Genomic DNA, 55991 nt, shown 5'->3' with positions numbered 1-55991 from the left:
GAAACAGCGGGCGGCGGCTCGCCCGATTCGGCGGCGATCCGCGCCGCCCGCGCCAATATCCGCCAGCACATGAAATACACCAACTGGCTGGCCGGCACCCGTCATTGGCTGGCCGGCAACAAGGTCACCTATGCCGATCTCGCGGCGGCGGCGGCACTGTCGGTGCTCGACTATCTCGGCGAGATCGACTGGCGCGAACACAGCGCCGCGCGCGAATGGTATACAAGGGTGAAATCACGGCCTTCGTTCCGGCCGCTTCTGTCCGACCGGGTGCGTGGCCTGTCGCCGGTGTCACATTATGCGGACCTCGATTTCTGATACGGCAAAGCTGCGCGCGCTGATCGACCGCGAGGCGCGGAACGCCGGCTTTGACGCCGTCGCCGTCACAACGCCCGATGCGATTCCGCGGGCGCCGGAACGGCTGGCCGAATTCGTTGCCGACGGCTTTCACGGCTCGATGGGCTGGATTGCCGAAACGCTCGAGCGGCGAGGCAAACCAGCGGCGCTCTGGCCAGAGGTCCGCTCGATCATCGTGCTGGCGATGAATTACGGCCCCGACCGCGACCCGCGCGACATCCTGGCAAAACGCGATCGCGGCGCGATCTCCGCCTATGCGCAGAACCGCGATTATCATGACGTCATGAAAGGCCGGCTGAAGGCGATCGCCGGCAAGCTTGTTGCGCGCGCCGGCGGCGACGTCAAAGTGTTTGTCGACACCGCGCCGGTGATGGAAAAGCCGCTGGCCGAGGCGGCCGGCCTCGGTTGGCAAGGCAAGCACACCAACCTGGTCAGCCGCGCCCATGGTTCCTGGCTGTTCCTCGGCACCATCTTCACGACGGCCGAGCTGGTGCCGGACGCGCCTGAGGACGATCATTGCGGCTCCTGCCGCGCCTGTCTCGACGCCTGCCCGACGGACGCCTTTCCGGCGCCTTACCGGCTCGATGCGCGGCGCTGCATTTCATACCTCACCATCGAGAACAAAGGACCGATCCCACATGAGTTCCGGGAAAAGATCGGCAATCGCATCTACGGCTGCGACGACTGCCTGGCCGCCTGTCCGTGGAACAAATTCGCCCAAGCTGCCTCCGAGGCTAAGCTTGCCGCCCGCGCGGACTTGCGCGAACCGCCGCTCGCCGAGCTGCTTTGCCTGAACGACGCTGCCTTCCGCGCGCTTTTTTCGGGCTCGCCGGTCAAGCGCATCGGCCGCGACCGTTTTATCCGCAACGTGCTGATCGCGGCCGGCAATTCCCAGGACTTGTCGCTGGCCGGCGCCGTCCGCGCGCTGCTCGACGACGCCTCGCCGCTGGTTCGCGGCGCCGCGGTATGGGCGCTGTCGCGGCTAGTGCCGGGTCAGGAATTTGCCGAACGTGCCGCAGCCGCTTTGCAAGTAGAAGGTGACGAGGCGGTAAGAGGCGAATGGCTTCTGGCCCTGCCAAAGCCGATCGAGGCCCATACATGACAAAAAAGCAGATTTTCATCTTCGGCGCCGGTTATTCGGGCAGGGCCTTCGCCGGCGCCAACAGGGATGCCGACACAACGATCTTCGGTACAACACGGTCGCTGGAAAAATTCGCGGCGCTGCGGCAAGCCGGTATCGTGCCGCTGCGTTTCGATGGCACGCTGACTTCCGAAATCGGCGATGCGCTTGGGAAGACAACCCATCTCGTCGTCTCGGTCGCGCCGGACGAGGCCGGCGACCCGGTGCTGGGCGCGGCACGCGAGGTGATCGTGGCCAACATGCCGGAGCTCGAATGGATCGCCTATCTCTCCACCGTCGGCGTCTATGGCGACCATGGCGGCAACTGGGTGGACGAGGCCGCCGAATGCCGGCCGTTGTCGAAGCGGTCGGTGATGCGTGTCGCAGCCGAGCAGGATTGGCTGCAACTGGGCCACGACATCCACCGGCCGGTGGCGATCCTGCGGCTTTCCGGCATTTATGGGCCGGGCCGCAACGCCCTGGTCAATCTCGAAAACGGCACCGCCCGGCGACTGGTCAAGCCGGGCCAGGTGTTCAACCGCATCCATTGCGACGATATTGCCGGCGCTCTCTGGCATCTAGCCGAAGGCGATCGCGGCGGCATCTTCAACGTCACCGACGACCTGCCGGCGCCGCCGCAGGACGTCGTCGCCTATGCCGCCAGGTTGATGGGCATCGAGCCGCCGCCCGAAATTCCGTTCGAGACCGCCCAACTTTCGCCCATGGCGCGGTCCTTCTATGGCGAGAACAAGCGTGTCGCCAACGCGGCGATCAAGGCGGCCGGCTATGGCTTTCGCTTCCCCGACTACCGCTCGGCTCTCGACGCCATGTGGGCGAGCGGCGACTGGCGCGACGGCGAGGCGCGCAGTCCGATGAAACGGTCGTGATCGATACGTTGCGCGGGGCGTGGTATGATGCGGTTCAAATCGCGGAGGGGTCCAGCTTGGGGAAGACGTTAAAGCGAGCCTTGCCGGGAAAAACACTGCTGCTGACGGCAGCACTGGCCGTCGCCGGCCTAACGCTTGCCGCGCAAACGGCGAGCGCCGAGCAACGGGCAAAAGAGCTGTTCGGCGCCAAAAAGCTGCCGGCACTCGCAGCAGCGCAATCGATCGGCTTTTATTCCAAAGGCTGTTTTTCCGGCGGCGTCGCGCTGCCCATGGACGGCCGGCACTGGGAGGTGATGCGACCGTCGCGCAACCGCCGTTGGGGCCATCCGGCGATGATCGCGATGATCGAGAAACTATCGCGCGATGCCGCGGCCGACGGCTGGCCGGGCCTGTTGATCGGCGACATCTCGCAACCGCGCGGCGGGCCGATGCTGAGCGGCCATGCCTCGCACCAGATCGGCCTCGACGCCGACATCTGGCTAACGCCGATGCCCGACCGCAAGCTTTCGACCGAAGAGCGCGAAAACATCAGCGCTACCTTGATGGTCGATGAAAAGACCCATCTGGTAAAGGATGGCCTGTGGACGCCGATGCACACGCGGCTGTTGAGGCGCGCCACGAGCTATCCCGAAGTCGAGCGCATCCTGGTCAATCCAGGGATCAAGAAGAAGCTCTGCGACACGGTCAAAGGCGACCGCAGCTGGTTGCGCAAGGTCAGGCCGTTCTGGGGCCACGATTACCACTTCCACATTCGTATCGGCTGCCAGCCTGGGTCACCCGACTGCAAGGCGCAGGAAGCGACGGCGCCAGGCGATGGCTGCGACCAGGCGCTGGCCTGGTGGTTCACCGAGGAGCCGTGGCGCCCCAACAAGAATCCGGACAAGCCGAAGGCACGCGACGTGATGACGATGGCGAACCTGCCCAGGCAATGCCAGTTCGTGCTCGACGCGCCGGCTCCGGCCTCGGCGGAAGCAGTCACCTATTATGGCGACGGCGTGCCGATCGCGGCCGTACCCGCTCCCGCGGCAGAGCCTTCGCCGCCGCCGACGGTCGCAGCCGGCGCGGCAGCGCTTCCGGCCTCGGCGAACGCCTTTGTGGCGACCCCCGAGATCCGCATTCCGCTGCCGCGGCCACGACCGGGGCACTGATGCGGGCAGCGTGTTCGCTGTCTGCATCCGTGCATCTCCACTTCGAAAACCGATTTCCCTTTTTGCGGTCATGCGCTAGTCAACGAGAGAACGGCGATACGCGTCGGGAACGGACGAGAGCATGCCAGGCGTAAGCGACGACGACACTCTGTTGCGGTTTCCGATTCTGATCGGCGACATAGGCGGCACCAATGCGCGCTTCTCGATCGTGCTTGACGCGAATTCCGAAGCCGGCGAGCCGACGATCGTCCAGACCGCCAACTTCAATACGATCGACGAGGCGATCCAGTCGGCCGTGCTCGACCGCTCGTCGGTCCGGCCGAATTCAGCTGTGCTGGCGGTAGCCGGTCCTGTCGAAAGCGACGAGATCCCGCTTACCAATTGCCCATGGATCGTCAAGCCGAGACAGATGTTCGCCAGTCTCGGTCTCAGCGACGTCGTGGTGCTCAACGACTTCGAGGCGCAGGCGCTGGCCGTCGTCGCGCTCGGCGAAGAGCATATGGAAAAGATCGGCGGTGACGCGCCGGAACCGAATTCCGGGCGGGTAGTGCTCGGCCCGGGAACCGGGCTCGGCGTCGCCGGGCTGGTCTATGCGCTGCATCACTGGATACCGGTTCCCGGCGAGGGCGGCCATATGGATATCGGCCCGCGCTCGCCGCGCGATTTCCAGGTGTTTCCGCATATCGAGAAGCTCGAGGGCCGCATCTCCGGCGAACAGATCCTGTCCGGGCGCGGCCTAGTCAATGCCTACCGGGCGGTGGCCAAGGCGGACGGCAAGCCGTCGCCCTTTACCACGCCCGCCGAGATCACCGCCGCGGCGCTGGCAAAGAACGATCCGGTAGCCGAAGAGGCGCTGTCGATCTTCGTCACCTGCCTGGGGCGCACCGCCGGCGATCTCGCTCTGGTGTTCATGAGCCGCGGCGGCGTGTTTCTCACCGGCGGCATCGCGCAAAAAATCCTGCCGGCACTGCGCACCGGCAATTTCCGCGCCGCCTTCGAGGACAAGGCGCCGCATAGCGCCCTGATGCGCAGCATGCCGGTCTATGTCATCACCCATCCGCTAGCGGCGCTTTTAGGGCTGGCCGCCTATGCCAGAAATCCGTCGCTGTTCGGCGTGCAGACGGCGGGGCGGCGCTGGCGGGTCTAGGACACACGCTGCGCCGCGACGAAGTTTCGCCGTCCCCGGCCATAGGCAAGCCGCCATTGGGGCGTTAAGAGGTTACCGAATTGCAGCCCGGCCGAACCGAAACCACAAAGCGCTCCAACTTGACACTTCCAGCACCAACCAAAGGGAAAGTCCGTCCCAGCGAGATCGTGGCGGTGATCCGCCGCATCATCGCCGAGAACAGCCGCGACTATCGCTGGTACTATGCTCTTGCCGTGCTGTGCCTGGTGACGATCGCGGCGACGACCGCCTTCACAGCCTGGATCATGAAGGATGTCATCGATCAGATCTTCTACCAACAGCGCGGCGATCTTATCGCGCTGATCAGCGTGTCGATTCTGGCCGCCTTCATGCTGCGCGGGCTGGCCAGCTACGGCCAGGCAGTGACGCTGGCCAAGATCGGCAACAATCTGGTGGCGCGCTATCAGCGCCGCATCTTCGACCACCTGATGAAGCTCGGCGTCAGTTTCTTCAACGACACCCGTTCGGGCCGGCTCGCCGCGCAGATCAACGAGAACGTCAACGGCATCCGCGATCTCCTGTCGATGACGCTGACATCGCTGGCACGCGATGCCGTATCGCTTGTCGCGCTGGTCGGCGTCATGATCTGGCAGGACCCGGTGCTCTCGGCGATGTCGCTGCTGATCGGGCCGCCTTTAATTTACAGTGTCACCTATCTGATGCGCCGGGTACGTCGCATCACTCGCGAATCGGTGCAGATCAACTCGCGGCTGATCGGCGCCATGCAGGAAGCGACGCAAGGCATCGCTATCGTCAAGGCCTTCACCCTGGAGGACGAGCTGTCGCGGCGCATCGGCGGCCTCGTCGCCGGCGCCGAGCAGCGGGCAAACAAGATCGCCCGCGTCTCGGAACGGCTGACGCCGATCTCCGAAATGCTGGCCGGCTTCGCCGTCGCCGGCGTCATCGCCTATTCCGGCTACCGGGCGACTGTCGGCGGCCAGCCGCCGGGCGCGGTGTTTGCCTTCATCACCGCCCTGCTGCTTGCCTATGACCCCGCCAGGCGGCTGGCGCGTATGCAGGTCGGCATGGAAAAGTCGCTGGTCAATGCGCGCATGATCTACGAGCTTCTCGACCTCGAGCCGCAGCAGGGTGACGTGCCGGGAGCCGCCGAGGCGAAATTCACCTCTGGCGAAGTGCGCTTCAACAATGTGTCCTTCCGCTATGTCGAAGAGGCGCCGGTCCTGCAGGATCTGAGCTTTGTCGCCGCTGCCGGCAAGGTGACTGCCATCGTCGGAGCTTCGGGCGCCGGCAAGACGACGCTGGTTGCGCTGCTGCAGCGCTTCTACGACGTCGAGTCGGGCAGCATCGATATCGATGGCCAGGACATTTCAAAGGTCACCAAGCATTCGCTGCGCGGCTCGATCGCCTATGTTTCGCAGCAGCCTTATCTGTTCGAAGGCACCATCCGCGACAACATCCGCTACGGCAGGCTGAGCGCCACCGCCGCCGAGATTGAACGCGCCGCCCAACAGGCCGCGGCCGACGATTTCATTCGCCAGCAGCCGCAAGGCTACGACACGCCCGTCGGCGAGAACGGCGTGACGCTGTCGGGCGGCCAGCGCCAGCGCGTATCGATTGCCCGCGCCATCGTTCGGCAGGCGCCGATCCTGCTGCTCGACGAAGCCACCTCGGCGCTCGACAACGAGGCCGAGGCCCGCGTCCAGGAAGCGCTGACCCATGTCATGGAAGGGCGCACCACCATTGTCATCGCGCACCGGCTGTCGACGGTGGTCAATGCCGACCATATCATCGTGCTGGAGCAGGGCCGGCTGGTCGAACAGGGCACGCACGCCTCGCTGATGGCCGACCCGCACAGCGTCTATGCGCGGTTTCACCGGGTGCAAGGCAGGAAAGGGCTGGGGCTTGTCGATGACGGCAAGCCAATCCAGAGTGCGGCGCAAAATGCCCGCGCGAAAAAGGTGGTCGGGAGACATTCATGAGTGACATGCCGACCGCGAGTGAAATGGGCCTGGTGGTGGTCGGCGCTGCCGGCCGCATGGGCCAGGCGCTGATCCGCGCCATCCACACCATACCGGGCGCGCGTGTCGCCGGCGCCATCGCGCCGGCCGGATCGCCCCATATCGGCAAGGATGCCGGCGAGCTGGCCGGCGTCGGCCGGCTCGGCGTGGCGATCGGGGACGATCCGCTGCCGGTCTTCGCCAAGGCCGACGGCGTACTCGATTTCACCACCCCGGAAGCGACCGTCGAATTCGCCGGCTACGCGGCGCAGGCGCGCATCGCCCACATCATCGGCACCACCGGCTGTTCGGCCGAAGACAACGCCAGGATCGCGGCCGCCGCGCGGCACGCGACGATCGTCAAGTCAGGCAATATGAGCCTCGGCGTCAATCTGCTGGCGGTGCTGGTGGAGCAGGCGGCGCGCGCGCTCGATGCCGACGATTTCGACATCGAGATCCTGGAAATGCATCACCGGCACAAGGTCGACGCGCCGTCGGGAACGGCGCTGCTGCTCGGCGAAGCCGCCGCTAATGGGCGCGGCATCGACCTTGACGGGAACAGCGTGCGGTCGCGCGACGGTCATACCGGCGTGCGCAAGGCAGGCTCGATCGGTTTCGCCAGCTTGCGCGGCGGCTCGGTCGTCGGCGACCACAGTGTGGTGCTGGCCGGTACCGGCGAGCGCATCACGCTCGCCCACCATGCCGAGGACCGGGCGATCTTTGCCCGCGGCGCAGTCAAGGCAGCCCTGTGGGCGCGCGGCCGCAAGCCGGGCCTCTATTCGATGCGGGACGTGCTCGGCCTGACCAGTTGATCCATAAAAATTTGAAGGAGCAAATATGTCGAGAACTCTCGTGCTCGTGCGCCACGGCCAGAGCGATTGGAACCTGAAGAACCTTTTTACCGGCTGGCGCGACGTCGACCTGACCGAACTAGGCCATACCGAAGCCAAGGCGGCCGGCGCCAAGCTCAGGGCGCGCGGCATGAAATTCGACATCGCCTTCACGTCGTCGCTGATCCGGGCGCAGAAGACCTGTCAGCACATTCTAGACGCTGTCGGCCAGAGCGGGCTCGAGACCATCCGCGACCAGGCGCTGAACGAGCGCGACTATGGCGATCTCTCCGGCCTCAACAAGGATGATGCGCGCAAAAAATGGGGCGAGGACCAGGTGCATATCTGGCGCCGCTCCTACGACGTGCCGCCGCCCGGCGGTGAAAGCCTGAAAGACACCGGCGCACGCGTCTGGCCCTATTACCTGCACGATCTGCAGCCGCATGTGCTGCGCGGCGGTACCGTGCTGGTGGCGGCGCACGGCAATTCGCTGCGCGCGCTGATCATGGCGCTGGACGGCAAGTCGGGCGAGGAGATCGTCAAGCTCGAGCTCGGCACCGGTGTGCCGATCATCTACACGCTCAACGCCGATTCCACGGTAGCGTCGAAGGAAGTGCTGGAGCACTGAGCCGGAGAAGGAACGCGGCTTTCAAAAAAGCGCGTTGACACTCATCCTTTGCCCGCTTAATGAGCGCGCACCAGCCCAGATGGCGGAATTGGTAGACGCGCACGGTTCAGGTCCGTGTTCCGCAAGGAGTGGAGGTTCGAGTCCTCTTCTGGGCACCAAATTCCCGTTTCGAACTTTTGATAAGGTTCAGAAACCCCAAGAAAAAGCCCCGGTTTTGCCGGGCCTTTTTCTTGAGCCGATGTCCGCTGTCGCCCATGGTACCCCATAAGTATCCAATAATTATCCGTCCGGGTTAGGCAGCGATCTGTCGTTGCGACAGCGCACGAGCGGAAGGATTTCGCCCGAGATTATTCTGGTGATCTTTTGCTGCTTGGCGTTGGTTACGACGGTCATGCACGCGCATCCGTAGCCGTGGCCGGAACCAGGCACATTGGTCTCGACGAATTGCCGCTCGTCAAAGGCCGGCACATTGTCGATGCCTTTGGGATCCGGTCGCCCCTGCATCTGGATCCACCAATCCCCGTCACTGTCGGTCAGGACGAGGTTGCCGGGTGTCGGGCTGGAGTACCAGCCACAACGGCGCTCGGCGTAGGCGGCGGCAGGCAAGGACATGATGGCCAGGCAGAAACAGGTAGCGAATAATGGGCGCATGAGAACCTTTACCTCCTTAAGTAAAGCAGGTCATGCCGCCGATAATCTGCGTTGACGCAGGTAACGAGGCGGCATGATTTTGTAGGCCTTATGGCCTCAACTTCGTGTCCACATTTTCTTCGATCAATCCGCAATGAAGCGTCACAGGCTTCCTTTGGACATCGCTTAGTGGACCGTCGATGAAATCGCAGCTGAGCAGATTGTCCGGACTGCTCTTGCGTGCGGATGCAACGTTGACGTTGACCTCGGGAGGGCCGGCAAGCCAGTCGAGACGCTTCGTGTCGACCTTTGTGCCGCCGATGTGGGCGTGGCCCGCTGTGCCCGCTATCTCGACCTCTTCGTCCTGCGGCGTGAGATCGATCTGGCCGACTTCGTTGGCGTGCTTCTCGGCACTCCGCTTCGGGTCACCGTAATAGGAGGCGAGGACAACGATCCCTTCCTTTTCAGTCGCGAGCTTGGCGGCTGCTTTTTTGGACAGCGTGACGTTGACGTCGAAGCCGAGGTCGCCCTGGGCTGTCGCCGGCACAGCACATGCTAACAGCGCAGATGCTGCAATCGTTACTGCGGGCAGTGATCTATAGCGTTTCACAATCCACCTCCTTTAGCCCTCACGCAATGCCGATACCCCCGCATCCTTTCGTGTCTGGCTCCCGCATCACGCTCGCCGCCGGCTTCACCGTGAAACAACATTCAGACCAACGCGCGACAGTTGAGGATCTGCTGGAGGCGGATTCAAACGCTTCAATCTGTCGGCGGTTTCCTGCTCTATGTGCAGCCCCCAATCGGAAAAGAACCGGGTCAGGTCCTGATTTGCGACCGTACTGGCACGCAGGATGAAGGTTTGTACCTTGACCGCATCCTGCTTATTGGCATCGTCCAGTGGATGCTCGCGGTAATATCGGTGAAGCTTCGGATAGAAGTCCTCGCCGAGACCCCGGCGCAATTGATCGAACATGACCAGCCGCACCCAAAGCTCATCGTCGTCATCCGCGCTGGCACGCATTTGTTTTTCATTGTCGAAATCGCGCGTCTTCCGCGCCAGATATCGCGCCGCCAGATCCAGCGGCGTCTTGCCGGTAGACTCATCGCGCTCTTTCAAGCGGGACGGATGGCCAAAATGTGCCTGGGCATTGAGGGAATAGATATTGACCGTAGTTTCTACGATCTCGCCCCAGGTCCAATCCTCCTGCTGGTACATATGGCCGGTTTCATGCCAGATCGACCACGCTTGCCGCAGCTTATTCACGTCCAGCAAATCACCCATGTTGCTGCCGGGGGCACCCAGAAAATAGTTGCCTGCGTACATGTATATGCCGTCGTCGAAGACCTTCGCCGGTGTCACCGTGTCCTGCTGATAGTGCATGCGCAAACGGGATGCCCGATGAAGTTTGGAGGAACCGTCGAGACCGGATAGTGCATCGTACCAGCCTAGAATTTGCTCGAGGGTGTCGAGAATTTCCGCAGGGTCGCCCTGAGGCGCCCTCATATAGACTTTGCGGGTCGCGGTAATGGCAACACGCTCGCTTATCATCTCGACGAATGGCGCACCGGGCAGGTCGGTGAGCATTTTACGCCAGTCTTCGAAGCTTGTTTTTCCCTTGACGTAGAGGGGGATCGAACTGCCGCCGCGCACGATGCCCACGTCGATCGGAGGCAGAGCCGCACTGAAGCCGCTGTAGGCGTAGCGGAAATGGATCAGCCCGTCGCGCTTCGCCGTGAAGTCGGTGCGCCCTTCCTTGGCAATGACCAATTGCGGGTCATCCTGGGGTCTTTCGTCATAGAAGCTGTTCATCGGGCCGATCATGATCATCAAGCCGTCGGGGGAAGGCTGCAGGCCTTCGGCCGTAACCGATACTGCCTCTCCCTTTCTCACGAACACACCGCTTGGCTGATCGTCCATCAGCGTCGTGCGTCTCAGCCTATTGGCCTCGGGTGTGGCTGCAGGCATCGGAGCGAGGCGATAGCGCTTGTTCAGATTGTCGAATTCCGACACCGCTGCCGACGCCGCTGCCGGTCGGTCGCCATTGCCGGCCGGATAAAGCAACCACTGGGCGTTATCGTCCAAGCTGGCGTCATAGACGATGATCTGAGCGTCGTCCGCACGTTCATTGGCCCTGACGTTGAGCGTCGTGCCGCTGTCATCCAGCTCGATGCCATAGCTGTTCAGATGCGGCTTGAAGCGCCATGCCTGCCCCTCAGCGGACTGCTCGTCCTTGAGGACGACACTCGTATTCCCGTTTTCGTCTTCGTCGCCCCCAGCAAGATACGTTCCGTATCGTCGAGACCGGATCTGATAGGTTGCGCCGTTCGTTTCCCCGGTCGCCCTGGTGATGGTCCATAGCTGCGCGGGACCATCCTTGGGTTTGCGAGCGGACTGACCAAGCACGATCTCGCCATGCCTGTCTTCAAAGACGGTGAGCGCTTTGTAGGAATGCTTCGCGCGATGTAATAATCCCCTTCGGGGATCTCAGCGGCACTTGCGACCGGAACAATTGCCGCCAGCAACAGCCCAGCTATCAAGTGCACTGCAGATACGATGAAGGTCTTCATCCCGGCACCGACGTGTCAATTCGCGGCCGGAACGGGACAACTCATCGGATCGCCCTGCTTGCCGCATTTCAGGTAACCCTCGAAGGCTTTGACACGGGATTGCGCCAGGCTATCCATGCACTGCGCGGCGAGCATTGGCATTGCGCTTCCTCCGGCCGCTCCCGCGGTCTGGAAACGGCACTCCGCGTCGCGAAATTTGTCCCAATCCCGCTGCGCCTGAACGAGAAGCTTCTTGGTATCCGCGTCGCCCTTCAGGCGGGCTTCGATCTGTTGGTAAAGCTCGTTGAGCTTCTTGTCGGATTTCTTGAACGCCGCATCGGCGCACGCATTCAGCGAGGCCTGATCCTTGGCGGCATCGTAGCACTTGTCCTGGGCGAGTACGAAATTCGGCACGGCCAGAACCACGGCGGCAGTCAGTATTGCGGTTTTCATCGATTGTCCTTTCCTATTATCTGGTTTTCATTGGATCGGCTTTGCCACCATCGGCGAGCGTGACGCTGCCGAGCTTTCCTAAGCCGGTCAGCCTGCCGCCTTCCTTGACCGTGACTTTGCCGGAGACCTCCCCGTCAACGACAAGCAATCCCGAGACTGAAATGTCACCGGCCAAAGAGCCGGTCACGCGCAACTGCGCCCCTGACGCGACTTCCGTCACGCCGGAATAGTTGTTCTTGCCGCTCAGCGTCAGCTTGCCGCCGGCGACAACGAGGCCGCCGCTCATGCCGGCGTCATCAAAGTCCGCTATGGTTCCATCAAATTGCCCGTTGGCTTTTGTCAGGATCAGTCTGCCCGCACCCAGATAGACCTCGCCTTTGCCGTTCAGGTTGCGAATGGCCGTATCGTTGAGGGAGTGCGCCACTCCCCAGGACTTCAGGTGGTTTCCTTTTTGATTGAGGTTGAGCACACCGTCGACCGTGACGCGCGAGGAATGCTCGATGCTGCCCGGCCCGGCCAGGGTAAGACACCCATCGGCCGCGATATGGGTTGTGCCGGTGTAGGTATTGCCCCCGGTCATGCGCACGTCCGCGTCCTTCTCGATCGTGAAGTCGCCGGCGCCGGAGACGATGCCGGCCAGTCCGAGCCATCCCTTGCTTCCAGCATCGCTGGTCGCGCGATTCAGCTGAACTTGATCCTTGGCACCCCCGTCTGTCGTAAAGTTGCCAGCGCTGACAAAATAGGGTGAATATGCGGTCGTCTTGTTTTCCAGATCATACATTACGGAATTGGACTGAAAGAAGGGTAAGCCGATAGTAATTCCATTGCCGTTAACCTCATCACTTTGGCGATCGATAACGACATCGCTGTATTCCTTGTTGTTAAAGCTATCGTCAAATCCAAAGAATTTTAAGTCCGTTATATCAGAACTATATTCCTTGATTTGAAATCCTCTCGATCGAAGCTTATTTAAAACACCCTCTGAGGTTATGGAGACAAAAGTCGCCGTTCCTGTATCCAACAACACGGGCCCATTGAAATCAACCGAACGTTTCTTTCCCATATAGTCAAAAGAAATTGTATAACGGTAAGAGCCTTCGTTCACATTGGATGCGTTCGCGCCTGTTTGCGGGAATCTCTTCTGGTAATGTTCGTAAAGCTGAGAACCCAGTTCGCCCCAAGGCATCAGGGCCGTAAACTGGGATCTCAAACTGGGGGACAAATTCAGCGCCAGGCAGGGAACGCAACCCGGTGTGGTCTTCTTTTTTCCAAGATTTGCATTGGCAGAGACCACATAGCCGCTTTGGGTTTGACTGCCGGGGGCAGTGGTCTGATCTCCCGCAAAGATAAAATCGGCGGCTCCAAAGACGCCGTAAAACGTCGTCGAATCACCGGGTTCGCCGTTCTGCATGCTCTTGCGCGCATTAAGATCCGCATAGACCGGCGTATCGCCGTGGTGGCCCACGGGCTTTTGCGTCAATTTCACATCCTCGAGGTCGCCGAAACCCTTTGTGTAGACGTAATCCACCACCCGACCAGCGGCGAAGTCGCCATCGAGGGTTACGACAGGCTTTGAGCGATCATCCGGATCGTAATAGGACAGGCTGTCGAAACGGACCTGTTGTACCCAATCTCCATAGGTGCCGTCTCCATACGGGTACATTCCAGGCTTGCTGCCGGGCACCGGCTTTATGCCGGGGACACTCGAATCGATCTCCGCGTTGAACTCATCCGACCCGGTGTCGAATTCGTACAAACGAGGCGTGGCACCATTGATGCCCACCACGATCCCGAGTTTGTGATAGATGACTTCATCACTGTCGAGTCCGTATTCCCTGACATGTTGCAATGGAATGGATATCGGGCCGGTAGCCTGGGCAAGGCCGGTCCGGCCGTTCTCATCGGCCACAGGGGATACGGCAGGTGATGTGTTCGCTGCCGGAACGCGGCAGCTCGGATCGCCTTCCTGGCACTTCAGGTAACCCTCGAAGTCCTTGACCCGGGATTGCGTCAGGCTGTCCATGCACTGCGCGATGAGCATTGGCGTCATGCTTCCTTCGACCGATCCTGCGGTCTGGAAACTGCACTCCGCGTCGCGAAATTTGACCCAACCCCGCTGTGCTTGAACAAGAAGCGTCTTGGTATCCGCATCGTCGTTCAGGCGGGCTTCGATCTGCTTGTAAAGCTCGTTGAGCTTCTTGTCGGATTGCTTGAACGCGGCATCGGCGCACTCGTTCGGGGCGGCCAGATCCTCGGCATCGGCGCACTTGTTCATGTCCTGAGTAAAGGCGAAAGCTGGCATGGCCAGAACCACGGCAACTGTCAGTATCGCGGTTTTCATCGATTGCCCTCTGTTTAGAACAGCCGGCACGGTCGGCTGCTAGTTGGCATCGTCATCGTCCGATCCGTCAGCGTCGCCGGTACTGTCATCCGACGCATCGTCATTCGTGCTATCGTCGTCGGTGTCGGTGCTGTCCTGGTCATCATCACCGGCCGTTGAGTCTTCATCTTCGTTCTGATCGGTCGAATCGTCCTGATCACCGGAATTATTGTCGTCGGTATTGTCATCCGAGCTATCGTTGTCGGTGTTGTTGTCGTCATCACCATCATCGTCATTCTGATCGCTCGAATCGTCCTGATCATTGGAACTGTCGCCGTCGGTGCTGTCGTCCGAGCTATCGCCATCGGTGTCCGCGTTGTTATCGTCGGAATCGTCATCAGCATCGGGAGGAGTTACGTCTGGACTGGTGTCGCCGGGCAGCGAGTCGTCTTCGCGATAGCTTGTGTCTTCGAGGCTTGTCTCCATCTCGTCGTCGTACTGATCGACGATCTGCGTCCACTCCTCATGGTTATCGACGCTCGTCCATTGCGAGATATTGTTGACCGAGATGTTGGTATTGAAGTTGTTGACGGTGATGTTGGTATTGACCTCGACGACATCTGCGACTTCTGTTCCGCGGTTCACGCCAAACAGAAAACTGGTAGCGCTCACGGCAAGAGCGGCCCATACGAGTCGGTCGACATCGGTCGGCGTCGAAATCGGTTGATGCCGCACTGTGGCAAGCACGTCACCCGGCCGGATGCCTTGCCGCGCGGCAACGCCATGGGGTGCAACGGCCAAGACATACACCCCGCGAAGCTTGGGCGGGATCTGGTAGCGGTGCCGAGAGGCGTGGTTGATGGGTATCAAAACCGCGTTAAGAGCCCGGGAAACATAGGGTTTCGGCAGATCATATTTGCTGGCATGCGCAACATTGATCGTGTGCGGGACGGCTACACTCACAACAGCCGTCATTTTCACTGAAGTTGCCAATGCACGGGCGAACTGCATTATCAGTCTGGACTTTCGAACAGTTTGCATTTTGCACATCCTGCAGCTGATGATTGGAATCGACCTCAGAGGCCCGGCGCCCCGGAGCGCTCACCAATCATTCTCCCCCTGCACCACGGTCAGCGGCAATTCCAGCGATCATCACCGTCATTCCGTAACTTCCTCGGCAAAACACCTTGCCAGATCTTGCGGCGCTCCGAGCTTCTTCGCCCAGGATACCAGTTCAGGTTTTTCCGACGGGTCGGCATAGCCGCCCCACACGTCGCGAAATTGCTTTTTTCCGTCGACCGTCTGGAAGAACATCACGCCGTCGTCGCTCACCGGCGTGGAGACGTAGGCGGCGCTCCAGTTGCCGTTCTCCATGATCGTGATGAACTTCACCCGAGCTGGCTTGACCTTGTTGTCCAACGCCGAGGCAACGAGGGGGGCATATTCCTGCTTGCGCGCCTTCGTCACATCGACCTTTACGCCGTCGCAGGCACCATTCGCGGCGAAAGCGAAGGTCAGCGTCATTCCCAACCCCATGAGGCCGATCATCACGATTTTGGCACATCGCGGGATAAGACCGTTGGATTCAAACATGAGGGCATCCTCTTCGTTCGGATTGGAGGGTCCACTAATCGGAATCGTCGTCGTCCGATGAGTTGTCATCGTCCGGTGTATCGACCTCGCAGCCGATGCCGCGGCAGCCTTGGTAGTTGCCTTGCGTATCGAAGTTCGGATTGCCTTCCTTGTCGTACTGCGGCCTGTCGTCGATGCTTTGATCCCCGTCATCAGGATCGTCGACTTTACATCCGAGCCCATGGCAGCCGATGTAACGGCCCCTGGCATCGAAGTTGGGATTGCCGTTCCTGTCGAACTGCGGCCGGTCGTCTATCTTCCGGCTCCCTTTATGGGACCGATCAACCAGGCAGCCCTTTCCGCGACAACCATCGTAGTCGTCGGTGGTACAACCGAAGATTGCCATCAAAGCAGTGGCCAAGGCCGCACAGATTACGAGTTTCATGATTCATTCCTCCGACTGGCTGGCGGCGGACATCGTCCATATCGGAAGGCCATTGCAGGCGGCGATCGCCGCTTTTGCCGCGAAGGCTGGCGCCAATCGGAGGAGGGCAAAGCTTCGCCAGCCATCGAACGAGAGCCAGGCTGTGGGCGATGCATTCGACGACTTAGTCGACGGTTGCCGTAATCTCTTACGTGGGAGGGAACGCTCCCAGCGGGGGCCGCCGCATTAGCGAATGTCAATATTCCTCTCCATGCTTAGTGCCCCGTCCGCCCAAGCATGCTTCAACAATCCGCTGACGCGGCTGTGCTTCTAAAAAGTTGCATCCGATTCGGCCTGCGGCAAGGAAAAACCCAATATTGCGGGGATGAATTTTGTAAATGCTTAATAATTCGGAACCAGCGCCGGCTATCTTAGCAGATTCTGAAATATGATCGGAAGCAAGTGTGCGGAATACGCTCTTAGCTTCATTCCTCTTTATCTCGTGTTATTGCAAGTAGTTTCATATGTTATTGCGAATTTTCGCACAGCCTTGTAAAATAGCGCGACGGCATCGCTTCTTATATGATCGCTATAATCCGAATCTATTGTGGTATTTTTTTCGAATCCAGCCAAGCCGTTGCGCAGGCCGAAAGAAACGCCGCTCAATCATTCGACTTTTTCAACGCTGCGGCGTGCCGCATAGAGGCGCAGTGGGGGCGCCGCGGCCGCGTTGTGAGCATCTTCCCAGTCGGATTGTCATCGGGTAGCGTGCAGGGGAGGCACGTGAAGGCGCTCTCTTTGGCTAACGCACTGCCACACCTTCAGCAGTTGCCCGTCGGAAGATGGGGCTGGTGTCACAACCCGGTGCTTGCCGCGACAGTTTGTTCCCGTCCCGGTTCATTTCAGCACCGAAGCGAGGGGGGAAGAGATGCACAACCGATTTCGGCAGTGCCTGCGGCAAATGTCGCTGGCAGCGTTGACGATGCTGGCGCTAAACATCCCGGTCCACGCGGCTGATCTCGTCATTGCGATGCCGAACTGGCCGTCGGGCCAGGCCACGGCAAACATCCTCAAGGTCAGCCTGAAGGAAAATTTCGGGCTTGATGCCGACGTGCGCGAGATGGGGACGCTTATCGCCTTTGCCGGCCTCAATTCGGGTGAGGTGGATATTCATCCCGAAATCTGGCTGCCCAACCTCGACAATCTGGTGAAGAAGTATGTGGACGGTGCCGGCACGGTGGCCATCAGCCCCATTGGCGTGCCGGCCTGGCAAGGCATATGCGCGACGCGTGAAGCAGCCGACAAATTTGGAATTCACGACGTTTCGGATCTCAGCGACCCGAAGAAAACCGCCGCGCTGGATACCGACGGTGACGGGCGTGGCGAACTCTGGATAGGCGCTGAGGGTTGGTCCTCAACCGCTATCGAGCGCGTCCGCGCCAACAGCTATGGTTATGCCAAGACAATGACCTTGCTGGAGACGCCCGAGGATGCCGGAATGGCGGCTGTCGATGCCGCGGTCGCCACGGATCATCCAATGGTGTTTGCCTGCTACGCGCCGCACTACGTCTTTGAGCTGCACGACATTGTCCGGCTTACCGAGCCGCCCTTCGATCCGGCAAGGTGGAAGATCGTACTGCCGTCAGAGGACCCGCTCTGGGTCTCGAAGTCCAGTGCGCCGGTGTCATGGGATACCGCCCATTTCCATATCGCCTACGCCACCTCGCTGCGCACAAAATATCCGAAGGTGGTGGCGTTCCTGGAACGGGTCGAGCTGAAGCCCGAGGAAATCACCAAGATGAGTTATGCGCTCCAGGTGGAGCGTCAGGATCCTTACGAATACGCCAAACAATGGGTTGCCGCACAAGGCGCCCGGGTGCAGGGGTGGGCAAATCCATGACCCGAAATCTGATGACCGTGGGGCGCGCCACTCTCCAGCGGAGCTCCCTTGCAACAATTGTCGCGGTAGCGTTCGGTCTTGTCGCGGTGGCGGCGGTGGCTGCGGGAACACAGGTTTTTGACCCGAAAACCCACAAATGGGTGGACTACGATCGCACCAAGGCGCGCAAATACTATGCCGCGCATAATGAAGTGCCCGAGGCATTTCGTCCGCAGATGGTCAAGTTCCGCACCGCGGAAGTGCCGGGCACGATCATCATCGATGGCAACCAGCACTTTCTCTACCTTGTGCAGCCGGGTCAGCAGGCCATGCGCTATGGTATCGGCGTGGGCCGGGAGGGGTTTGGCTGGGCCGGCATCGTGCGCGTCGGCCGTATGGCGGAGTGGCCGACCTGGACACCTCCGGCCGAAATGGTCGCTCGCGATCCAAAGGCGGTGAAATATGCCGGAGGCATGAAGGGGGGGCCGGACAACCCGCTCGGCGCAAGGGCGCTCTACCTCTATGAGCGCGACCAGGACACGATCTACCGGATACACGGCACCCCGGAGCCCTGGACGATCGGGCTCGACGTGTCGTCGGGATGTATCCGGATGAGGAACGACGACATCGTCGATCTCGCATCCCGCGTCAAGGTCGGGGCCAAGGTCATCGTCCTCATGCAGGGGGCGGCACTTTACAAAGGCGTGTGAGGGCATTCGGAGAGGGACAAGCAATGTCGGCAAAAAATGCAGTGAGAACTTCGATTCGGGCGACAGCAATTGGATTCCTGGCTGGAGCCCTTGGCGCTTGCGTCAGCGCGCCATCGCCGCCGCCGCAGGACCAGATGTCCAGGACCAAGGTCGAAACGGCGCCGGCGGACCTTCAGCTGCTTTGCGCCAATGCGGTCGCCAAGGCCAGCGGCGTCGACAGCACCAAGATACTTCCGGTTTCATCAAGCAAGCTCGATTCCAAGACCTACCAGGTCGAACTCGATGCCAGCGGCAAGAAGACAAGCTGCCTCGTGGATACCGACGGCAATGTCAAATCCGTTGAGCCCGTCTGACCCGCTCCGGTCGACGAATTTTGCGACCGATCTGACCATTGGCGCCTTGGGCTGCGGACATGACGATGTTTGGGGGCGGCCAGCCGCGATGAGCGGTTTAGAGAACCCGGGCTAACCGCGCCTGCTTCACCTCAGCCCGATCCGCTTGGCGCCTTGCCGGAACAGCGCCTCGGCGTCCGGCTCGAAGCGGAAGGTGCCGATGAAATCATCGGCGCAGTAGTTCGGCAGCGTCTTGCGCAACGCGGCGGCGAAACCTTGACCCTCGTCCAGCCGTCCCGCCAGCGCAAGGCAATGCGCGGCGATTGCCAGGATGATGGCATGGGCGTTGGGACGCGCGGCTGCTTTCAGCGCCCATTCGGCGGCTTCGTCAAACTGGCCGAGCCGGACATGCGACATCGCCCTGGCGCCCAGCATGCCGAACAGCAGCGGATCGAAGGGGCTCAGATGCCTGGAATGGTCGGATGAGCCGATCGCGGCCTTCGGGTCGCCGGACTGCGAGTGGACGAAAGACAGGGCATAGTGGCCAAGCGCGAAATTAGGGCTGAGGTCGACGGCGCGTTCCAGCTCGATGAGGGAGCCGTCCTGCTCGCCGCGCAGCCACAGCGCCCGCCCCATGGCCCAATGCGCGGCCGGATTGTGATCATCGACGAGAAGGCTCTGGCCGGCTGCCTCGAAGGCCATGGCGCTCTCCTGATCGCGGTCGCCCCAGCGCTGGAAGGCATTTTGCCAATGAGTGAAGGAGAGCCCGGCATAAGCGCGGGCGAAGGTAGGATCGAGCTTCAAGGCCAGGTCGAAGAAATGCCGGGCCTGCTCGTTTTCCGCGCGGGTGAAGCGGTACATGTGCCACAGGCCGCGGTGATAGGCCTCCCAGGCGTTCAGCGAATTGGGCGCCTTCAGCATGGCGCGGTTGCGCTCGACCGTCTCGATCTCGGCCGAGATCGACGAGACGATGCTGTTGCCGATATCATCGAGCACGGCAAAGATGTCGTCCGGCTTGCGCTCGAACGTCTCGGCCCAGACTATCCTGGCGGTGCGCACTTCGACCAGCTCGACAGCAACGGTGACGCGGCCCGCCTGGCAGCGCACCATGCCCGTGGCGACATAGTCGACGTTGAGCCGCCGCCCGGCATCTTCGGGCGCGATGTTTTTCTCCGCCAAGGCAAACACCGAGCCGCGCGCGATGACGAAGAAATCCCTGAGCTTGGCCAGGCGGGTGATGATGTCGTGGGTCAGGCCGTCGGCAATCCCTCCGCGAGGGCCACCAGGAACGCCGCCGATGCCGGCCTGTTCAATAAACGGCATCACCGCAAGCGAAGCCTTGCGCGACGTTGCGGCGTTGGGATCGGCAAGCATGATAGGAGGTACCGAGAGCGGAACGGCCGGCTGCACCCATGATGACGCGCCGTGCTGACAGCGGATTGTCCGCCATGCGTCGCGAACGGGTCCGAAATCCAGATCTTCGGACTGGAAGTGCCGTGCGGCGGCCGCAATATGCTCCTCGGCCGCGCCGAACTGGCCGCGCTGGGCGAGCCTCGTCAGCAAGGCCAGATGCACACGGCCGTCGAACGGAGCGAGCTCCAGCCATTTTTCGAGGTGCGCGGACACGTCATCGGAATCGCTGGGGAGACGCTCGACAAGCTGTTGCAGCACCGCCGCGTGGCATGAGCTGAAGCGGCGGCGCTGAGCGGTCAACCAGCTGTTGAAATGCGGGCTGCGGTCGATCTCCAGCCCGTCGAGGAAATCGCCAGCGAACAGCCGGGAAAGCGCCAGCAGGCGTTCGAGCTCGAGCGTCTCTATTCCCTTCGTCGCGGCGGAGGCAATCTCCACGGCATCCACGGATACACCGTTCAGGTCGAGCGCGACCGTGTCGCCCTGTGCCTCGATCCTGCTCCGATCGGATTCGTCGAGAACGCCTCGAAGCTTGCTGAGGCACCAGCGGAGTTCGCCGCGCGGGTCGTTCGGCACGTCCCACAAAAGCTCGCAGAGCCGGCTGCGGCCGACCGGATGCGGCGCCAGCGCCAAATAGGCGAGCAGCGCACGCAGCTTGCGCGATTTTGGGAGCTGGATGATGATGCCGTTGCGTGCGATCGTCAGCGGGCCGAGCAGGCGCACGGAAAGGCCGGTCACCTCGCCGTCGAGGCCCGATCGGGTGGATTCCACGTGCGTTTCCACGCCTGCTCCCACGCTGGCCAGTCGGCCTTTGTTTTATCACCAAACGCGACACGGTGCATCCGGCGGCGAATTTCCGCGCCGGATGCCGCCATGGCCACATTGCCGGGAGGCAAATGTAGTGCGGCAAGGTCTCGAAACCTCGCCGCCCAAGCCACCGGTCTGTAACCGGCCCGTGACGACAAGAGACAACGACGAAGCGAGGAGATCGACATGTTGCATCAACAGAAAATCAGAACCACCGCCGGGCGCGGCCGCCTGTTCGACAGCATTCTCGACACGGTCGGCGATACGCCGGTGATCCGCATCAACAATCTCGGACCGGATCATGCGACGATCTATGTGAAGGCCGAGTTCTTCAATCCCGCCGCCTCGGTGAAGGACCGGCTGGCGCTCAACATCATCGAGGAAGGCGAGCGCAGCGGCGCCTTGACGCCGGGCCAGACCGTGGTCGAGGCGACCAGCGGCAACACCGGAATCGGCCTTGCCATGGTCTGCGCCCAAAAGGGCTATCCGCTGGTGGTGACGATGGCCGACAGTTTTTCCATCGAACGCCGCAAGCTGATGCGCATGCTGGGCGCCAAGGTGGTGCTGACGCCACGCGCCCAGAAGGGTTTTGGCATGTACAAGAAGGCGGTGGAGCTGGCCGAAGCCAATGGCTGGTTTTTGGCCCGCCAGTTCGAAACCAAGGCCAACGCCGCCATTCACGAGGCGACGACGGCGCGCGAGATCATCAACGATTTCGCCGGCTCGCGGCTCGACTGCTTCGTCACCGGCTATGGCACGGGCGGCACCGTCGTCGGCGTCGGGCGCGTGCTGCGGCAGGAGCGTCCGGAGACCCGGATCGTGCTCGCCGAACCGGCCAACGCGCAGCTGATCGGCAGCGGTAAGCCGCAGCAGCGCGGCGCCGGTGGCGCGCCTGCCGCCAGCCATCCGGCCTTCGAGCCGCATCCGATCCAGGGCTGGACGCCCGACTTCATTCCGGACGTGCTGCAAGAGGCGATCGACGCCAGCCTCTATGACGAGGTGGTGCCGATTGCCGGGCCCGAGGGCATGAAATGGGCCAAGGCGCTGGCGCAGAAGGAAGGGATTTTCACCGGCATCTCCGGCGGAGCGACCTTCGCTGTGGCGCGGCAGATCGCGGAAAAGGCGGCGCCCGGCTCGGTGATCCTGTGCATGCTGCCCGATACTGGCGAACGCTACATGACGACACCGCTGTTCGACGGCATCGAAGCCGAGATGGACGCCGAGGAGACTGCGCTTTCGCAGTCGACGCCCGGCTGCCAGTTTCCGGCGTGACGGCGGCACATCGGGAGCGGCCTGTATGGACACGAGGCCTGGATTGGCCATCACGGCCACCGAGGAAACGCTTGACCCCTCGAACTGGGCCGACGTGCAGGTCCTGTCGCATCGGATCGTCGACGATGCCGTCGCTTACCTGCGCGATGTCAGAGAGCGTCCGGTGTGGCAGGAGATGCCGGTTGATGTGAGGACTTTCTTCACGGCGCCGCTGCCGCGTTCGCCGGCTCCGCTGGCCGAAATCTACGGCGACGTCACAGGGAAGCTGATGCCCTATCCGATGGGCAACATCCATCCGCGCTTCTGGTCCTGGTATATGGGGTCTAGCAATTTCACCGGCGCGCTCGGCGATTTCCTGGCGGCGATCCAGGGCTCCAATCTCGGCGGCGGCAACCATGCCGCCGCGTTGATGGACAACCAGGTCGTCGACTGGTGCAAGGAAATGATGGGCTTTCCGCAATCGGCCAGCGGCACGCTGGTCAGCGGCGGCTCGATGGCCAACATCATCGGGCTGACCGTGGCGCGCAACGCCAAGGCGGGCATCGACATACGCGAGCACGGGGTTGCCGGCATCGACAAGCCACTGCGTTTCTATGGCTCCGACCAGCTTCACTCCTGCCATCGCAAGGCGATGGAGGCGCTCGGCCTCGGCAACCGGGCACTGCGTCGCATCCCGAGCGATGCGGGGCTGCGCATCGACATCGCTGCGTTGCGGGCGGCGATTGTCGAGGACCGTAACGCGGGCTTCAAGCCGGCCTGCGTGATCGGCACGGCCGGCACGGTGAACACCGGCGCGATCGACGATCTGCAAGCGCTGGCAGACCTGGCGTCACAAGAGGATCTGTGGTTCCATGTCGACGGGTGCATCGGCGCCCTGCTTGCGATTGCGCCGGACAATTCGCATCGCGTTGCCGGCATTGAACGCGCCCACTCAATCGCGCTCGATCCGCACAAATGGCTGCACGCGCCATTCGAGGTCGGCTGCGCGCTGATCAGGGATGCCTCCGCGCATCGCGGCACGTTCGCGGTGACGCCGGAATATCTGGAATCGACCCCGCGCGGACTCGCCTCCGGCCACTGGCTGCACGATTTCGGCTTGCAGACGTCACGCGGTTTCCGCGCGCTGAAGGTGTGGATGGCGCTGAGAGAGCACGGCATCGAAAAGTTCGGCCGGCTGATCGATCAGAACATTGCGCAGGGACATCATCTCAGCGCGCTGATCGAGGCGGAACCGGCTCTCGAACTGGTGGCACCGGTGAACATTAACATCGTTTGTTTTCGCCACCGCGGCGACGGGCAGACGGGAGAGAGGCAGAAGGCGCTCAACACCGAGATCATGCTGAGGCTGCAGGAAGAAGGCATCGCCGCCATTTCCGACACGACAGTGCATGGCCAGCATTGCCTCAGGGTGGCGATCAACAACCACCGCACCCGTCGCGACGATCTTGACCTGCTGATCCGGGAAACGGTGCGGCTCGGGCAGGAGATTTCAGCGACGGGCGCGACGGGCTAACGCCGGCCTTTCTTTCGAGCGGCGAGACTAGGCATCGAGCCAGACCTTCTCGAAATGCTGCTCGAGCGACTGGTGCTGCTCGCAGCCATGGACGCCCTTGCGGTAGGTGCGGTAAACCGAGCGCCAGTAGGGCTGGATGATAACGCCGGAATCGCGCAGATTCTGTTCGATCTTGGCCATGAGCTCCTTGCGGGCGCCGGGATCAGGCATCGCTAGGGCCTTGTCGAGCAGAGTGTCGAACTCCGGATTGGCATAGGCGCTCTCGTTCCACGCGGCGCCAGACTTATAAGCGAGCGCCAGCACCTGGACGCCGAGCGGCCGGCCGAGCCATTCCGTGCAGGAGAAGGGATATTTGCTCCAATCGTTCCAGAACGTCGCGGCCGGCAGCACAGTGCGCTTGATCTTCAGCCCGGCCTCGCGCATCTGCGCGGCGATGGCGTCGCCGGTGCTCTTCTGCCAGTCGACGTCGACCGAGATGAGTTCATATTCGTGGTCGGCCTTGCCGGCCTCGGCGAGCAGGGCCTTGGCTTGATCGGTGTTGCGGACGGCCGGGCCGATATCGGCATATTCGGGATGCATCGGCCCGACGTGATGGTTCTCGGCAGGCTTACCGCGATTGTCCATGCCGATCTTCAGCACGGCGGCGTTGTCGACCGCGAGCTGGGCGGCGCGGCGCACCTTGATGTCGTCATAGGGCGGATTGCCGATGTTGAAACGCGCGACGATGGTCGAGCCGGTGGCGATTTCCGAATTGCTCAGGCCCATGGAGTCGGTCTGCGCAACCGTGTCGGAGGCGGTTTCATGGTCGGTGTCGATCTCGCCCGATTCGAAGGCCGACAGCATGGCGTTGGGATCGGAGCCGTAGTCGACCCATTTGATGCCGTCGAGGTAGAAGTCGCCCTTCCACCATGGCTTGTCCTTACGGCGGACTTCGGCGCCGACCTCGGCGTCCCATGCGACGAGTTCGCAAGGCCCGGTAGTGATCGCCAATGCCTTCAGCGGATCGCCGTCGCCTTCATAGCTGCGGTGCATGATCAGCGCCGGATAGTCGGCCATGCCGGCGATCAGCGAAATGTCGGGCTTGGGCAGATTGAGCCGGACGATGAAATCGTCGACGCGCTCGATGCCGCCGTCGACGGCCTTCTTGGTATCGGCGTTGACCAGTGCGCCCATGCGCGCGGCGACCGAATTGCCGGCGACGGACGCATCGCACCAGCGCGTCAGATTGTGGATCACGTCGTCGGCGTTGAAGGTGTCGCCGTTCGACCAGGTGATGCCCTTGCGGACATGCAGCGTCAGCACGCGGGCGTCGTCGCTGGTTTCCCAGCTCTCGAGCAGCCATGGCTCGAAGGTGAAGTCGCGCTTCCAGCGCACCAGATATTCGTTGCACTGGCGGGCGACGTTGGACATCTCGACGCCGTCGAAAGTGCGCGGATCCTTCCAGCCCTTGACGTTCATGGCGACACGCAAGATGCCGCCGCGCTTCGGTTCCTCGGCCCTGGCCGGTGACGGCGCAAGCCCGCCCAGCGCCAGCGCGCCGGCAGCGCTGACGCCGAGCGCAGCCATGGTGGCGAGATATTCGCGCCGGTTCATCTGGCCTTTCTTGAAGCCATCGGCGACGGGCTCCGCCTGCGGATGCAATTTCCGGTCGGTCAGCATGAACTTCATCGTAAATCCTCCCTGTCGGGCCGGCGCATCGCGGATGCGGGCTCCTTACGTGGCGTGATGATAGGGCTGGCCTGACCGAAGCAGTGTTCGGGTTTCCGCAGTTGTTGTGCGCTGTTCCGCGACAGTGGAGATTGGAGGACGGTCCGCGTCACTCAGGCCAATCACCTCCGCCCAGCGCGGCTATTGCCGCGATTATGCGCTCAAACGCCTGGCCGGCGCGCGGTACGGTTTTGCGGGCGCGCAGGAAGCTGTGCACCAGCCGCGGCTCTTCGCGCCACCATGCCTTGCCGCCGGCGGCAAGGATGCGATCGCGATAGGCCTTGCCGTCAGCCGACAGCGGGTCGCATTCGGCAGTGATGACGACGGTCGGCGGCAGGCCAGAGAAGTCCGTATCGCCGAGCGGCGAAAATGTCGGGTCTTCCGGCGACTGCCCCTTCCCTGCCCGGATATGCCGATAGAATTCGACGTCGCGCAATGTCAGCAGTGGCGCCTCTGCGTGCTCGACATAGGAGCCGGCGCGCTCTTTGCTGTCCAGCTCGGGGCCGTCTAGCTCGTCACCGCCGAGCTCGGGATAAATCAGCACCTGGCCGATCGCATGGCGAGGATGGCGGCGTGTCGCCTGCGCCACTGCGGCAGCAAGATTGCCGCCGGCACTCTCACCGCAGAGTACGAGCGGCAGGCCGGTCGTCGCCGCAGCCCATTCGAATACGGCCAGCGCATCCTCGAAGGCCGCCGGATGCAGATGCTCGGGCGCCAGCCGGTAGTCTGCGGACAGAACGGGAAAGCCAGTGCCGGCGCAAATCTCGGCGCAGATGTCGTCATGGCTGTCGAGCCCGCCAAGGACGAAGCCGCCGCCGTGATAATAGACGACCATCGCTTGTGGCGCCGTGCCCGCCATCTGGTAACGCCGGACCGGGATCGCATGGTCAATGGCAGGAACCGCGCTGTCGCTGGCCTTGACACCGGACGGATAGGGCTCGCGGAACGCCCGGCACATGGCGTCATAGACCGCCCGCTGCCCGTCGATCGGCATGTAGACGATCTCGGGCGGATACGACTCATTGACCCGGTCGATATAGGCCCACAGCTCCGGATCGAGCAGCGTTTGGTATTTTCCGCGCTCTGTCGTTTCTGGTCGATCGGCCTCGGTGATCATCGCGGCGCGGTCCCGCTCAGAGCTCGGCGTAGAGGCGGGCGGCGTTTTCGTAGCTGAAGCGCAATGGCACCGAGCCCTCGACCTGCCAGGCTTCGACCGTCTCGCCGGCCAGCAGCCGACAGGCGCCGTCGGTGGTGGTGACGGCGCCGCCATAGAGCCGGTTGGCGAGATTGAGAATGGCCGTCTGATGCATCGCCGTGCTGCCGCTGCCGCAGGCATCCTTGACCAGCAGCACGCGAAACCCGAGCGCCACCGCGTCCTTTACGGTGGCATCGATGCAGGCCTCGGTCCAGACGCCGGCAACGACCAGCCACTCGACGCCATCGGCCTTCAGCCGCTCGGCGGCAGGCCCCGCGCGGAAGGCGCTGGCATCGGTCTTGACCAGCATCGTCTCGCCTGTCGCCGGGCCCACTTCCGGACAGATCGCCGTCAGTGGATCGTCCTTGTCGGAAAACGCCGACTTGCCGTTGGCCTCGACCGGGTGGAACGGCCGTGCCGCGGCGAGATCGACGATATAGGCCCAGTGGTACAGGGGCACATTGTTGGCCCGAGCCGCCTGCTGCAGCCGCTGGACGTTGGCGAGAATGTCGCCATAGCCTTCGACCAGATAGCGCTTGTCCCGCCGATGCTCCTCCTGGAGATCGATGAACACCGCCGCCGCCTTGCCGCGCTTGATCGAGATCGGGCTTTTCATGCAAAACTGCCTGTCAGCACTCAAACGTGCCTGTCAAGGAAATCGTCCTCATAGGGAAAGCGCGACAGGAGTTCGGTGCCGGTCTCGGTGATCAGGATCTCGTCCTCCAGCTTGACGCCCTCGCGGCCGCCCTTTTCGCCGATATAGCTTTCGACGCTGACCACCATGCCGGGCACGATGACACCGTCGCGGCCATAGGTCTCGTAATCCATGGCATGCGCGATGAACGGCGTCTCGCCATGCATGCCGACGCCGTGCATGACCGAGGTGTAGCGCTGGTCGACGAAGCGGTCCGGGATCTTCCAGGCCTTTTCGGCAATCTCGCGAAACGCCATGCCCGGCTTGACGACCCCGATGTTGTGCTGAACCTGATCGTGCGCCATGCGGTAGAGCGATCTCTGATAATCGGTCGGCTTGCCCGGGCCGCAGCGGAAGGTGCGCGAAAAGTCCGAATAATAGCCGTAGCAGCCGATCGTGTCGGTATCGAGCGCCAGAAGTTCGCCCGGCCTGATCTTGCGGCCGCTCGCCTCATTGAACCATGGGTTGGTGCGCTGGCCCGAGGTCAGCAAACGGGTTTCGATGAATTCGCCGCCCTGGCGGATCACCTCGCCATACATGATGGCGAACAACTCGTTTTCGGATACGCCGGGCTTGATCGCCTCGCGCACCGCACAGACCGCAGCCTCGGCGCCAGCCATCGACACCTGCAGGCATTTTACTTCCTCTGGCGTCTTGACCGCGCGCACCGCCAAAATCTCGCCCTGGCAATCCCGGACGTCGCAGCCGCGCTTTTCCAACGCCAGTGCCTGCAGATGGCTGCAGCGGTCGAGCCCGAGCTTCATCGAGCCGCCGCCATGCGCCTTGAGCAATTCGGCGATCTCATCGGCGAACGGGCCGGCTGTTTCGTCGTCACGGCCCGACACCGAAGACCAGACCAGCTTCGACGGCCGCGCCTCGTCGATCGTGTCGAGCACCATCGAGACATGGTAGCTCTGCGGATATTCGAACAACACGATCGGCCCTTCGGTCGGGATGAAGAAGTAGCGCGTCGAGTTGCGCAGGAAATAGCCGAACATGTTGCGCGAGCCGGTGGCGTAGCGCTGGTTGTAGGGGTCGAACAGCACGACGCCGCCATAGCCGGCCTCGCGCATCCACGCGCGCAGCTTGACCAGTCGCCCCTTGCGCAGCGCGTCGGCATTGATGAAGGACGGCTCGGTATCCGACAACCACATGCCGCCGGCCGGATCGGCCGCAGCCGGATGCCGCATGCGGTCCTTGAAGTCAACGTCCTCGGTGCTGTCGGGGTCGAAAACGACGATGCTCATGGGTGCCTCCTGGAAGCGAGACCATGGAGCAAAGGACGTGCGGGCGTTGTGCGGAAAACCGCAAATGTTGTGCTGGATGCCGTAGACAGGCTGGCCGGACAGCACCCCCCTCTGGCCTGCCGGCCATCTCCCCCTCAGGTGGGGAGATTGGACGTCACTTCAGCTTTCGCCAATCTCCAAAGTTGTCGAGTGAGCTTTGCTTGCGAAGCTACCAATCTCCCCCCTTGAGGGGGAGATGGCCGGCAGGCCAGAGGGGGGTGGGCGGGAACTCAGCGTGGAGCGATTAACGCCGCTAGTGCCTCCTCATCACCTTCGGCGCGTGGCCATGCTCCTCCCGGAACGCGCGGGCAAAGCTCGACATCGAGGCGAAGCCGCAGGCCAGCGCCACGTCGCGCACCATCAGCGTCGAATGCGCCAGCAGGTCGGCGGCGCGCTTGAGGCGCAGACGGCGGTAGTAGCCGTTGGGCGAGATGCTGAGTTCGGAGCGGAAATTGCGTTCGAGCTTATCGGAGGAGACGCCGAGCTTGTTGGCCAGTTCCGCCATGCCGAGCCGCTCTTCGACCGCATCCTCCATGATGGCGATGGCCGACAGCACCAGTTCGTTCTGCACGCCGGTCCGCAGCCTGAGCGGCATCAGCTTGCGGTCGACGCTGGAGCGCAGCGGGCTGTGCACGAACCATTCGGCGACGCCGGCCGCAAGCTCGGCGCCATAATCGTTGGTGATGATCTCCAGCATCATGTCGAGACTGCCGACGCCGCCGGCCGAGGTGAAGCGCTTGCGGTCGATGACATAGAGATCGCGCCTGAGCTCGATATCCGGAAACGCTTCGATGAAAGCCCCCTGGCTGGTCCAGTGCAAGGTGCAGGCATGGCCGTCGAGCAGGCCGGCCCGAGCCAGGAAGAAGGCGGCATCCGCCACCGCGCCGATATGGGCGCCGCCGCGCAGGCTCCTGCGGATCCAGCTCACCGCATCGTGCGCGACGAGATGATCGGCATCGCCGCCCGAGCAGACGACGACACGATCGACCTTCGGCGCGTCATGGGCGGCAAAGCCGGGCTGGATGACGACGCCATTAGAAGCCTCGACCGGGCCTTCGGTGGCGCCGACGATTATCCAGCGATAGCAGTTCCGCTTCGCCAGCACGTTGGCGGCGCGGAGCGGCTCGATCACCGAGCTGAACGCCATCATCGGAAAGCCAGGGAAGACCAGGACGGCGAAGGTGAGAGGGGCTTCGCTTGCCGTCGGTTGGTTGCGTTGTCGGTTGTTCATAGCTTCCGGAGCCGGGAGGATCGGGTCGCTACAATTCAGGCAGAATTGGCCTGGGTCAACGGAATAGCGTGCGGGGCGCGACACAGAACAATTGTCGCTTGTCGGTGATCCTTCACCCCCTCTGTCCTGCCGACGTCTCGCAAGGTTTCTTGTTACCGGGCTCAACTCGCCAGCGCCTGATCCAGATCCGCAATCAGATCGTCGCCATCCTCGATGCCGGCCGACAAGCGCACCAGCGAATCGGATATCCCGATCTCCGCGCGTTTTTTCGCCGGGATCGAGCCGTGCGTCATCAGTGCGGGGTGCTCGATCAGGCTTTCGACGCCGCCGAGGCTTTCGGCCAGCGTGAACAGTTGCGTGTGCTCGAGGAAGCGCTTGGTGCCGGCGAGGTCGCGGTCGAGCTCGATGGTGATCATGCCGCCGAAGGCGTGCATCTGCCGCCTGGCGATGGCGTGCTGCGGATGGCTGGGCAGGCCGGGATAGATAACACGGCGGATGTCGGGGCGGCTTTCCAGCCAGTGCGCGATCTTCTGGCCGTTCGACGAATGACGCTCCATCCTCAGCGCCAGCGTCTTCAGGCCGCGCAGCGCCAGGAAACTGTCGAATGGCCCGGAAATGGCGCCGATGGCGTTCTGCAGGAACTTCAGCCGATCGGCGAGATCCTTGTTGTCGCCGACCACGGCGACGCCGCCGACCATGTCGGAATGGCCGTTGAGGTATTTCGTCGTCGAGTGAACAACGATATCGATGCCGAGCTCCAGCGGCCGCTGCAGATAGGGGCTGCAGAAAGTGTTGTCGGCGACCGACAGCACGCCTTTGCGCCTGGCCAATGCCGCGACGCCTTCGAGATCGACGACACGCAGCAGTGGATTGGTCGGCGTCTCGACCCAGAGCAGCTTGGTTTCCGGGCGGATCGCCGCTTCGACCGCGGCAAGATCAGTGAAGTCAACGAAGTCGACCTGGAGGTTGGCCGAGCGCTTGCGCACCCGCTCAAGCAGCCGAAACGTGCCGCCATAGATGTCGTCGGTGGCGACGATGTGGGCGCCGGAATCGAGCAGTTCGAAAATAGTGGCGATCGCCGCCAGCCCCGAAGCGAAGGCGAAGGCGGCTGTGCCGCTTTCGAGGTCGGCCACAGCGCGCTCGAAGGCAAAGCGGGTCGGGTTCTGGCTGCGGGCATATTCAAAACCCTTGTGCACGCCCGGGCTCTGCTGGCCATAGGTCGAGGTCGCGTAGATCGGCACCATCACCGCGCCCGTCGTCGGGTCGTGGCTCTGGCCGCCATGGATGGTGCGCGTCGAGAAGGCGAGGCGGTTCCTGCCCGATACGGTGGCTTTGACGGTCATCGGGCGCGCCTCAGATGGTTGATCAGGTCGATACGGGTTATCAGGCCAATGAATTCGTCGCCATCGAAGACGATAGCGACCTCGTTGCGGTCGAACACCGGCAGCAGCGCATCCAGCGTCTGGCTGGCCTGCAGCGTGTGCAGGGTAGAGGTCATGGCCGTACTGACCGGGGCCTTGAAGCGGTCCCAGCGGCTGTCATAGGGGCCTTCGACCTTGGCCAGGATATCGCTTTCGTCGATGATGCCGACGAGCTTGCCCTCGTCCAGCACCGGCAGCTGCGAAACATCCGAGCGGCGCATGCGGCCATAGGCGTTGAGCAGGCTTTCGTCGGGGCCGACATACACGGTGTCGCCGGTGCGATGCGAGCGCATCACCAGATCGCGCAAATCGCCATGCTGCTCCTGCTCGGCAAGGCCCTGTTCGGCCAACCAGAAGTCGTCGAACACTTTCGACAGATACTTGTTGCCGCTGTCGCAGACGAAGGTGACGACGCGCTTCGGCACGGTCTGCTCGCGGCAATAGCGGAGCGCCGTCGAAAGCAGCGTGCCGGAAGACGAGCCGGCGAGGATGCCTTCCTTCGAAAGCAGGTCGCGCACCGCCAGCATGCTCTGCTTGTCGGGGATGGAATAGGCCTTCCTGACCAGCGACAGATCGGCATTGGGCGGGACGAAATCCTCGCCGATGCCTTCGACGGTCCAGCTTCCGGCCTCTACCATCTTGCCGGTCTTGATCAAAGGCGCCAGCACCGAGCCGACCGGATCGGCCAAAATCATCTCGGTCTTCGGCGAGACTTTCGCGAAATAGCGGCCGAGCCCGGTCAGCGTGCCGCCGGAGCCGACACCGACGACAACCGCGTCGACGTCGCCTTCGAGCTGTTGGAAGATTTCCGGTCCGGTCGTGGTTTCATGAGCCAGCGGATTGGCCGGGTTGGCGAACTGGTTGGCATAGAAGGCGCCGGGCAGCTCGACGGCGATCTTTTCGGCCATGTCCTGGTAATATTCGGCATGGCCCTTGCCGACATCGGAGCGCGTCATGCGCACTTCGGCGCCGAGCGCGCGCAAATGCTGGATTTTTTCGCGGGACATCTTGTCGGGAACGACGAGGATGATGCGGTAGCCCTTGGGGATGCCGACCTGGGCGAGGCCGAGACCGGTGTTGCCGGCGGTCGCCTCGACGATGGTGCCGCCGGGCTTCAGTCTGCCCTGTTTTTCGGCGGCGGCAATCATCGACAGCGCGATGCGGTCCTTGATCGAGCCGCCGGGATTCTGGCTTTCGAGCTTGATGAACAGCCGGCACTTGCCGATGTCGAATTTGGTCAGCTCGACGACCGGCGTCTGCCCGATCAGATCGAGAACCGAGGCATAGGGCGGGCGCAAGCGGGACGATGCGTCGTCCGGTGCCACGATCTTGTGCTTGCTCATGTCAGATGCTCCGTTGCCAGAATGAGCAACCGCCCTGGAAGACGGCAACCTACCGTCTTTTCCAGCCGTTTGCAGTTGTAAAGAAGATAGATCGTGCCAATCCGGCCGCCAGCAGGGGAATGGAATTTCGCGAAAGCTTCGCCAGCCTCGAGGCTGGGCAAAAGATTTGCAGAACCTGCTTAGGGTTCAGGCGATCGCGGCCTAGGCTTCGATCTCGATCAGAAAATCCGGATTACCGAGGCCGGCGACGCGCAGCACTTTGATGATCGGGGCACGCCGCGGTTTGCCCAGAAGGCCATCCAGGCGCCGAAGGCCGGCCCTATGTCCAGGTCGCCGGCGATATAGACCGAGAGGCTGACGAGGTCTTCAGGCTTTGCCCCACCGGCTTCGAGCACCTTTGCCAGGTTGGAGAGCGCCTAAGCGGTCTGCGCAGCGAGATCGTCCCTGGCGACGATCCGGCCTTGCGCGTCGACCCCATTCTGGCCGCCGACCAGCACGATGCGCGCGGATGGCGGCAGCGACACGCCTTGCGAATAGGCCGGGTTGCTGTGCATGCCCTCGGGGTTCAGCCTTTCGATGGTCACTGCGCTTTTCCTCCTCAGCGAAAACTATACCGCGGCCGCCTGGCCGTCCGTAGGGTCGCACGGCACAGAACGGCAATCGTGCGGCCGTTTCAACGCACCATCTCGTTCGTTGCCGCCGCTGATTCCGCCATGCTACCCGGCGCTGGTCGAACAGCAATGCAAGGAATGGCCGATGAAGATTCTTGCCTATGACAATTTCAAGCCCGGCGTCACGCTCGACGACCTGCGGCCTTATTTGCGCGACGAAGTGTCGAACGTCTGGCGGCTCTGGAAGGCGGGGATCGTGCGCGAGAATTATGCGCGCGGCGATATTGGCGGCGTCATCATCGTCTTCGAGCTCGACAGCGTCGCGGAAGCGCGGCGCTACACCGAGGACTTCCCGCTGTCCAAGGCCGGGCTGCTGGAATGGCACTTCATCGCCTTTGACGCGCCATTGCCGCTGGAATTCCTGTTCGACCCGACCGTCGACATCGCCAAGCCGTGGGACCGGACGGCGGCATGATCCGGTCGCGCGACGGGATCGAAATCCCGGCCAGCCTGGCTGAGTGGTGCGATCCGCGCCGCACGGCGCTGGTGGTCTACGACATGCAGGTCGGCATCTGCCGCCAGGTGGCCGGCGCCGCCACCATCGTCGAGCGCACCGGCACGGTGCTGGAAGCGGCGCGCGTGGCCGGAATGCGGGTGGCGTTCACGCGCCATCTGTCGCTGCCGCGCAAATGGATGGGCGCGACGCAGCTGCGCACCGCCATGGCCTGGCAGCGGCGCGACAGCCCCGACACAGTTGAGCCGTGGTTCCCGCGCGACGCCGAAGCGACGCGGATCGTGCCCGAGCTGGAACCCCCGCGATGACGAGGCGGTGTTCGACAAGCTCACGATATCGGCCTTCGATTCCACCGCGCTCGGCTTTGCCTTGCGCGATTGCGGCGTGCGCACGATAGCGCTCGCAGGCATCGCCATGGAGATCGGCATCGAGCCAACCGTTCGCCAGGCGACCGACAATGGCTTTGTCGCCGTGGTCATCGAGGATGCCTGTGGCTTCGGCAACCGCGAGGCGCGCGACCGCTCGATGGCGACGCTACGCTTCCTCGGCGAAGCCGTTGTCACCGATGTCGCCAGCTTCTGCAGCGCGCTTGCCGGACCGGGTTGAGGACAGTCGGCTTGCTAGAGCGATCCACCCTTTCACGCAAACGTCGAACCGCTCCATCGCTTTGTCTCGCAATTGCGGACAGAAAACCGCTCCGCGCTTCCCGGAATTGATCTAGGTGGCTGCGCTATCGGTGCGAAAACGCACGCCCTCGGCGCGGCCATGCACGCTTCCCCAGTCGTAGAGCGCCTGGAGCGCGGCGGCGAGATCTTCACCGCGCCCGGTCAAGGCGTAGCGCCCCTTGCCGTCGGGCGACATCTCGAGCGTGACGAAGCCGATCTCGACAAGCTCGGCCAGGCGCTGCGTCAGCATCTTGTCCGAGAGCGAGGGGATCAGCCGGCGCAGGTCGGAATAGCGCATCGGCTGTTCCTTGACGTGCGCCAGGATCACCGTCTTCCATTTGCCGCCGAGCGCGTCGAGCGCGAACTCGACCGGGCAGCCGTAGAGTCTTCCGCGTTGGGTCATGCGCCATGGTAGGCAAGGCATGGTGACGACGGAAGCAGAATTCGCCCGGTCATCTGGCCAGGGGTCGCGGCTCACGGCCTCGCCGGCCACAAAATCAGGGAGGAGAACGAAGATGAGCGTACGCGACGCCAATCCGGTCAACGCGCAACAGCCGAAACGTGTGGCGATCGTCATCGCCAACCCGGCTGTCTCGACCACCACGGGCTGGCCGGTCGGCTTCTGGCGGAGCTAGCTCCCGCACCCCTGGTTCGCCTTCACCGCGAGGTTATGCGGTCGAGATCTTTTCACCCAACGGCGGCGGTCTTGCATCCGAAATTGCGTCAAGACAAAGGGGGCCTTATCCGAGCAATCGCTTGCTTAGCCGCGCACACTGCACGCGAATATCGGGAATGGCGTCGATCTCGAAGAAGGTGCCGCGCGTCAGCGGCCCGACCGCCAAAATCTTGGCCGATACTGTGCCATCGCCGGCGATGACCTCGCAGTCCGCGGTCACATCGAGGCCGAGCCGCAGCGGATCCGGCCGTGCCAGCCCACGGTCGACCAGCGACCGCACCACGCTGTTCGAGGTGGTCGAGATATCCCTGGCGATGCCGGTGCAATCATAGATGCGGGCGACATCGAACCTTTCGAGGCGCTGCGTGTGGCGGGACTGGACCTCTACGGTGTAGCCTGCGGCGATGTCGACGATGCGGCCGGCGACAAGCCGGATGCGGCCGGCCTGCACCGCCTCCGTAACGCGGGCGTAGACTTGCGGCGCCATGCGATGGCGGTGGATGTCCCACCACGCCTTGGTGTGCTCGACAAAGCGGCGCTTGGCCGAGGACGGCCAGTTCTGCCAGATCTTCTGGTTGAAGGGCCTCAGACCGTCGACGACGTCGCGCCAGTCGATGCCGGCCTTCTGGTTTTCCCGGATCAGGTCGCGGAACCAGCCGACGAAATAGGAAAGCTGGGTGCCGAGCGGGATATCGGCAACGTCGAGCTTGATGGGATTGCCCTTGCGATGCGGCGAAGGCAGCAGGCCGCGCCGCGACACCGCGACGATCGCGCCGCGATGACCGCGCTGCTCGAGCGACAGAAAGGCATCGACCATGCTCAACCCCGTGCCCAGCACCAGGACTCGGGCTTCGGGGTCGAGCGCGCTGTCGGCCTCGGATCCCATCCTGATCGCGTGGCCCTGCCCCGCCCCCGGCTCCTCGTCATGGCCGGTCGCCAGCACGGCAAGATGCGCAACCACGCTGGTGCCGTTGGCCAGCGCCACCTCGACGCCGGACGCGGTCGGCGAGATCGACAGGCTCTCCTCGCGGATCAGGCGCAGCCGGCCCGTCTGCTGCTCACGCGCCTCGAGTTCGTCGAGCAGCTCCTTGAGATAGCGGGCGTAGACGCTGCGCGGCGCATAGACCGGTGCCTGTTCCGGCGTTGCCAGGCCGCGTTCAAGTAGCCAGCGCGAGAAATTGCCGGGATCGTCGGCATAGGCGCTCATGCCCAACGCGCTGACATTCAGCACATGGGCTGAGAGCAGCGTTGAATAGGCCATGCCTTGCCCAAAATGCGGGCGTTTTTCGACCAGGCTGACGCGGAGATCGGGATTGGGCGACTTCAGCAGATGCGCGGCAAGCACGACGCCGCTGGCGCCGCCACCGACAATGATGATCGAAGTTGGAATGATCGAATTTGCGCGTCCGGTCATGCGCGCACCAATTGTCTTGGGAGCCATTGGTTCCGGAATTCTCGGGTCAGGCTTTGTTGATTCAGGCCTGGATTTTCAACGGCACCGAAAGGTCTTCGTCGCCGGCGATGTCGCGCATCTCGGCGAGGCTGCGCTGGTCCAGCACCTCGGCGATGGCCTGCCGGACCTCCAGCATCAGATGTCGGACTTGGCATGTCGCCTCGTTGCAATCTTCGCAGCGCTGATACTGGGTGCGGCTGGCGCAAGGAATGGGGGCAAATGGCCCGTCGAGCACGCGCACGACGTGCCCGACCTTGATCTCGTCCGCTGGGCGCGCCAGGCGATAACCGCCCTCCTTGCCCTTGCGGCTCTGGACGAAACCGGCATTGCGCAATTCGCCAAGGATGGCATCGAGGAACTTTTTCGGAATATTGTTTGCGCGGGCGATGTCGTTGACGAAGGCGAGCTGTCCAACCGGCAGGCGCGCCAGATGAACGAGCGCCTTGAGGCCGTACTTACCTTTTTTCGTGAGCATAACCCGAACGTTTCTCTGTCATGCGATGACCCAAGGCCATCGGTTGCGAAACGCCTGGCGTGCCTCCCCGCCGCGTCCAAGCTGTCACTACAGATAAATTCTAGTGACATGATATACAAGCCAAGAAACGTTGATTTTGTTTCGTTTTCAAGCCGCAATGGCCATTTTGGCCGGGGCTTGTGGCCCTACGAGCACAGGAGCCGCCGCCAATGGGACACCGGCAAACTGGCCGGCGACAGGAATGTCCCGACCGGCCGACAGCAGCTTCTGTCCCTGAATTTGAAGGCCAAAGCATGCCGCGCGCGGCAACAAGGAGGGTGGCGTCGCTCATCGTCCTCTCCAATCCTTCAATGTCCATAAGAATACTAGACTTAACCCCGAGCACAGGAAATTCACTTTCAATTGTTCGGCCGTTCGCAGCATGGATTTGCCGGTGACCGGGCCAAAACGGAAAATTCTTGTTTGCGGCTGATGGCGCAATCACCGGTCGCTCCAACGGACAGCGAAGCCAGAGGCGAGGTGGAGCCAAGAAGGCAATTGAGGTGCTGCGCCATTGTTCAAAGCAGCGACGCAGCGGAGACCCGAGGATCGATGCCGCTATACTGACCAATGAATGCAGATCCAATAGTGCGCGCCATTCCGTCTCTGTTTCGGCTGACCTGACCGTCAACAGACCTTAGGCCGAGGCCCGCTGCAGCCGCCATATCCGCCTTCGCGCCGCGCCACTGACGGCTTTTTTCTAACAAGACGGCAATGGTTGGAAGGATTTAACTCTACAAGCCTTATAGACTTAGCTGACTATGAGGGAGCGATCCGATTTTTCTCTTTTCAAGGAGCCTTTCATGTCCACCATTTCGCGACGCATCGTTCTCCTATCCTCGGCGGCTCTGGCTGGTGCCGGCTTTCTCGGCCCAGCCCATGCGAAGGACCTCAAGATCACTATCGGCTACCAGACGGTCGTCGAACCCTCGAAGGTGCCGCAGGCCGACGGCGCCTATGAGAGCGCGACCAAGGCGGCAATCGACTGGCGGAAATTTGATTCCGGCGCCGACGTGATCGCCGCCGTCGCTTCCGGTTCGGTCGACATCGGTTATGTCGGCTCGAGCCCGCTGGCGGCGGCGGCGAGCCGCGAGCTTCCCATCCAGACCATCTTCATTGTCGGGCTGATCGGCGAATCCGAGGCCCTTGTCGCCCGCAACGGCGCCGGCATCGAGAAGGTCGCCGACCTTGCCGGCAAGAAGGTGGCGGTGCCCTTCGTCTCGACGACGCATTACAGCCTGCTTGCCGCGCTGAAGCATGAGGGTGTCGAGCCGAAGTCGGTCGATATTCTCAATCTGCGGCCACCGGAGATCGCGGCGGCATGGGCGCGCGGCGACATCGACGCCGCCTATGTCTGGGATCCGGCACTCGGCCAGATCAAGACGTCGGGCAAGGTCGTGCTGGATTCCTCGCAGGTCGCCGCCTGGGGCGCGCCGACTTTCGACGCCTGGATCGTGCGCACCGACTTCGCCGAAAGGAACCCGGAGGCGGTGCGCGACTTCGTCAAAGTGACGGGCGCTGCCTATGCCGAATTCCTGGCCAAGCCGGATCAATGGTCGGTGTCCTCGCCGCAAGCGGCCAAGATCGCCAGGATCACCGGGGCCAAGCTCGAAGACGTGCCGCAACTGCTGAGGGGCTATGTCTTCCCGACGCTCGAGGAGCAGGCCTCGGACAAGTTCCTCGGTGGCGGCACGGTCAAGGCAGTCGAGGCGACGTCGGCCTTCCTCAAGGAGCAGGGCAAGATCGACGCCGTGCTGCCGGATTATTCGAAATACGTGTCGTCGAAATATGTCGGCGAGGCGCTTGCCTCGAATTAGCGACCGCTCAATGCGCGCGTCCTCCCTTCCCTGACGCGCGCGTTGCCTGCAGATTCAGAATATCGGCGACGCCACATGACGCATCTCCTGCTCGACAAAGTCTCGATTCATTATGAAGGCCAGCCGGCGCCGGCCGTCGAACGCGTGTCGATTGACGTCGCCAAGGATGACTTCGTTGTCCTGGTCGGCCGCTCCGGCTGCGGCAAGACCTCGCTGCTCAATGTCGCTGCGGGCCTGGTCGAGCCTGTGCGCGGCAGCGCCACGGTAGGCGGCAGGCCGATCACGGCGCCAGGCTCGGACCGCGCCGTCGTGTTCCAGAACGACGCGCTGTTTCCGTGGCTGACCGCGCGGGAAAATGTCGCCTTTGCGCTCAGGCTGCGCGGCGTCGGGCCAAGTGAACGGGCGCGGCGCGCCGATGCGCTGCTGGCGCTGGTGAAGCTCGACGGTGCCGGCGACAAGCGCATCTGGGAGCTTTCCGGGGGCATGCGCCAGCGCGTCGGCCTGGCCCGGGCGCTGGCGGCCGAGCCGCAATTCCTGCTGCTCGACGAGCCGCTGGGCGCGCTCGATGCGCTGACACGGGAACGCATGCAGACAACGCTGCTCGATCTGTGGACGGCAAGCAATGTCGGCGTGCTGATGGTGACGCACGGCATCGAGGAAGCGCTGGTGCTCGCAACCCGCATCATTGTGCTGGCTCCCGACCCTGGGCGGGTGGTGCGGAGTTTCGAAACCGGCTTCAGCCGGCGCTATGCAGCCGGCGAGGCCATTCGCAGCATCAAGGCCGATCCCGCCTTCGCCGCGGCGCGCGGCGAGCTGACCGATGCGATCTTCGAAGGAGAGGCAGCATGACCGTTACCTCCTATACCGAGCGGCCGCAGCGCTCCAAGGCCGACGACGGAGCCGACGCGCTGTCCGTGCCATGGTCGCGGTCGCGGCCGAGACGCAGCCGCGTTTCGGCCCGCATGGTCAGCGCGATCACTGTTCTGGTGGTGCTGGCGGCGTGGGCACTGTCGGCCCGCCTGCAATTGGTGTCGCCGGTTTTCCTGCCGTCGCCCGTGGCAGTCTGGAACAAATTTGTCGTCGTCGCCCGTGACGGCTTTGTCGACGCGACGCTGCTCCAGCATATCGCCGCCAGTCTGTGGCGGGTATTTGCAGCGCTGATCGCGGCCGTTTTCGTCGGCGTTCCCATCGGGCTGGCTATCGGCATCAGCATCATAGGGCGCGGCATCTTCGATCCGCTGCTCGAATTGCTGCGGCCGATCCCGCCGCTGGCCTATCTGCCACTAATCATTATCTGGTTCGGCATTGGCGAGCCGTCCAAGATCCTGGTGATTGCCATCGCCATGCTGGCGCCGGTCGCGCTGTCGACGGCATCGGGTGTTCGCGGCGTCTCGCAGGAACGCATCAATGCGGCACGCGCGCTTGGCGCGACCCGCACGCAGCTTGTCCGGCACGTGATCCTACCCAGCGCACTGCCCTCGATCGTGACCGGCCTGCGCATCGCGCTTGGCGCCGGCTGGTCGACGCTGGTTGCCGCCGAGCTGGTGGCGGCGACGCGCGGGCTCGGCTTCATGATCCAGTCCGCCGCCCAGTTCCTCGTCACCGACGTGGTGGTGATGGGCATACTGGTGATCGCGGCCATTGCCTTCGTGCTCGAATTCATCATCCGCAGGATCGAGCGGGTGCTCGTCCCGTGGGCGGGGCGGGAGTGACCGGATCGGAGACGTGACGATGCCCCATTCCACCGCTGTGCTGCTTGCGCGTTTCGGCCATTGGCTCCGCCTGATCAAGGCCGGAGACAAACAGCCGCCTGAGGACGAACGCAAAGCGCCGACGCCGGTGCATCTGGACGCGGAGCGCAACCGCTTACCGCCGCGCGACGAAAGTTTCTACTGGGGCTGGCAATACTGGTCGCGGTGACCGGCCGCCACAGGTCCGCTGTGCGCTGCTCTGGCGGGAGCCTGAGGATCGACGCCTGCTCAAACGCGCGAACGGTTCGCCCAGGCCAGGCCGGCCAAGCCAACCAGCGCGGTGACGATGCCGACATAGAGCCATTGCGACTGGCCGGTCATGAAGCTGCCGCCGATAAGGCCGATGCCTTGCAATGACCACAGCACGCCGATGGCGAGCACAATCAACGCCAGCAGATTTTTGATCAATCTCATTGCTAAAACTCCTTTCCAAGTCGATCATCGGCCGCGCTCCTGCCGGAATGGAACAGCGAAAGAAGCGGCCCGGTCAGGCCAACTTCTACTTAGATGCAAATCTCTGATCTTGTGCAAGACGTGCTGAGGTCGATGCGAAGATCATCAAAGAAGCTGTGCCTTGCTGCGGAAACTCTCTGACAAATTGTTTCGCACCGACTCCAAACGTGTAACATTGTCATGGAACCGACAGATCATTGCCGCATTTGCTGCCTCATTCGCCTCTAACCGCTGCGGGTCTGTCAACGGAGCCAGTCCCCAACACATGAACAAAAGCAACCAGACCGCGCTTGCCGCGGCCATGATCGCGGCTGGCCTGATGGTCGGCGCATCCACTGCCAGCGCCGCCGCTCAGTGCGGCCGTGCCTCCTGGTACTCACTGCATTCCAGAACCGCTTCCGGCGAACGCATGAACCCGTCGGCGCTGACCGCAGCGCATCGCAGCCTGCCGTTCGGCACCAAGCTGAAGGTGACCAACCGCAACAATGGCCGCAGCGTCGTCGTGCGGATCAACGATCGCGGCCCGTTTATCAGGGGCCGCGTGCTCGATCTGTCGAAGGGCGCCGCCAGCCAGCTCGGCTTCATCAGCTCGGGCCATACCGCCGTCTGCATGGCACGCGTCTAACAGTCAGAGCGCCAGGCCGGACACCTCCTCCGACGATCGCACCGATAGGCGTACCCTTGGCTACGCCTTCGCAGGTGCACATTGAGCCGGCTGTTGCCGTTGAAGGCGGATTCCCAACATCTTGGACGAAAGAATGAGCATAAATCACACAAGTTGACGTATTGCATCGCAGCAAATTGTTGCTAACCTCCCGCAAGACAAGGCTCGGCGCTGCTCGTCGGCCCTTCGATCGCAGTCGGCAGCGGGGTTCTCGATGTTCTACCAGCTTTACGAACTGAACCATGCCGCCTTGCAGCCGGCCCGCCTCTATGCCGATGCGGTGCGCCTGTTCTACTCCAATCCGCTCAATCCGGTTTCACACACGTCCTGGGGCCGCTCGGTCGCGGCAACGGCCGAATTGTTCGAACGCACGACACGCCGCTACGGCAAGCCGCAATTCGGCCTGACCAAGACCGTGGTCGACTGGAAAACCGTCGAGGTCAGCGAACGCACCGTCTGGTCGCGGCCGTTCTGCAATCTGGTCCGTTTCGAGCGGGCTGTCCCGGCCGGGCGCCGGCCGGATCCGAAGCTGTTAATCGTCGCACCGATGTCGGGCCACTATGCGACGCTGTTGCGCGGCACGGCCGAGGCGATGCTGCCCTATGCGGACGTGCATATCACCGACTGGGTCGACGCCCGGATGGTGCCGCTTGCCGACGGCAGCTTCGACCTCGACGACTATGTCGACTACATTGTCGACATGCTGCATGCGCTGGGACCCGACACCCACGTGATGGCGGTGTGCCAGCCGTCGGTGCCGGTGCTGGCGGCGGTGGCGCTGATGGAAGCCAAGGGCGATCCTTTCGTGCCCTCGACGATGACGCTGATGGGCGGCCCGATCGACACGCGCCGCAACCCGACGGCGGTCAATTTGCTGGCCCAGGAAAAGGGCATCGACTGGTTCCGCGACAACGTCATCATGCGCGCGCCCTGGCCGGTGCCGGGCTTCGGCCGCGAGGTCTATCCCGGTTTCCTGCAGCTTTCGGGTTTCATGAGCATGAACCTGGATCGCCACATCATCGCCCACAAAGACTTCTTCATGCACCTGGTGAAGCATGACGGCGACAATGCCGAGAAGCACCGCGAATTCTATGACGAATACCTGGCGGTGATGGATCTGACGGCGGAATTCTACCTGCAGACCGTCGATACCGTCTTCGTCCGCCAGGCCTTGCCCAAGGGCGAAATGACGCATCGCGGTGTGGCGGTCGACCCTTCGGCGATCCGCAATGTCGCCCTGTTCACCGTCGAGGGCGAGAACGACGACATCTCCGGCCTTGGCCAGACCAAGGCGGCGCACGACCTCTGCATCAACATTCCGGCCGACAGGCACGCCCATTACATGCAGCCGGCGGTCGGCCATTACGGTGTGTTCAACGGCTCGCGCTTCCGCTCCGAAATCGTGCCGCGCATCGTCGATTTCATTACCAGCTACGGCCGCCAGAACCGTGTTGCGGTGAAGCCCAAGCTGGTCAGGACCGGCAAGAAATAGGCGACCAGCGATGATGCCCGTCAATCCGCATCAGGTCGGTCAATGCCAAAATCATCGGTTGGCGGGGCCGTGCGGCCGGTCGACCTGTTGCACAATAGTCGCGTTGGCGCCACGCAGGTAACCATGCCGCAAAAATCAATCCATCCTCATAATTGACACCGACTGTAAATACCCCTTAACGTTTCGTTAACAACAAGGGACAAGCGGGGACAATGATTTCCTCACCAATGGCGAGAACGCTACGCCTGTGCGCGCTGGCTGGACTTACTGTGGCGGCAGGTTGGGCCAGTTCGGCCTCGGCAGCCAGCCCGATGATAACAGGTGGTCCGACGTCGCAGCCGATCGGCCATTATGATTTCTGCAAGACCTACCCGTCGGAATGCTCGATCCGCCCGAAGGATCTGTCGCCCGCCAGCATGACCGGCTCGCTGTGGCGCAAGCTGCTCAGCGTCACGGTAAAGGTCAACGCCGCCGTCAAGCCTGAGAGCGACTTCGACATCTACGGCAAGGACGAGGTCTGGGCCTATCCCGACAAGGGTGTCGGCGACTGCGAGGACTATGTCCTGGAAAAGCGCCGTGAGCTGAACCGGCTGGGCGTCTCGTTTGCCGATCTGCTGATGACCGTCGTGCGCAAGCCGGATGGCGAAGGCCACGCCGTGCTGACGGTGCGCACCGACAAGGGCGACTACATCCTCGACAATCTGACCGACCAGGTCCGTTCCTGGGACCAGACCGGCTATCGTTTCCTCAAGCGGCAGGCGATCGACAATACCGGCCGTTGGGTCTCGATCCGCGGCGGCCAGCAGGTTCTGGTCGGCTCGGTCCAGTAACAAAGCAACTCATTTCGGCCGGTTCAGCGCGGCGCGGAGCGACGCAATGATGCGGCGAAGCTCGGCTTCGTCGAGCTTTTCGATGTTGTCGGCCAGGAGATTGGCAAGCTCGGTCGCCGCCGGGCTAAGGCCGGACGTGTCGAGCCTGACGCGCGGATGCGAGGTTTCGGCCAACCGCGCCAGTTCCTCGGCGTCGTCCCAAATGATGTTGAAATAGCCGATGATCTTCTGGATCAGCGTCCAGCTCGGCGCACCGCGGCGGCCGTGTTCGAGCGCCGAGAGATAGGCTGCGCTGACGCCGATCGCCTTGGCCATGTCCTTCTGGGTGACGCCGCGCTCGTTTCGCAGCACGCGAAGCTTTTCGCCGAACGGGGTCACGAGCACATCCTCATTGGCGCATCCTCATGGGCGCATCCTCAAGAGCGCGCCCGCCGCAGACGGACGTAAAGCGCGCCCGAGCCGCCATGATTGCGGGCGGCATGGTCGTGGCTGGAGACAAGGGGCCGGAAGGCGGGCGTCGACAGCCATGACGGCACGGCGCGTCGCAAGACGCCGTCGCCGCCCGACGAAGAGCCCTTGCCGGTGATTACCAGGACATAGCGGATGCCGCCGGCATGCGCCCGGTGCAGGAAGGAAAACAGCAGCGAATAGGCTTCGTCCTGGGTCAGGCCATGCAGGTCGACGCGGCCCTCGATCGGCAGCCGGCCCTTCGACAGCTTGTCCAGCGTCGGTTCGTCGAGTGCGTGGGAAACATGCTGCGCCTTCGGTTTCGCGACCGCGGCAGCATTGCCCGCGACCTGTGCCGGCGGCGGCACCTGCCTGGTTTCGTCGATCTCCGGCCCAAGCTTGGGAATATCGACGGCGATCTTGCCCTTCAGCGGCTTTGCCGTGCGCGCCACCAGGTTCCACAGGACCCGGTCGTCCTCGCTCAGCCTGTCGATGCGCCGGGTCATCGGTCTGCTCCTGAAACCAGCGGCCGGGGGATCAGCGCATAAAAATCGGCGGCGTTGCGGATAACGCCGGCGATCTCGCCGGCCGCATCGCCCGACCCAGCGAACAGATCGCCGCGGGCCGGCCCGATGATCGCTGAGCCGGTGTCCTGTGCGATCATCAGCCGCCGGAACGGTTTTTCGTCGAAGGCGGTCAGCGACGGCGCATCGATATGGAAGGGCGTGCCGAACGTGTGCAGCAGCCGGTCGACGGCGATCGAGCGGCAGGGTGTCAGCGGCACCTTGGCGGCAGCGACCGGGCCGAGCTCCGGGTCGTCGACGCCCATCTCGCGGAAGAAGATGTAGGAGCGGTTGCGCCAAAGGATCTCGTCGACGCGCTCCGGACGCGCCTTGAGCCAGGCACGGATCGACTGCATCGTCACTTTTTCCAGCGGGATCTCGCCTTCGTCGCTCAGGATCTTGCCCGGTCCGGTAAAGCGCTGGCCGGATTTGGCGGCATAGGTGACGCGGCAAAGCTCCCCGTCGGTCATGTTGAGCCGCGCCGCGCCCTGCACGTGGATGAAGAAGGCATCGACCTTGTCGGCGAGCCAGGCGATTTCCAGGCCTTGTCCAGCGAGCGCGCCGCGTTCGATCTCGCCGCGGTCGAAATATTCGACCGGGTCGTTCGGCGCCGCACGAGCGAAGGCAAGATAAGGATCCATGCCGGAAGGACGATTGCCATCGTCGATGTCGACAAGGTCGGCCGGGCGGGTTAGCAACGGCACCGAAAATCGTCGCGTGCGCACCGGCGAGGCGTCGACCTCCGGCTCGTAGAAGCCGGTGACGAGGCCTGGGCCGCCGTTTTCCGCCCCTATATGGGCCGGCACAAAGTAGCGCTCGAAGAAGCTTCGGGCCTCCAACCGATTCGCCGGCGAAACGGTGCGCGCTGCGGCATAGGCTTCGGCAAAGGCGCCGAAATCGACGCCGAGCGCGCCGGAGCGGTAGGGTTTCGTCAGGACATGAAAGGCCGAGCGGCGAAAGGCGTCAAAGGCAGGGAGTTGGTCGTCCTCGTCCCAGCCCGGCAATTCGCCAAAGGACTTTTCGCTGAAGACTCGAGAAAGCGACACGACAGCCCCCGCCGCCGTCCAGTTCAGTCTTCTTCTTCGGTGGCGACGAGCTTCCAGTTCGGATCGCGCGAGCGCGCGTCACGAGCGAAGGTCCAGACGTCCTTGACCTCGGCGACGGTCTCGGGATCGCCGTCAATGACGGCGCCGGCCTTGTCGCGGGTCGCTGAAATCAGTTCGCTGACAATGCGCAGCGTGATGTGCGCCTCGCTGCCCTTCATCTCGGCCGAAACGATGTCGGCCTTGTCGATGCCGACGAAGGAGGACTGGATTTTTTCGGCTTTTGCCTCGCGGTCGCCGATGGCCGCGACAAAGCCGTCATAGACCTCGCGCGACAAAAGGTTCTTCAAGGTTTTGCGGTCGCCATCGGCGTAGGCCATGACGATCATCTCATAGGCCATCTTGGCGCCGTCGACGAAGGTCTTCGGGTCGAAGGTCGGATCATTGTCCTTGATCGCCCGCAGGCCCCGGTTGAGATCTGTGTCGGGCTTGGCAAAGGCGTCGATCGCCGTATAGGCATCGGCCGCCGGCTCTCCCGCCAGCCGCTTGCGCGGCAGCGAAACCACGTTCTCGGGTTTCTGGGCGGCATCCTTGTCGTTCTTGCGCCCTGCCGTATATGGATCGAAGGGCGGGCGTTCGTTGCCCGTGCGTCGGCCAAGCACGTTGCGCAGCTGGAAGAAGATCACCACCGCCGCAATCAGAAAGAAAATTGTGCCGAAGTCGAAGAAGCCCATATCTTGCGCCAATCAATCCCTGCTTTGGCCGGACCAGCGGCCAAGCAAGGGCCGCGATCACATAGCGTTCAGTATCCAAAGCATATAGAACGCATGGCGCAATCATTCAAATCAAAGGCAGCCATACCTATCTAACAGCTCTGGTGCCAGCGGCGATTGCTCGCCGGCCGGCAAAACATCGAAACGATCGGTCAAGATTTGCGTATCTCGCTGCTTCCCCTGTTTGTTCTTGCGCTTCCGCTGCTGGAGATAGCCGGTTTCGTCATTGTCGGCCGCCAGATCGGCGCGCTGGCGACGGTCGGGCTGGTGCTGGCCTCGAGCGTCGCCGGCGCCTTGCTCCTTCGACACCAGGGTTTTGGCGTCATGGCCAGGGTCCGTGCCGAAATGGATGCCGGCCACGATCCGAGCCGCCAGCTTGCGCACGGCGCCATGATCGTTCTGGCCGCGATCCTTTTGATCATCCCCGGCTTCATCTCGGATATTTTCGGCATTCTACTGTTCCTGCCACCGGTGCGCGATCTTGCCTGGCGGATGCTGAAAGGCCGCATCGTGCTGGCCACCGATTTCGGCGTTGGTTTGCGGGCAAGGCAACGCGGCAAGACCATCGATCTCGACGACGGCGACTATTCGCGCGCCGACGACCATGCGCGCGGGCCTGACTCTCCCTGGCGCCGCCTCAAGGACGAGTAGCCGCAAGGCAACCGGCGTCTTTTGCAAACTTGTCTTGTCGTGCCGGCCATGATAGCGAACGCCCGAATTTCAATCCGGTCAGCAACGCTGCCCAGGCAAAAGGATCACAGCTTATGGCCAGCAACGACGACGCCCCGATCGGCGCAGCCAACGGTAATGGAAATGCGGAGCAGCCTTCGCTCAACGTGCTTGCGCAATATGTGAAGGACCTGTCCTTCGAAAGCCCCGGCGCGCCAAACTCGCTGCGCGGCCGCGACAAGGCCCCCGGCATCGCCATCAACGTCAACGTCAACGCCAACCCGCTTTCGGACAAGCAGTTCGACGTCAATTTGACGCTGAATGCCAAGGCATCGTTCGACCAGGAAGTGCTGTTCAATGTCGAACTGGTCTATGGCGGCGTCTTCTCCATCAGCGGCTTCCCGCAGGAGCACATGCTGCCGATACTGTTCATCGAATGCCCGCGGCTGCTGTTCCCGTTCGCCAGGCAGATCATTGCCGAGGCAACGCGCAATGGCGGCTTCCCGCCGCTGATGCTCGACCCGATCGATTTCGCGCAGATGTTCCAGCAGAAGCTGGCCGAGGACCAGGCCGCCGCCAAGGTCAAGGTGAGCTGAAGGCGTTTGTGTCTCGATAGCGTTTGAGAAACCCGGCCTTGCGCCGGGTTTTTTTATGAGCCGCTGGCGGGACAGTGCCCCCTCTGGCCTTCCGGCCATCTCCCCCTTAAGTGGGGAGATCGGAACTTCACGTCAGCCTTCGCCAATCCTTCATCGTCGCAGGAATGAGCGAGGCGCTGGGACTGCCAATCTTTCCCACTGAGGGGGAGATGCCAAGTGGTGGCTAAAAGGGCATGACAGAGGGGGCGACGGATCACTCCGCTCAAAATCACTATGCCGCGGAACTCGCTTCCCGGCCGATGCGCAGCCAAAGCGCCTTTTCGCCGAGGCTGCCAACCATGCCCGCGTGTGCTGCGCGCTCGGCATCGGTCAGGCGCGAGGGCAAGGCGATGGGCCTGACGCCGATCGAAATGTCGATATCGTCGACATTCTGTCGTCCGCCCGCCGGCGTCATGATGCTGTCGAGGATGAGGCTGGCCTGCTTGCCGCCGATAAGCTCGATATAGACCTCGGCCAGCAATTCAGAATCGAGCAACGCGCCATGCTTGGTGCGACGGCCATTGTCGATGCCATAGCGGCGGCAGAGCGCGTCGAGCGAATTGGGACCCATTGGATGCTTGCGGCGCGCCAGCGCCAGCGTGTCTACGATCCGTCCCGGATCGATGGCCGGATGACCAAGCCGGCCGAATTCGAGGTTGAGGAAGCCGATGTCGAAGCCGGCATTATGGGCGACCAGCTTGGCGCCGTCGATGAAGGCCAGGAACTCCTCGGCGATCTCCATGAAAGTCGGCTTGCCCTGAAGATCGGCGGCGCTGATGCCGTGCACGGCCTGCGCCTCGTGATGAATCGGGCGGCCTTGTGGGTTGATGTATTTGTGGAAGGTGCGGCCGGTCGGAAAGCGGTTGACCAGCTCGATGCCGCCAAGCTCGATGACGCGGTCCTCGCGCGTGTCGAGGCCGGTGGTTTCCGTATCGAAGATGATCTCACGCATCGAATCAGTCCATTGGTTCCGCGTCATTCTAGCCGAATCACACCCGGAACAAAATGGCAACAAGTAATGTGGGCTGCAAGCCTCTTAACCCGGACTGGCTGCTTTATCCCCGACTAGTTCGGCGACGATCGCATTGACAGCCGCGCGGGCGGCGTCAAAGCCCTGGCCGGTGTCGACGACGAAGTCGGCGCGCCGGCGCTTTTCGGCGTCGGGAACCTGCCTGGCCAGGATCGACGCAAACTTTTCCTCGCTCATGCCCGGGCGCGCCAGCACGCGGGCGCGCTGGATCTCGGCCGACGCGGTGACGACCACAACCTTGTCGACGCGATCGCGGCCGCCGGTCTCGAACAGCAGCGGTATATCGAGCACGGCAAGTGGCGCGCCGGCGGCACGATTTTGCGCCAGAAAGGCATCGGCGTCGGCACGGACCAGCGGATGGATGATCGCTTCCAGCCGTTTCAGCGCGGCGGCATCGCCGAGCACCCGTTCGGCCAACTTTGTGCGATCGACCGCACCGGATCGGGTGGTCCCGGGAAAGACCGCCTCGACCATGGGGGCGGCCTTGCCGGCATAGAGGCGATGCACCGCCTCGTCGGAATCATGGACCGGCACGCCGGCCTCGGCAAACATCTTTGCCGTGGTCGACTTGCCCATGCCGATCGATCCGGTGAGGCCGAGCACGATCATGGCTTCGCGCCGATATCGGCAATGATCATTTGCCGCAGTTCGGCGGTGACCTGCGGCCTGGTGCCGAACCAGCGCTCGAAGCCGGGCACCGCCTGGTGCAGCAGCATGCCGAGCCCATCGACGGTCTTGAGGCCGCGCGCGCTGGCTGCGGCGAGCAACGGCGTTTCCAGCGGAACATAAACGATGTCGGTGACGATGGCGCGGTCGGGCAGTCTGCCCGGATCGGCGGACAGGCCTTCATTGCCATGCATGCCGAGCGCTGACGTGTTGACCAGCAGGCCGGCATCTTCGAGCAACTCGCCGGTCGCCGCCATGCCATGGGCGGAGACGCCGGCACCGAAGCGGTCGCGCAGCTCCTGCGCCCTCGCAAGCGTCCGGTTTACGATGCGGATATCGTTGACGCCGCGTTGCTTCAGCGCATGGATGACCGCGCGAGCGGCACCGCCGGCACCGAGCACAACGGCCGGGCCGTCGGCCGCCCAACCCGATGCATACTCGTCCAGATTGGCGGCAAAGCCATGGGCATCGGTATTGCCGCCCCACAATTCGCCATCCTCAAACCACAGTGTGTTGACCGCACCGATTTGTTCGGCCGCGTCGTCGCGGCGCGCCGCCAATGCGAAGGCGGCCTCCTTGTGCGGGATGGTGACGTTGCCGCCGCTATAGCCTTGTGCCTGCAGCGTTTGCAGGAATTCGGCAAACGCTTCTGGCGCAACGTCAATGGCCTCGTAGACGCCGTCGATGCCGTATTTCGCCAGCCAGTAGCCGTGGATCTTCGGTGACCTGGAATGGCCGATTGGGTGGCCGGTGACGAAGGCTTTTTTCGAGGCCTCAGCCATCGATCGCCCCGAGATCACGCAGCTTGGCCAGCACCGGCAAAAGCGGCAGGCCAACAATGGTGAAGTAGTCGCCCTCGATCTTTTCGAACAGCTGGATGCCCTCGCCTTCGATCTGGTAGGCACCAACGCTGGACAACGCCTTGGCGCCGACGCGCGCCAGATGGCGGCCGATGAAGGCCGGATCGAGCTTGCGCATGGTCAGGCTGGCGATGCCGACATGCCGCCACAGAACCTGGCCGTCACGGGCCAGCACGACGGCACTGTTGAGCTGATGCGTCTTGCCCGACAACGCCAGCAGATGACGGCGCGCGCCTTCCATGTCGGCCGGCTTGTGGAACAGCTCGTCGCCGAGCGACAGCGTCTGGTCGCAGCCGAGCACCAGGGCGCCGGGCTTGCGCTCACTGACTTCGGTGGCCTTGGCCTCGGCAAGCACCAGGGCGACGTCCTCCGGCGACACGCCACTATTTTGCAGCGGCGCCTCCAGCGCACGTTCGTCGACAGAAGCCGGAACCGCTTCGACCACAACGCCGGCATTGACAAGCAGCGCCTTGCGGAACGGGCTGCCCGAGGCAAGGATGATTTTTTCGGCCATTTTTTTCGCCCGTTTTCTGGCGCTCACTAGGGTGTGTCGAGATTCAGGTCAGGCCGCGCCGAGAGTGGTGGCTTCCGAGAACCGGAGCGGAGTGTACTTAAAGTACGTGAGCACCGGAAGCGCAGGAAGCCGCCGTTTGTAGGCCGGCATCACCTGAATATCACACGCCCTAGCGCGTCTTGCCGCGCAGGGCAACGATAGCCGCCGCCGTCTCCTCGATCGAACGGCGGCTGACATCGATCATCGGCCAGCCATGCCGTGTGCAGATCTGGCGGGCGTAGGCGAGTTCTTCGGCGATCGCGGCGCGGTCGACGTAATCGGTCGGCTCGTAGGCGCTGTTGCCGAGAACGCGGTTCTGCCGGACCTGGGAGATGCGCTCGGCAGTGGCGATCAGGCCGACGATCAGTGGCCTCCTGGCGTAGACCAGGCTTTCCGGCACCGGCACGCCGAGCACGATCGGGATGTTGGCGGTCTTGATGCCGCGATTGGCGAGATAGATGCTGGTCGGCGTCTTCGAGGTGCGTGAGATGCCGACAAGCACGATGTCGGCATCATCCATATTGGCCGGCAGCTGGCCGTCATCATGCTCCATGGTGAAATTGAGCGCGTCGATGCGGCGAAAATATTCGGCGTCCAGCACATGCTGGGCGCCGACGCGGCGGCCGGCCGGCGTGCCGAGATAGGACTGGAACACCGTCAGCACCGGCTCCAGTACCGAGACGCAAGGCAGGCCCATCGCCGCGCAGCGTTCATCGATGCCACGGGCAAGCTTCTGGTCGACGACGGTGTAGAGGATGATGCCCGGCTCCTCCTCGATGTCCTCGAACACTTTCGTCACCTGTTTTTCGGTGCGGATGAGCGGGTAGATGTGTTCGATGGCGCGCGCATCCTTGTATTGCGCGGAAGCGGCGCGGCCGGCGGCCAGCAGCGTTTCGCCGGTGGCGTCGGAAATCAGGTGAAGGTGAAAGAAGCTCTGCGGTTTGTTCACAGGATACATTCCAGGCTGTGGGCCGATGTGGATAAGCCGGGCGGAAAACTCGGCCACCGCCAAGCGACTGTATCAGATGCCGGTTTGTCCACAATTCGATGTGCTGTCGGCTTCTTCGGGCGGTTGGGGACAAGTCCGGGGACGGAGCTTTTTGCCTTCGCTTCATCCACAAGGGAAAGTTCCTTGGCCTGGCGGCAACGCATTGACTCCAGTCGGAAATTCCCGGCTTTCCACAAAGTCCTGCAATCCCGTTGGAGAAGCGCGCGACAATATGCTGGCTGGTCTTTTCCAGGGCAAAGCGGGACAGGAGACAACCACCACAACCAACAGACTCTTAGAATCATAAGATTCCTAAAAATAGAATATTTAATTATAGGGAAGCCTGGAAAGGCGAGCGCTCAATGCCTCAAGACCGGATCGTGCTGGACGTGTTGAGAGGCAAGGCAGCGTTTCCGCCGCCGCTCTGGATTATGCGCCAAGCCGGCCGCTATCTGCCGGAATACCGGGAGACGAGGAGACGGGCCGGATCGTTCCTCGATCTTTGCTACGACCCGGATCTCGCCGTCGAAGTGACGCTGCAGCCGATCGAACGCTTCGGCTTCGACGCATCGATCCTGTTTTCCGATATCCTTGTCGTGCCGCATGCGCTCGGCCGCGACGTGCGCTTCGAGGAAGGACGCGGCCCGCTGTTGACGCCGATCTCGGCTGCGGAGATCGAGGCTCTCGACGGCGAAACGTTTCACGTGAATCTCGAGCCGGTCTACGAGACGGTGCGGCGATTGCGCGCCAGACTGCCTGATGAAACGACGCTGATCGGCTTCTGCGGTGCGCCCTGGACGGTGGCGACCTACATGATTGCCGGCCACGGTACGCCCGACCAGGCGCCGGCCAGGCTGTTCGCCTATCGCGAGCCGGCGGCCTTTCTTCGGCTCCTGAAAGTGCTCGCCGATCATTCGGCTGCCTATCTGATCCGGCAGATCGAAGCCGGCGCCGACGTGGTGCAGATCTTTGATTCGTGGTCCGGCGTGCTCGACGAAGCGTCTTTCGAGTTGTTCTGCGTCCGGCCGGTGGCCGAGATTGTCCGGCAGGTGAAGGCTGTCCATCCCGACGTTCCGATCATCGGCTTTCCCAAAGGCGCCGGAGATCACTACCGGAGCTATCGCCAGACGACCGGCGTGACCGGGCTGGGCCTCGACTGGACCGTGCCATTGTCGACTGCGAAGGAATTGCAGCGTGACGGCGCCGTGCAAGGCAATCTCGATCCGCTGCGGCTGGTGGCCGGCGGCAAGGCGCTTGCCGACGGCGTGGGGGCGATCCTGAAGGTGTTAGGGGACCGGCCGCTGATCTTCAACCTCGGCCACGGCATCACGCCGGAGACGCCGCTCGCGCATGTCGAGCAGATGGTCAAACTGGTGCGGAGCGCGTCGTGACGATGATGGGCGCAGACAATGCGAACAGCACGAACAGCGGTAGCGGGGCGACGCGCCGCGCGGCAATCGCGATCGCCATTTTCCTCGTGCTGGCCGGGCTGCTGTTTCTCTTCGGGCCCGATGATTTCTATCCCTGGGCAAAGGCGATCCATGTGATTGCCGTCATCTCCTGGATGGCGGGCATGCTCTATCTGCCGCGCTTGCTGGTCTATCATGCCGATGCCGAAAAAGGCTCCGTCCAGTCGGAGACCTTCAAGGTAATGGAGCGCCGCCTGCTGCGGGGCATCATCAATCCGGCGATGGTGATTACCTGGGCGTTCGGCCTGTGGCTCGCCTGGAAAGGCTTTGGTTTTCAAGGCGGCTGGCTGCATGCCAAGATCGCTGCGGTGGTGGGTCTGTCGGCCGTGCATGGCTATTTCGCCGGCGCCGTCCGGAAATTTGCCGAAGACCGCAATGAAAAACCGGCAAGGCACTGGCGGATCGTCAATGAGATCCCCACATTGCTGATGGTCGTCATCGTCGTCCTGGTTATCGTGAAACCATTCTGACGTATTCGGTGCCCGCAAAAGGCGGCTTGCTCTTTCACCCGACCGACGATAAAAGACGGGTCTTCCTTCCCGTCATGCGCCGCCCGTCATCGCTTTCGGCCGCGCCCGGCATTTGTCGCATCCCGCCGATATTTTTCCCAAAGCTCATTCAGAGTCCGTCCATGCAAGAAATGAAACTCACCGAGTTCAAGAACAAGAAACCACCAGAGTTGATCGCCTATGCGGAATCGCTCGAGGTCGAGAACGCCAGCGTCATGCGCAAGCAGGAGCTGATGTTCGCGATCCTGAAGAAGCTGGCGGCACAGGATATCGAGATCATCGGCGACGGCGTCGTCGAAGTGCTGCAGGACGGCTTTGGCTTTCTGCGCTCGGCCAACGCAAATTATCTGCCAGGTCCCGACGACATCTATATTTCACCCTCGCAGATCCGGCGGTTTTCGCTGAAGACCGGCGATACGGTTGAAGGCCCTATCCGCAGCCCGAAAGAGGGCGAGCGCTATTTCGCGCTGCTCAAGGTCAACACAATCAATTTCGACGATCCGGAAAAAATCCGCCACAAGATCCACTTTGACAACCTGACGCCGCTCTATCCGACCAAGCGGCTGAAGATGGAGATCGACAATCCGACCACCAAGGACATCTCGCCGCGCGTGATCGACCTGGTCGCGCCGATCGGCAAGGGGCAGCGTGCGTTGATCAATGCGCAGCCGCGCACCGGCAAGACGGTTCTCATGCAGAACATCGCCCACTCGATCACCGCCAACCATCCGGAATGCTATCTGATCGTGCTTCTGATCGACGAGCGGCCGGAGGAGGTTACCGACATGCAGCGCTCGGTGAAGGGCGAGGTGATCTCGTCGACCTTCGACGAGCCGGCGGTACGCCATGTCCAGGTTGCCGAGATGGTGATCGAAAAGGCCAAGCGCCTGGTCGAGCACGGTCGCGACGTGGTGATCCTGCTGGATTCGATCACGCGTCTCGGCCGCGCCTACAACACCGTCGTGCCGTCATCCGGCAAGGTGCTGACCGGCGGTGTCGACGCGAACGCGCTGCAGCGGCCGAAGCGCTTCTTCGGCGCCGCCCGCAACATCGAGGAAGGCGGCTCGCTGACCATCATCGCCACCGCGCTGATCGACACCGGCAGCCGCATGGACGAAGTCATCTTCGAAGAGTTCAAGGGCACCGGCAACTGCGAAATCCAGCTCGACCGCAAGGTGGCCGACAAGCGCATCTATCCGGCCATGGACATATTGAAGTCCGGCACCCGCAAGGAAGACCTGCTGGTTTCCAAGCAGGATCTGCAGAAGATCTTCGTGCTGCGCCGCATCCTGGCGCCGATGGGAACAACCGACGCCATCGAGTTCCTGATCGACAAGCTCAAGCAGACCAAGACGAATGCGGACTTCTTCGATTCGATGAATACGTAGGGTTGGGGGCCCTTCCCTTCTCCCACAGAGGGACCTGTTGCGCAGTATGAGCAAAAGCTTGCGGCGGCGGGGTTGCGGCGGTTGTTCGCTTGTTT

The 55991-nt window shown here is 62.7% G+C and carries 58 protein-coding genes and 1 tRNA gene (1 of these 59 running past the window's edge); 29 read left to right on the top strand and 30 right to left on the bottom strand.

Features of this window, described 5'->3' with window-relative positions:
- The 9 genes from NKI01_RS21480 to NKI01_RS21440 form a co-directional block, all read left to right on the top strand.
- Nucleotides 1-318: the 3' end of a glutathione S-transferase family protein gene (locus tag NKI01_RS21480; protein ID WP_023678968.1), read on the top strand. The gene continues 375 nt to the left of window position 1, outside the view; 318 of the gene's 693 nt are visible here — the last part of the coding sequence; the start codon falls outside the window, past its left edge; it ends in the stop codon at nt 316-318.
- Nucleotides 299-1459, top strand: coding sequence for a tRNA epoxyqueuosine(34) reductase QueG (gene queG, locus NKI01_RS21475; protein WP_352495434.1), 1161 nt, complete (start codon nt 299-301; stop codon nt 1457-1459). The genes NKI01_RS21480 and queG overlap by 20 nt, the downstream gene beginning before the upstream one ends.
- Entirely contained in the window at nt 1456-2364 is a 909-nt protein-coding gene (locus NKI01_RS21470) for an SDR family oxidoreductase (protein ID WP_352495433.1), read from the top strand. Before queG ends, NKI01_RS21470 begins: the two co-directional genes overlap by 4 nt.
- Nucleotides 2365-2420: 56 nt before the next feature.
- The gene (mepA, locus tag NKI01_RS21465) at nt 2421-3512 is read left to right on the top strand and encodes a penicillin-insensitive murein endopeptidase (protein WP_352964548.1); all 1092 of its coding nucleotides are present in this window, start codon (nt 2421-2423) and stop codon (nt 3510-3512) included.
- 121 nt (nt 3513-3633) lie between these two features.
- Nucleotides 3634-4659: a glucokinase gene (locus NKI01_RS21460; RefSeq protein ID WP_023718823.1), complete on the top strand. Its 1026-nt coding sequence runs from the start codon at nt 3634-3636 to the stop codon at nt 4657-4659.
- Nucleotides 4660-4778: 119 nt separating this feature from the next.
- Nucleotides 4779-6638, top strand: coding sequence for an ABC transporter ATP-binding protein (locus NKI01_RS21455; protein ID WP_352964547.1), 1860 nt, complete (start codon nt 4779-4781; stop codon nt 6636-6638).
- 5 nt (nt 6639-6643) lie between these two features.
- Nucleotides 6644-7468 carry a 4-hydroxy-tetrahydrodipicolinate reductase gene (gene dapB / locus NKI01_RS21450; RefSeq protein WP_036244690.1) on the top strand — a complete coding sequence of 275 codons (825 nt, stop codon included), beginning with the start codon at nt 6644-6646 and terminating at the stop codon, nt 7466-7468.
- Nucleotides 7469-7493: 25 nt separating this feature from the next.
- The gene (locus NKI01_RS21445) at nt 7494-8114 is read left to right on the top strand and encodes a 2,3-bisphosphoglycerate-dependent phosphoglycerate mutase (RefSeq protein ID WP_352964546.1); all 621 of its coding nucleotides are present in this window, start codon (nt 7494-7496) and stop codon (nt 8112-8114) included.
- A gap of 73 nt (nt 8115-8187) precedes the next feature.
- Nucleotides 8188-8272, top strand: a tRNA-Leu gene (locus NKI01_RS21440).
- A 121-nt stretch (nt 8273-8393) separates the two neighbouring features.
- Here the strand turns inward: NKI01_RS21440 and NKI01_RS21435 are convergent.
- The 8 genes from NKI01_RS21435 to NKI01_RS21400 form a co-directional block, all read right to left on the bottom strand.
- Complete coding sequence (locus NKI01_RS21435; RefSeq protein ID WP_352495429.1) at nt 8394-8765, bottom strand: DUF4087 domain-containing protein; 372 nt, start codon at nt 8763-8765, stop codon at nt 8394-8396.
- A gap of 88 nt (nt 8766-8853) precedes the next feature.
- Complete coding sequence (locus tag NKI01_RS21430) at nt 8854-9354, bottom strand: hypothetical protein (RefSeq protein WP_352495428.1); 501 nt, start codon at nt 9352-9354, stop codon at nt 8854-8856.
- An 84-nt stretch (nt 9355-9438) separates the two neighbouring features.
- Nucleotides 9439-11151 carry a M60 family metallopeptidase gene (locus tag NKI01_RS21425; RefSeq protein ID WP_352964543.1) on the bottom strand — a complete coding sequence of 571 codons (1713 nt, stop codon included), beginning with the start codon at nt 11149-11151 and terminating at the stop codon, nt 9439-9441.
- Nucleotides 11152-11330: 179 nt separating this feature from the next.
- Nucleotides 11331-11720: a lysozyme inhibitor LprI family protein gene (locus NKI01_RS21420; RefSeq protein WP_352481356.1), complete on the bottom strand. Its 390-nt coding sequence runs from the start codon at nt 11718-11720 to the stop codon at nt 11331-11333.
- A 43-nt stretch (nt 11721-11763) separates the two neighbouring features.
- Nucleotides 11764-14088 carry a lysozyme inhibitor LprI family protein gene (locus NKI01_RS21415; protein ID WP_352964541.1) on the bottom strand — a complete coding sequence of 775 codons (2325 nt, stop codon included), beginning with the start codon at nt 14086-14088 and terminating at the stop codon, nt 11764-11766.
- Nucleotides 14089-14127: 39 nt separating this feature from the next.
- Nucleotides 14128-15108, bottom strand: coding sequence for a PDZ domain-containing protein (locus tag NKI01_RS21410; RefSeq protein ID WP_352592255.1), 981 nt, complete (start codon nt 15106-15108; stop codon nt 14128-14130).
- 117 nt (nt 15109-15225) lie between these two features.
- Entirely contained in the window at nt 15226-15660 is a 435-nt protein-coding gene (locus tag NKI01_RS21405) for a hypothetical protein (RefSeq protein ID WP_352481353.1), read from the bottom strand.
- A gap of 34 nt (nt 15661-15694) precedes the next feature.
- Nucleotides 15695-16084: a hypothetical protein gene (locus tag NKI01_RS21400; protein WP_352964538.1), complete on the bottom strand. Its 390-nt coding sequence runs from the start codon at nt 16082-16084 to the stop codon at nt 15695-15697.
- A 907-nt stretch (nt 16085-16991) separates the two neighbouring features.
- On the opposite strand from NKI01_RS21400, the gene NKI01_RS21395 reads away from it, so the two are divergent.
- The 3 genes from NKI01_RS21395 to NKI01_RS21385 all read left to right on the top strand — a co-directional run bounded on the left by NKI01_RS21395 (nt 16992) and on the right by NKI01_RS21385 (nt 19005).
- Nucleotides 16992-17963, top strand: coding sequence for an ABC transporter substrate-binding protein (locus NKI01_RS21395; protein WP_352895363.1), 972 nt, complete (start codon nt 16992-16994; stop codon nt 17961-17963).
- A complete protein-coding gene (locus NKI01_RS21390; protein ID WP_502896957.1) occupies nt 17960-18652 on the top strand; it encodes a L,D-transpeptidase in 693 nt (230 codons plus the stop codon). Before NKI01_RS21395 ends, NKI01_RS21390 begins: the two co-directional genes overlap by 4 nt.
- 134 nt (nt 18653-18786) lie before the next feature.
- On the top strand, nt 18787-19005 hold the full coding sequence (locus tag NKI01_RS21385; protein WP_031212349.1) for a hypothetical protein: 219 nt from the start codon (nt 18787-18789) through the stop codon (nt 19003-19005).
- A 126-nt stretch (nt 19006-19131) separates the two neighbouring features.
- On the opposite strand, the gene NKI01_RS21380 is transcribed toward NKI01_RS21385, so the two are convergent.
- Nucleotides 19132-21165, bottom strand: coding sequence for a transcriptional regulator (locus tag NKI01_RS21380; protein WP_036244662.1), 2034 nt, complete (start codon nt 21163-21165; stop codon nt 19132-19134).
- Nucleotides 21166-21387: 222 nt separating this feature from the next.
- On the opposite strand from NKI01_RS21380, the gene NKI01_RS21375 reads away from it, so the two are divergent.
- Entirely contained in the window at nt 21388-22473 is a 1086-nt protein-coding gene (locus NKI01_RS21375) for a PLP-dependent cysteine synthase family protein (protein WP_352481351.1), read from the top strand.
- Between the two features lie 25 nt (nt 22474-22498).
- On the top strand, nt 22499-23986 hold the full coding sequence (locus NKI01_RS21370) for a pyridoxal phosphate-dependent decarboxylase family protein (protein ID WP_352481350.1): 1488 nt from the start codon (nt 22499-22501) through the stop codon (nt 23984-23986).
- 27 nt (nt 23987-24013) lie between these two features.
- Here NKI01_RS21370 and NKI01_RS21365 read toward each other — a convergent pair whose 3' ends face one another.
- From NKI01_RS21365 to NKI01_RS21330, 8 genes are all read right to left on the bottom strand, one after another.
- Nucleotides 24014-25654 carry an ABC transporter substrate-binding protein gene (locus NKI01_RS21365; RefSeq protein ID WP_023718789.1) on the bottom strand — a complete coding sequence of 547 codons (1641 nt, stop codon included), beginning with the start codon at nt 25652-25654 and terminating at the stop codon, nt 24014-24016.
- 148 nt (nt 25655-25802) lie between these two features.
- Nucleotides 25803-26810, bottom strand: coding sequence for an alpha/beta hydrolase (locus tag NKI01_RS21360; protein WP_352964535.1), 1008 nt, complete (start codon nt 26808-26810; stop codon nt 25803-25805).
- Nucleotides 26811-26826: 16 nt separating this feature from the next.
- A complete protein-coding gene (locus NKI01_RS21355) occupies nt 26827-27504 on the bottom strand; it encodes an isochorismatase family protein (RefSeq protein WP_352964532.1) in 678 nt (225 codons plus the stop codon).
- A 20-nt stretch (nt 27505-27524) separates the two neighbouring features.
- Nucleotides 27525-28829 carry a M24 family metallopeptidase gene (locus tag NKI01_RS21350; protein ID WP_352964529.1) on the bottom strand — a complete coding sequence of 435 codons (1305 nt, stop codon included), beginning with the start codon at nt 28827-28829 and terminating at the stop codon, nt 27525-27527.
- A 292-nt stretch (nt 28830-29121) separates the two neighbouring features.
- Nucleotides 29122-30099, bottom strand: coding sequence for a GlxA family transcriptional regulator (locus tag NKI01_RS21345; RefSeq protein ID WP_352481347.1), 978 nt, complete (start codon nt 30097-30099; stop codon nt 29122-29124).
- Nucleotides 30100-30260: 161 nt separating this feature from the next.
- Entirely contained in the window at nt 30261-31442 is a 1182-nt protein-coding gene (locus tag NKI01_RS21340) for a cystathionine gamma-synthase (RefSeq protein ID WP_352481346.1), read from the bottom strand.
- Nucleotides 31439-32863, bottom strand: coding sequence for a pyridoxal-phosphate dependent enzyme (locus tag NKI01_RS21335; protein ID WP_352481345.1), 1425 nt, complete (start codon nt 32861-32863; stop codon nt 31439-31441). The genes NKI01_RS21340 and NKI01_RS21335 overlap by 4 nt, the downstream gene beginning before the upstream one ends.
- Before the next feature lie 416 nt (nt 32864-33279).
- Nucleotides 33280-33447, bottom strand: a complete 168-nt coding sequence (locus NKI01_RS21330) for a hypothetical protein (RefSeq protein ID WP_352481344.1) — start codon at nt 33445-33447, stop codon at nt 33280-33282.
- A gap of 172 nt (nt 33448-33619) precedes the next feature.
- Here NKI01_RS21330 and NKI01_RS21325 point away from each other — a divergent pair, with 172 nt between their 5' ends.
- Genes NKI01_RS21325 through NKI01_RS21315 form a run of 3 tightly spaced genes read left to right on the top strand, consistent with a single transcriptional unit; the run spans nt 33620 to nt 34594 of the window.
- Entirely contained in the window at nt 33620-33949 is a 330-nt protein-coding gene (locus tag NKI01_RS21325) for a hypothetical protein (protein ID WP_023718782.1), read from the top strand.
- A complete protein-coding gene (locus NKI01_RS21320) occupies nt 33946-34296 on the top strand; it encodes an isochorismatase family protein (protein WP_352964527.1) in 351 nt (116 codons plus the stop codon). The genes NKI01_RS21325 and NKI01_RS21320 overlap by 4 nt, the downstream gene beginning before the upstream one ends.
- A gap of 7 nt (nt 34297-34303) precedes the next feature.
- A complete protein-coding gene (locus NKI01_RS21315; RefSeq protein WP_352964525.1) occupies nt 34304-34594 on the top strand; it encodes an isochorismatase family protein in 291 nt (96 codons plus the stop codon).
- 111 nt (nt 34595-34705) lie between these two features.
- On the opposite strand, the gene NKI01_RS21310 is transcribed toward NKI01_RS21315, so the two are convergent.
- The 3 genes from NKI01_RS21310 to NKI01_RS21300 all read right to left on the bottom strand — a co-directional run bounded on the left by NKI01_RS21310 (nt 34706) and on the right by NKI01_RS21300 (nt 37257).
- Complete coding sequence (locus tag NKI01_RS21310; protein WP_352481342.1) at nt 34706-35056, bottom strand: winged helix-turn-helix transcriptional regulator; 351 nt, start codon at nt 35054-35056, stop codon at nt 34706-34708.
- A 337-nt stretch (nt 35057-35393) separates the two neighbouring features.
- A complete protein-coding gene (locus NKI01_RS21305) occupies nt 35394-36743 on the bottom strand; it encodes an FAD/NAD(P)-binding protein (RefSeq protein WP_352481341.1) in 1350 nt (449 codons plus the stop codon).
- A gap of 61 nt (nt 36744-36804) precedes the next feature.
- Nucleotides 36805-37257 carry an RrF2 family transcriptional regulator gene (locus NKI01_RS21300; protein ID WP_352495420.1) on the bottom strand — a complete coding sequence of 151 codons (453 nt, stop codon included), beginning with the start codon at nt 37255-37257 and terminating at the stop codon, nt 36805-36807.
- Between the two features lie 842 nt (nt 37258-38099).
- Between NKI01_RS21300 and tauA the strand changes: the two genes are divergently transcribed.
- The 4 genes from tauA (at nt 38100) to NKI01_RS21280 (ending at nt 41033) form a co-directional block, all read left to right on the top strand.
- The gene (gene tauA, locus NKI01_RS21295) at nt 38100-39113 is read left to right on the top strand and encodes a taurine ABC transporter substrate-binding protein (RefSeq protein ID WP_352964523.1); all 1014 of its coding nucleotides are present in this window, start codon (nt 38100-38102) and stop codon (nt 39111-39113) included.
- Between the two features lie 75 nt (nt 39114-39188).
- A complete protein-coding gene (locus NKI01_RS21290) occupies nt 39189-39962 on the top strand; it encodes a taurine ABC transporter ATP-binding protein (RefSeq protein WP_352481338.1) in 774 nt (257 codons plus the stop codon).
- Complete coding sequence (locus NKI01_RS21285) at nt 39959-40825, top strand: ABC transporter permease subunit (RefSeq protein WP_352964520.1); 867 nt, start codon at nt 39959-39961, stop codon at nt 40823-40825. The genes NKI01_RS21290 and NKI01_RS21285 overlap by 4 nt, the downstream gene beginning before the upstream one ends.
- 19 nt (nt 40826-40844) lie before the next feature.
- On the top strand, nt 40845-41033 hold the full coding sequence (locus tag NKI01_RS21280; protein WP_023718773.1) for a hypothetical protein: 189 nt from the start codon (nt 40845-40847) through the stop codon (nt 41031-41033).
- 59 nt (nt 41034-41092) lie between these two features.
- On the opposite strand, the gene NKI01_RS21275 is transcribed toward NKI01_RS21280, so the two are convergent.
- Nucleotides 41093-41278: a hypothetical protein gene (locus NKI01_RS21275; protein ID WP_023718772.1), complete on the bottom strand. Its 186-nt coding sequence runs from the start codon at nt 41276-41278 to the stop codon at nt 41093-41095.
- Nucleotides 41279-41582: 304 nt separating this feature from the next.
- Between NKI01_RS21275 and NKI01_RS21270 the strand changes: the two genes are divergently transcribed.
- From NKI01_RS21270 to NKI01_RS21260, 3 genes are all read left to right on the top strand, one after another.
- Nucleotides 41583-41942 (top strand): septal ring lytic transglycosylase RlpA family protein, encoded by a 360-nt coding sequence (locus NKI01_RS21270; protein ID WP_352481336.1) that lies wholly within the window; start codon nt 41583-41585, stop codon nt 41940-41942.
- 253 nt (nt 41943-42195) lie between these two features.
- Complete coding sequence (locus tag NKI01_RS21265; protein ID WP_352481335.1) at nt 42196-43473, top strand: polyhydroxyalkanoate depolymerase; 1278 nt, start codon at nt 42196-42198, stop codon at nt 43471-43473.
- 212 nt (nt 43474-43685) lie between these two features.
- Complete coding sequence (locus tag NKI01_RS21260) at nt 43686-44303, top strand: transglutaminase-like cysteine peptidase (RefSeq protein ID WP_023718769.1); 618 nt, start codon at nt 43686-43688, stop codon at nt 44301-44303.
- Nucleotides 44304-44312: 9 nt separating this feature from the next.
- On the opposite strand, the gene NKI01_RS21255 is transcribed toward NKI01_RS21260, so the two are convergent.
- Genes NKI01_RS21255 through NKI01_RS21240 form a run of 4 tightly spaced genes read right to left on the bottom strand, consistent with a single transcriptional unit; the run spans nt 44313 to nt 47090 of the window.
- A complete protein-coding gene (locus tag NKI01_RS21255; RefSeq protein WP_352481334.1) occupies nt 44313-44681 on the bottom strand; it encodes a helix-turn-helix domain-containing protein in 369 nt (122 codons plus the stop codon).
- Between the two features lie 38 nt (nt 44682-44719).
- Nucleotides 44720-45256: a Smr/MutS family protein gene (locus NKI01_RS21250; protein WP_352481333.1), complete on the bottom strand. Its 537-nt coding sequence runs from the start codon at nt 45254-45256 to the stop codon at nt 44720-44722.
- Nucleotides 45253-46359, bottom strand: coding sequence for a murein transglycosylase A (gene mltA, locus NKI01_RS21245; RefSeq protein WP_352481332.1), 1107 nt, complete (start codon nt 46357-46359; stop codon nt 45253-45255). Before mltA ends, NKI01_RS21250 begins: the two co-directional genes overlap by 4 nt.
- A gap of 23 nt (nt 46360-46382) precedes the next feature.
- Complete coding sequence (locus NKI01_RS21240; protein ID WP_023718765.1) at nt 46383-47090, bottom strand: Tim44/TimA family putative adaptor protein; 708 nt, start codon at nt 47088-47090, stop codon at nt 46383-46385.
- Nucleotides 47091-47288: 198 nt separating this feature from the next.
- Between NKI01_RS21240 and NKI01_RS21235 the strand changes: the two genes are divergently transcribed.
- Together NKI01_RS21235 and secB are read left to right on the top strand one after the other, a co-directional pair.
- Nucleotides 47289-47780, top strand: coding sequence for an FxsA family protein (locus NKI01_RS21235; RefSeq protein ID WP_023718764.1), 492 nt, complete (start codon nt 47289-47291; stop codon nt 47778-47780).
- A gap of 113 nt (nt 47781-47893) precedes the next feature.
- Nucleotides 47894-48394, top strand: coding sequence for a protein-export chaperone SecB (secB, locus tag NKI01_RS21230; RefSeq protein ID WP_352964518.1), 501 nt, complete (start codon nt 47894-47896; stop codon nt 48392-48394).
- Between the two features lie 271 nt (nt 48395-48665).
- Here secB and dnaQ read toward each other — a convergent pair whose 3' ends face one another.
- From dnaQ to NKI01_RS21205, 5 genes are all read right to left on the bottom strand, one after another.
- Complete coding sequence (dnaQ, locus tag NKI01_RS21225) at nt 48666-49385, bottom strand: DNA polymerase III subunit epsilon (protein WP_023718762.1); 720 nt, start codon at nt 49383-49385, stop codon at nt 48666-48668.
- Between the two features lie 84 nt (nt 49386-49469).
- Nucleotides 49470-50072 (bottom strand): dephospho-CoA kinase, encoded by a 603-nt coding sequence (coaE, locus tag NKI01_RS21220; protein WP_352592217.1) that lies wholly within the window; start codon nt 50070-50072, stop codon nt 49470-49472.
- On the bottom strand, nt 50069-50911 hold the full coding sequence (locus NKI01_RS21215) for a shikimate dehydrogenase (RefSeq protein WP_352481330.1): 843 nt from the start codon (nt 50909-50911) through the stop codon (nt 50069-50071). The genes coaE and NKI01_RS21215 overlap by 4 nt, the downstream gene beginning before the upstream one ends.
- Nucleotides 50904-51503, bottom strand: a complete 600-nt coding sequence (locus NKI01_RS21210; protein ID WP_352592214.1) for a Maf-like protein — start codon at nt 51501-51503, stop codon at nt 50904-50906. The genes NKI01_RS21215 and NKI01_RS21210 overlap by 8 nt, the downstream gene beginning before the upstream one ends.
- A gap of 169 nt (nt 51504-51672) precedes the next feature.
- Nucleotides 51673-52491, bottom strand: a complete 819-nt coding sequence (locus NKI01_RS21205; RefSeq protein WP_023718758.1) for a pyruvate, water dikinase regulatory protein — start codon at nt 52489-52491, stop codon at nt 51673-51675.
- A gap of 401 nt (nt 52492-52892) precedes the next feature.
- Between NKI01_RS21205 and hemE the strand changes: the two genes are divergently transcribed.
- The 3 genes from hemE (at nt 52893) to rho (ending at nt 55896) form a co-directional block, all read left to right on the top strand.
- On the top strand, nt 52893-53921 hold the full coding sequence (gene hemE, locus NKI01_RS21200; protein ID WP_352481328.1) for a uroporphyrinogen decarboxylase: 1029 nt from the start codon (nt 52893-52895) through the stop codon (nt 53919-53921).
- 5 nt (nt 53922-53926) lie between these two features.
- On the top strand, nt 53927-54469 hold the full coding sequence (hemJ, locus tag NKI01_RS21195) for a protoporphyrinogen oxidase HemJ (RefSeq protein WP_084642637.1): 543 nt from the start codon (nt 53927-53929) through the stop codon (nt 54467-54469).
- 161 nt (nt 54470-54630) lie between these two features.
- Nucleotides 54631-55896, top strand: a complete 1266-nt coding sequence (gene rho, locus NKI01_RS21190; protein ID WP_023718755.1) for a transcription termination factor Rho — start codon at nt 54631-54633, stop codon at nt 55894-55896.
- Nucleotides 55897-55991 lie beyond the last annotated feature (95 nt).

This window comes from Mesorhizobium sp. M0815, from assembly GCF_040319995.1.
Taxonomy (GTDB): domain Bacteria; phylum Pseudomonadota; class Alphaproteobacteria; order Rhizobiales; family Rhizobiaceae; genus Mesorhizobium.
The sequence above is the reverse complement of the archived record's forward strand: the minus strand, read 5'-3'. Positions and strand labels throughout refer to the sequence as shown.

Bases quoted from the DNA above. Each gene is read 5' to 3' on its own strand.
- queG (WP_352495434.1), top strand. From the start codon at position 299: ATGCGGACCTCGATTTCTGATACGGCAAAGCTGCGCGCGCTGATCGAC.
- NKI01_RS21470 (WP_352495433.1), top strand. From the start codon at position 1,456: ATGACAAAAAAGCAGATTTTCATCTTCGGCGCCGGTTATTCGGGCAGG.
- NKI01_RS21460 (WP_023718823.1), top strand. From the start codon at position 3,634: ATGCCAGGCGTAAGCGACGACGACACTCTGTTGCGGTTTCCGATTCTG.
- dapB (WP_036244690.1), top strand. From the start codon at position 6,644: ATGCCGACCGCGAGTGAAATGGGCCTGGTGGTGGTCGGCGCTGCCGGC.
- NKI01_RS21445 (WP_352964546.1), top strand. From the start codon at position 7,494: ATGTCGAGAACTCTCGTGCTCGTGCGCCACGGCCAGAGCGATTGGAAC.
- NKI01_RS21435 (WP_352495429.1), bottom strand. From the start codon at position 8,765: ATGCGCCCATTATTCGCTACCTGTTTCTGCCTGGCCATCATGTCCTTG.
- NKI01_RS21415 (WP_352964541.1), bottom strand. From the start codon at position 14,088: ATGAAAACCGCGATACTGACAGTTGCCGTGGTTCTGGCCATGCCAGCT.
- NKI01_RS21410 (WP_352592255.1), bottom strand. From the start codon at position 15,108: ATGCAAACTGTTCGAAAGTCCAGACTGATAATGCAGTTCGCCCGTGCA.
- NKI01_RS21405 (WP_352481353.1), bottom strand. From the start codon at position 15,660: ATGTTTGAATCCAACGGTCTTATCCCGCGATGTGCCAAAATCGTGATG.
- NKI01_RS21400 (WP_352964538.1), bottom strand. From the start codon at position 16,084: ATGAAACTCGTAATCTGTGCGGCCTTGGCCACTGCTTTGATGGCAATC.
- NKI01_RS21395 (WP_352895363.1), top strand. From the start codon at position 16,992: ATGCACAACCGATTTCGGCAGTGCCTGCGGCAAATGTCGCTGGCAGCG.
- NKI01_RS21390 (WP_502896957.1), top strand. From the start codon at position 17,960: ATGACCCGAAATCTGATGACCGTGGGGCGCGCCACTCTCCAGCGGAGC.
- NKI01_RS21385 (WP_031212349.1), top strand. From the start codon at position 18,787: ATGTCCAGGACCAAGGTCGAAACGGCGCCGGCGGACCTTCAGCTGCTT.
- NKI01_RS21375 (WP_352481351.1), top strand. From the start codon at position 21,388: ATGTTGCATCAACAGAAAATCAGAACCACCGCCGGGCGCGGCCGCCTG.
- NKI01_RS21370 (WP_352481350.1), top strand. From the start codon at position 22,499: ATGGACACGAGGCCTGGATTGGCCATCACGGCCACCGAGGAAACGCTT.
- NKI01_RS21365 (WP_023718789.1), bottom strand. From the start codon at position 25,654: ATGAAGTTCATGCTGACCGACCGGAAATTGCATCCGCAGGCGGAGCCC.
- NKI01_RS21360 (WP_352964535.1), bottom strand. From the start codon at position 26,810: ATGATCACCGAGGCCGATCGACCAGAAACGACAGAGCGCGGAAAATAC.
- NKI01_RS21355 (WP_352964532.1), bottom strand. From the start codon at position 27,504: ATGAAAAGCCCGATCTCGATCAAGCGCGGCAAGGCGGCGGCGGTGTTC.
- NKI01_RS21350 (WP_352964529.1), bottom strand. From the start codon at position 28,829: ATGAGCATCGTCGTTTTCGACCCCGACAGCACCGAGGACGTTGACTTC.
- NKI01_RS21345 (WP_352481347.1), bottom strand. From the start codon at position 30,099: ATGAACAACCGACAACGCAACCAACCGACGGCAAGCGAAGCCCCTCTC.
- NKI01_RS21340 (WP_352481346.1), bottom strand. From the start codon at position 31,442: ATGACCGTCAAAGCCACCGTATCGGGCAGGAACCGCCTCGCCTTCTCG.
- NKI01_RS21335 (WP_352481345.1), bottom strand. From the start codon at position 32,863: ATGAGCAAGCACAAGATCGTGGCACCGGACGACGCATCGTCCCGCTTG.
- NKI01_RS21325 (WP_023718782.1), top strand. From the start codon at position 33,620: ATGAAGATTCTTGCCTATGACAATTTCAAGCCCGGCGTCACGCTCGAC.
- NKI01_RS21320 (WP_352964527.1), top strand. From the start codon at position 33,946: ATGATCCGGTCGCGCGACGGGATCGAAATCCCGGCCAGCCTGGCTGAG.
- NKI01_RS21310 (WP_352481342.1), bottom strand. From the start codon at position 35,056: ATGACCCAACGCGGAAGACTCTACGGCTGCCCGGTCGAGTTCGCGCTC.
- NKI01_RS21305 (WP_352481341.1), bottom strand. From the start codon at position 36,743: ATGACCGGACGCGCAAATTCGATCATTCCAACTTCGATCATCATTGTC.
- NKI01_RS21300 (WP_352495420.1), bottom strand. From the start codon at position 37,257: ATGCTCACGAAAAAAGGTAAGTACGGCCTCAAGGCGCTCGTTCATCTG.
- tauA (WP_352964523.1), top strand. From the start codon at position 38,100: ATGTCCACCATTTCGCGACGCATCGTTCTCCTATCCTCGGCGGCTCTG.
- NKI01_RS21290 (WP_352481338.1), top strand. From the start codon at position 39,189: ATGACGCATCTCCTGCTCGACAAAGTCTCGATTCATTATGAAGGCCAG.
- NKI01_RS21285 (WP_352964520.1), top strand. From the start codon at position 39,959: ATGACCGTTACCTCCTATACCGAGCGGCCGCAGCGCTCCAAGGCCGAC.
- NKI01_RS21280 (WP_023718773.1), top strand. From the start codon at position 40,845: ATGCCCCATTCCACCGCTGTGCTGCTTGCGCGTTTCGGCCATTGGCTC.
- NKI01_RS21275 (WP_023718772.1), bottom strand. From the start codon at position 41,278: ATGAGATTGATCAAAAATCTGCTGGCGTTGATTGTGCTCGCCATCGGC.
- NKI01_RS21270 (WP_352481336.1), top strand. From the start codon at position 41,583: ATGAACAAAAGCAACCAGACCGCGCTTGCCGCGGCCATGATCGCGGCT.
- NKI01_RS21265 (WP_352481335.1), top strand. From the start codon at position 42,196: ATGTTCTACCAGCTTTACGAACTGAACCATGCCGCCTTGCAGCCGGCC.
- NKI01_RS21260 (WP_023718769.1), top strand. From the start codon at position 43,686: ATGATTTCCTCACCAATGGCGAGAACGCTACGCCTGTGCGCGCTGGCT.
- NKI01_RS21250 (WP_352481333.1), bottom strand. From the start codon at position 45,256: ATGACCCGGCGCATCGACAGGCTGAGCGAGGACGACCGGGTCCTGTGG.
- NKI01_RS21240 (WP_023718765.1), bottom strand. From the start codon at position 47,090: ATGGGCTTCTTCGACTTCGGCACAATTTTCTTTCTGATTGCGGCGGTG.
- secB (WP_352964518.1), top strand. From the start codon at position 47,894: ATGGCCAGCAACGACGACGCCCCGATCGGCGCAGCCAACGGTAATGGA.
- dnaQ (WP_023718762.1), bottom strand. From the start codon at position 49,385: ATGCGTGAGATCATCTTCGATACGGAAACCACCGGCCTCGACACGCGC.
- coaE (WP_352592217.1), bottom strand. From the start codon at position 50,072: ATGATCGTGCTCGGCCTCACCGGATCGATCGGCATGGGCAAGTCGACC.
- NKI01_RS21215 (WP_352481330.1), bottom strand. From the start codon at position 50,911: ATGGCTGAGGCCTCGAAAAAAGCCTTCGTCACCGGCCACCCAATCGGC.
- NKI01_RS21210 (WP_352592214.1), bottom strand. From the start codon at position 51,503: ATGGCCGAAAAAATCATCCTTGCCTCGGGCAGCCCGTTCCGCAAGGCG.
- hemE (WP_352481328.1), top strand. From the start codon at position 52,893: ATGCCTCAAGACCGGATCGTGCTGGACGTGTTGAGAGGCAAGGCAGCG.
- hemJ (WP_084642637.1), top strand. From the start codon at position 53,927: ATGGGCGCAGACAATGCGAACAGCACGAACAGCGGTAGCGGGGCGACG.
- rho (WP_023718755.1), top strand. From the start codon at position 54,631: ATGCAAGAAATGAAACTCACCGAGTTCAAGAACAAGAAACCACCAGAG.